The sequence below is a fragment of the Nonomuraea phyllanthi genome (genome assembly GCF_006334985.2).
Classification (GTDB): Bacteria; Actinomycetota; Actinomycetes; order Streptosporangiales; family Streptosporangiaceae; genus Nonomuraea; species Nonomuraea phyllanthi.
In genome coordinates this window covers 115,343-171,223 of sequence record NZ_VDLX02000011.1, presented here as the reverse complement: position 1 = coordinate 171,223, position 55,881 = coordinate 115,343, and the positions used below count along the sequence as shown (strand labels likewise).

58 protein-coding genes and 2 pseudogenes (1 of these 60 running past the window's edge) are annotated in these 55,881 nt (G+C 70.3%); 25 read left to right on the top strand and 35 right to left on the bottom strand.

Annotated features, from left to right (window positions below; translation table 11 throughout):
- A protein-coding gene (locus FH608_RS28360) for a helix-turn-helix domain-containing protein (RefSeq protein ID WP_226899986.1) crosses the window boundary here: on the bottom strand, window positions 1-169 show its beginning. Its footprint begins 617 nt before the window's first position; only the first 169 of its 786 coding nucleotides appear in the window; it begins with the start codon at window positions 167-169; its stop codon lies off the left edge, out of view.
- A gap of 86 nt (window positions 170-255) precedes the next feature.
- On the opposite strand from FH608_RS28360, the gene FH608_RS28355 reads away from it, so the two are divergent.
- Window positions 256-1,113: an NAD(P)H-binding protein gene (locus tag FH608_RS28355; protein ID WP_139633664.1), complete on the top strand. Its 858-nt coding sequence runs from the start codon at window positions 256-258 to the stop codon at window positions 1,111-1,113.
- 132 nt (window positions 1,114-1,245) lie between these two features.
- Here FH608_RS28355 and FH608_RS28350 read toward each other — a convergent pair whose 3' ends face one another.
- The gene (locus tag FH608_RS28350; RefSeq protein WP_139633663.1) at window positions 1,246-2,151 is read right to left on the bottom strand and encodes a helix-turn-helix transcriptional regulator; all 906 of its coding nucleotides are present in this window, start codon (window positions 2,149-2,151) and stop codon (window positions 1,246-1,248) included.
- Between the two features lie 100 nt (window positions 2,152-2,251).
- On the opposite strand from FH608_RS28350, the gene FH608_RS28345 reads away from it, so the two are divergent.
- From FH608_RS28345 to FH608_RS28330, 4 genes are all read left to right on the top strand, one after another.
- Entirely contained in the window at window positions 2,252-3,235 is a 984-nt protein-coding gene (locus FH608_RS28345) for an MFS transporter (protein WP_226899985.1), read from the top strand.
- Window positions 3,236-3,478: 243 nt separating this feature from the next.
- Window positions 3,479-4,501, top strand: coding sequence for a zinc-dependent alcohol dehydrogenase family protein (locus FH608_RS28340; protein ID WP_139633661.1), 1,023 nt, complete (start codon window positions 3,479-3,481; stop codon window positions 4,499-4,501).
- Window positions 4,502-4,547: 46 nt separating this feature from the next.
- Entirely contained in the window at window positions 4,548-4,949 is a 402-nt protein-coding gene (locus FH608_RS28335; RefSeq protein WP_139633660.1) for a (R)-mandelonitrile lyase, read from the top strand.
- A 26-nt stretch (window positions 4,950-4,975) separates the two neighbouring features.
- On the top strand, window positions 4,976-5,287 hold the full coding sequence (locus FH608_RS28330; RefSeq protein ID WP_139633659.1) for an aldo/keto reductase: 312 nt from the start codon (window positions 4,976-4,978) through the stop codon (window positions 5,285-5,287).
- Here the strand turns inward: FH608_RS28330 and FH608_RS28325 are convergent.
- From FH608_RS28325 to FH608_RS28305, 5 genes are all read right to left on the bottom strand, one after another.
- Window positions 5,276-5,467: a hypothetical protein gene (locus tag FH608_RS28325; protein ID WP_193318665.1), complete on the bottom strand. Its 192-nt coding sequence runs from the start codon at window positions 5,465-5,467 to the stop codon at window positions 5,276-5,278. The genes FH608_RS28330 and FH608_RS28325 overlap by 12 nt on opposite strands.
- Window positions 5,468-5,551: 84 nt before the next feature.
- Complete coding sequence (locus tag FH608_RS28320) at window positions 5,552-6,007, bottom strand: hypothetical protein (RefSeq protein ID WP_139633658.1); 456 nt, start codon at window positions 6,005-6,007, stop codon at window positions 5,552-5,554.
- Window positions 6,004-6,321, bottom strand: a complete 318-nt coding sequence (locus FH608_RS28315; protein ID WP_139633657.1) for a hypothetical protein — start codon at window positions 6,319-6,321, stop codon at window positions 6,004-6,006. The genes FH608_RS28320 and FH608_RS28315 overlap by 4 nt, the downstream gene beginning before the upstream one ends.
- Window positions 6,318-8,870, bottom strand: a complete 2,553-nt coding sequence (locus tag FH608_RS28310; protein WP_139633656.1) for a CHAT domain-containing tetratricopeptide repeat protein — start codon at window positions 8,868-8,870, stop codon at window positions 6,318-6,320. Before FH608_RS28310 ends, FH608_RS28315 begins: the two co-directional genes overlap by 4 nt.
- On the bottom strand, window positions 8,867-10,546 hold the full coding sequence (locus FH608_RS28305) for a hypothetical protein (RefSeq protein ID WP_139633655.1): 1,680 nt from the start codon (window positions 10,544-10,546) through the stop codon (window positions 8,867-8,869). Before FH608_RS28305 ends, FH608_RS28310 begins: the two co-directional genes overlap by 4 nt.
- A 351-nt stretch (window positions 10,547-10,897) precedes the next feature.
- On the opposite strand from FH608_RS28305, the gene FH608_RS28300 reads away from it, so the two are divergent.
- Together FH608_RS28300 and FH608_RS28295 are read left to right on the top strand one after the other, a co-directional pair.
- Window positions 10,898-11,524 carry a ClpP family protease gene (locus tag FH608_RS28300; RefSeq protein ID WP_139633654.1) on the top strand — a complete coding sequence of 209 codons (627 nt, stop codon included), beginning with the start codon at window positions 10,898-10,900 and terminating at the stop codon, window positions 11,522-11,524.
- Window positions 11,521-12,111: a ClpP family protease gene (locus tag FH608_RS28295; RefSeq protein ID WP_139633653.1), complete on the top strand. Its 591-nt coding sequence runs from the start codon at window positions 11,521-11,523 to the stop codon at window positions 12,109-12,111. The genes FH608_RS28300 and FH608_RS28295 overlap by 4 nt, the downstream gene beginning before the upstream one ends.
- A gap of 25 nt (window positions 12,112-12,136) precedes the next feature.
- On the opposite strand, the gene FH608_RS28290 is transcribed toward FH608_RS28295, so the two are convergent.
- Both FH608_RS28290 and FH608_RS28285 read right to left on the bottom strand, forming a co-directional pair.
- The gene (locus FH608_RS28290) at window positions 12,137-12,511 is read right to left on the bottom strand and encodes a helix-turn-helix domain-containing protein (protein ID WP_139633652.1); all 375 of its coding nucleotides are present in this window, start codon (window positions 12,509-12,511) and stop codon (window positions 12,137-12,139) included.
- A 727-nt stretch (window positions 12,512-13,238) separates the two neighbouring features.
- Entirely contained in the window at window positions 13,239-13,676 is a 438-nt protein-coding gene (locus FH608_RS28285; protein ID WP_139633651.1) for a hypothetical protein, read from the bottom strand.
- Between FH608_RS28285 and FH608_RS28280 the strand changes: the two genes are divergently transcribed.
- Window positions 13,651-14,130 carry a transposase gene (locus FH608_RS28280; protein WP_139633650.1) on the top strand — a complete coding sequence of 160 codons (480 nt, stop codon included), beginning with the start codon at window positions 13,651-13,653 and terminating at the stop codon, window positions 14,128-14,130. The genes FH608_RS28285 and FH608_RS28280 overlap by 26 nt on opposite strands.
- A gap of 462 nt (window positions 14,131-14,592) precedes the next feature.
- Here FH608_RS28280 and FH608_RS28275 read toward each other — a convergent pair whose 3' ends face one another.
- The 4 genes from FH608_RS28275 to FH608_RS28260 form a co-directional block, all read right to left on the bottom strand.
- Entirely contained in the window at window positions 14,593-16,890 is a 2,298-nt protein-coding gene (locus FH608_RS28275; RefSeq protein ID WP_139633649.1) for an ABC transporter permease, read from the bottom strand.
- Window positions 16,883-17,560: an ABC transporter ATP-binding protein gene (locus FH608_RS28270; protein WP_226899984.1), complete on the bottom strand. Its 678-nt coding sequence runs from the start codon at window positions 17,558-17,560 to the stop codon at window positions 16,883-16,885. The genes FH608_RS28275 and FH608_RS28270 overlap by 8 nt, the downstream gene beginning before the upstream one ends.
- Before the next feature lie 117 nt (window positions 17,561-17,677).
- On the bottom strand, window positions 17,678-18,253 hold the full coding sequence (locus FH608_RS28265) for a TetR/AcrR family transcriptional regulator (RefSeq protein WP_193318664.1): 576 nt from the start codon (window positions 18,251-18,253) through the stop codon (window positions 17,678-17,680).
- Window positions 18,254-18,300: 47 nt separating this feature from the next.
- Entirely contained in the window at window positions 18,301-18,531 is a 231-nt protein-coding gene (locus FH608_RS28260; protein WP_139633646.1) for a hypothetical protein, read from the bottom strand.
- 608 nt (window positions 18,532-19,139) lie between these two features.
- On the opposite strand from FH608_RS28260, the gene FH608_RS28255 reads away from it, so the two are divergent.
- The 3 genes and pseudogenes from FH608_RS28255 to FH608_RS54740 form a co-directional block, all read left to right on the top strand.
- Window positions 19,140-19,412 (top strand): DUF7713 domain-containing protein, encoded by a 273-nt coding sequence (locus FH608_RS28255; protein ID WP_139633645.1) that lies wholly within the window; start codon window positions 19,140-19,142, stop codon window positions 19,410-19,412.
- A 196-nt stretch (window positions 19,413-19,608) separates the two neighbouring features.
- Window positions 19,609-20,544 (top strand): SEC-C metal-binding domain-containing protein, encoded by a 936-nt coding sequence (locus FH608_RS28250; RefSeq protein WP_139633644.1) that lies wholly within the window; start codon window positions 19,609-19,611, stop codon window positions 20,542-20,544.
- Window positions 20,545-20,838: 294 nt separating this feature from the next.
- Window positions 20,839-21,080: pseudogene (locus tag FH608_RS54740) on the top strand (IS1634 family transposase); the annotation flags it as partial.
- 24 nt (window positions 21,081-21,104) lie between these two features.
- Here FH608_RS54740 and FH608_RS51700 read toward each other — a convergent pair.
- Window positions 21,105-21,332 (bottom strand): hypothetical protein, encoded by a 228-nt coding sequence (locus FH608_RS51700; RefSeq protein WP_193318663.1) that lies wholly within the window; start codon window positions 21,330-21,332, stop codon window positions 21,105-21,107.
- Between the two features lie 295 nt (window positions 21,333-21,627).
- On the opposite strand from FH608_RS51700, the gene FH608_RS28235 reads away from it, so the two are divergent.
- The 3 genes from FH608_RS28235 (at window position 21,628) to FH608_RS28225 (ending at window position 24,517) form a co-directional block, all read left to right on the top strand.
- Window positions 21,628-21,984, top strand: a complete 357-nt coding sequence (locus FH608_RS28235; RefSeq protein ID WP_226899983.1) for a hypothetical protein — start codon at window positions 21,628-21,630, stop codon at window positions 21,982-21,984.
- A 251-nt stretch (window positions 21,985-22,235) separates the two neighbouring features.
- Window positions 22,236-22,649, top strand: coding sequence for a hypothetical protein (locus FH608_RS28230; protein WP_139633642.1), 414 nt, complete (start codon window positions 22,236-22,238; stop codon window positions 22,647-22,649).
- A gap of 779 nt (window positions 22,650-23,428) precedes the next feature.
- Entirely contained in the window at window positions 23,429-24,517 is a 1,089-nt protein-coding gene (locus FH608_RS28225) for a DUF6042 family protein (RefSeq protein ID WP_139633641.1), read from the top strand.
- A 1,407-nt stretch (window positions 24,518-25,924) separates the two neighbouring features.
- Here the strand turns inward: FH608_RS28225 and FH608_RS28220 are convergent.
- From FH608_RS28220 to FH608_RS28200, 5 genes are all read right to left on the bottom strand, one after another.
- Window positions 25,925-28,042: a PQQ-binding-like beta-propeller repeat protein gene (locus FH608_RS28220; protein WP_193318662.1), complete on the bottom strand. Its 2,118-nt coding sequence runs from the start codon at window positions 28,040-28,042 to the stop codon at window positions 25,925-25,927.
- Window positions 28,043-28,378: 336 nt separating this feature from the next.
- Entirely contained in the window at window positions 28,379-28,891 is a 513-nt protein-coding gene (locus tag FH608_RS28215) for a GNAT family N-acetyltransferase (RefSeq protein ID WP_139633639.1), read from the bottom strand.
- A gap of 12 nt (window positions 28,892-28,903) precedes the next feature.
- Window positions 28,904-29,359, bottom strand: a complete 456-nt coding sequence (locus FH608_RS28210; RefSeq protein ID WP_139633638.1) for a GNAT family N-acetyltransferase — start codon at window positions 29,357-29,359, stop codon at window positions 28,904-28,906.
- A gap of 13 nt (window positions 29,360-29,372) precedes the next feature.
- Window positions 29,373-30,902 carry an MFS transporter gene (locus FH608_RS28205; RefSeq protein ID WP_139633637.1) on the bottom strand — a complete coding sequence of 510 codons (1,530 nt, stop codon included), beginning with the start codon at window positions 30,900-30,902 and terminating at the stop codon, window positions 29,373-29,375.
- A gap of 135 nt (window positions 30,903-31,037) precedes the next feature.
- Window positions 31,038-33,809, bottom strand: coding sequence for an AAA family ATPase (locus FH608_RS28200; RefSeq protein ID WP_139633636.1), 2,772 nt, complete (start codon window positions 33,807-33,809; stop codon window positions 31,038-31,040).
- A 54-nt stretch (window positions 33,810-33,863) separates the two neighbouring features.
- On the opposite strand from FH608_RS28200, the gene FH608_RS51695 reads away from it, so the two are divergent.
- Window positions 33,864-34,427, top strand: coding sequence for an SDR family NAD(P)-dependent oxidoreductase (locus FH608_RS51695; RefSeq protein ID WP_193318660.1), 564 nt, complete (start codon window positions 33,864-33,866; stop codon window positions 34,425-34,427).
- Window positions 34,428-34,480: 53 nt separating this feature from the next.
- On the opposite strand, the gene FH608_RS28190 is transcribed toward FH608_RS51695, so the two are convergent.
- A complete protein-coding gene (locus FH608_RS28190) occupies window positions 34,481-34,999 on the bottom strand; it encodes a carboxymuconolactone decarboxylase family protein (protein ID WP_139633634.1) in 519 nt (172 codons plus the stop codon).
- Between the two features lie 89 nt (window positions 35,000-35,088).
- Complete coding sequence (locus FH608_RS28185; protein WP_139633633.1) at window positions 35,089-35,562, bottom strand: MarR family winged helix-turn-helix transcriptional regulator; 474 nt, start codon at window positions 35,560-35,562, stop codon at window positions 35,089-35,091.
- 99 nt (window positions 35,563-35,661) lie between these two features.
- Between FH608_RS28185 and FH608_RS28180 the strand changes: the two genes are divergently transcribed.
- On the top strand, window positions 35,662-36,384 hold the full coding sequence (locus tag FH608_RS28180) for an SDR family oxidoreductase (protein ID WP_139633632.1): 723 nt from the start codon (window positions 35,662-35,664) through the stop codon (window positions 36,382-36,384).
- A 25-nt stretch (window positions 36,385-36,409) separates the two neighbouring features.
- Window positions 36,410-37,336 carry an LLM class F420-dependent oxidoreductase gene (locus tag FH608_RS28175; RefSeq protein WP_139633631.1) on the top strand — a complete coding sequence of 309 codons (927 nt, stop codon included), beginning with the start codon at window positions 36,410-36,412 and terminating at the stop codon, window positions 37,334-37,336.
- Between the two features lie 314 nt (window positions 37,337-37,650).
- Here the strand turns inward: FH608_RS28175 and FH608_RS28165 are convergent, their stop codons facing one another.
- From FH608_RS28165 to FH608_RS28130, 7 genes are all read right to left on the bottom strand, one after another.
- The gene (locus tag FH608_RS28165; RefSeq protein ID WP_139633630.1) at window positions 37,651-38,271 is read right to left on the bottom strand and encodes a dihydrofolate reductase family protein; all 621 of its coding nucleotides are present in this window, start codon (window positions 38,269-38,271) and stop codon (window positions 37,651-37,653) included.
- Window positions 38,271-38,777: an SRPBCC family protein gene (locus tag FH608_RS28160; protein WP_139633629.1), complete on the bottom strand. Its 507-nt coding sequence runs from the start codon at window positions 38,775-38,777 to the stop codon at window positions 38,271-38,273. Before FH608_RS28160 ends, FH608_RS28165 begins: the two co-directional genes overlap by 1 nt.
- On the bottom strand, window positions 38,777-39,124 hold the full coding sequence (locus tag FH608_RS28155) for an ArsR/SmtB family transcription factor (RefSeq protein ID WP_139633628.1): 348 nt from the start codon (window positions 39,122-39,124) through the stop codon (window positions 38,777-38,779). The genes FH608_RS28160 and FH608_RS28155 overlap by 1 nt, the downstream gene beginning before the upstream one ends.
- 151 nt (window positions 39,125-39,275) lie before the next feature.
- Entirely contained in the window at window positions 39,276-39,623 is a 348-nt protein-coding gene (locus FH608_RS28150) for an SLC5/6 family protein (protein WP_139633627.1), read from the bottom strand.
- A gap of 465 nt (window positions 39,624-40,088) precedes the next feature.
- Window positions 40,089-40,436: a VOC family protein gene (locus tag FH608_RS28140; RefSeq protein WP_139633626.1), complete on the bottom strand. Its 348-nt coding sequence runs from the start codon at window positions 40,434-40,436 to the stop codon at window positions 40,089-40,091.
- 396 nt (window positions 40,437-40,832) lie between these two features.
- Entirely contained in the window at window positions 40,833-41,771 is a 939-nt protein-coding gene (locus tag FH608_RS28135; protein WP_193318659.1) for a DUF2207 domain-containing protein, read from the bottom strand.
- A 110-nt stretch (window positions 41,772-41,881) separates the two neighbouring features.
- A complete protein-coding gene (locus FH608_RS28130) occupies window positions 41,882-42,196 on the bottom strand; it encodes a hypothetical protein (protein WP_139633624.1) in 315 nt (104 codons plus the stop codon).
- Window positions 42,197-42,577: 381 nt separating this feature from the next.
- On the opposite strand from FH608_RS28130, the gene FH608_RS28125 reads away from it, so the two are divergent.
- From FH608_RS28125 to FH608_RS53005, 4 genes and pseudogenes are all read left to right on the top strand, one after another.
- Window positions 42,578-43,966 carry an alpha/beta hydrolase gene (locus FH608_RS28125; RefSeq protein WP_139633623.1) on the top strand — a complete coding sequence of 463 codons (1,389 nt, stop codon included), beginning with the start codon at window positions 42,578-42,580 and terminating at the stop codon, window positions 43,964-43,966.
- Window positions 43,967-43,976: 10 nt separating this feature from the next.
- Window positions 43,977-45,062 carry a sensor histidine kinase gene (locus FH608_RS28120; protein ID WP_139633622.1) on the top strand — a complete coding sequence of 362 codons (1,086 nt, stop codon included), beginning with the start codon at window positions 43,977-43,979 and terminating at the stop codon, window positions 45,060-45,062.
- Window positions 45,059-45,718, top strand: a complete 660-nt coding sequence (locus FH608_RS28115; RefSeq protein WP_139633621.1) for a response regulator — start codon at window positions 45,059-45,061, stop codon at window positions 45,716-45,718. The genes FH608_RS28120 and FH608_RS28115 overlap by 4 nt, the downstream gene beginning before the upstream one ends.
- Window positions 45,719-45,972: 254 nt before the next feature.
- A pseudogene (locus FH608_RS53005) lies at window positions 45,973-46,197 on the top strand (hypothetical protein); the annotation flags it as partial.
- A gap of 16 nt (window positions 46,198-46,213) precedes the next feature.
- Here the strand turns inward: FH608_RS53005 and FH608_RS28105 are convergent.
- The 3 genes from FH608_RS28105 to FH608_RS28095 form a co-directional block, all read right to left on the bottom strand.
- Window positions 46,214-46,738 carry a DUF3052 family protein gene (locus FH608_RS28105; RefSeq protein WP_226899982.1) on the bottom strand — a complete coding sequence of 175 codons (525 nt, stop codon included), beginning with the start codon at window positions 46,736-46,738 and terminating at the stop codon, window positions 46,214-46,216.
- The gene (locus tag FH608_RS28100; RefSeq protein WP_193318658.1) at window positions 46,731-47,525 is read right to left on the bottom strand and encodes a DUF2207 domain-containing protein; all 795 of its coding nucleotides are present in this window, start codon (window positions 47,523-47,525) and stop codon (window positions 46,731-46,733) included. Before FH608_RS28100 ends, FH608_RS28105 begins: the two co-directional genes overlap by 8 nt.
- 336 nt (window positions 47,526-47,861) lie before the next feature.
- A complete protein-coding gene (locus FH608_RS28095) occupies window positions 47,862-49,946 on the bottom strand; it encodes a heavy metal translocating P-type ATPase (protein WP_317135586.1) in 2,085 nt (694 codons plus the stop codon).
- Between the two features lie 66 nt (window positions 49,947-50,012).
- Between FH608_RS28095 and FH608_RS28090 the strand changes: the two genes are divergently transcribed.
- Complete coding sequence (locus FH608_RS28090; RefSeq protein ID WP_139633617.1) at window positions 50,013-50,366, top strand: ArsR/SmtB family transcription factor; 354 nt, start codon at window positions 50,013-50,015, stop codon at window positions 50,364-50,366.
- 232 nt (window positions 50,367-50,598) lie between these two features.
- Window positions 50,599-50,727 carry a hypothetical protein gene (locus tag FH608_RS53880; protein ID WP_264372923.1) on the top strand — a complete coding sequence of 43 codons (129 nt, stop codon included), beginning with the start codon at window positions 50,599-50,601 and terminating at the stop codon, window positions 50,725-50,727.
- Window positions 50,728-50,810: 83 nt separating this feature from the next.
- On the opposite strand, the gene FH608_RS28085 is transcribed toward FH608_RS53880, so the two are convergent.
- The 3 genes from FH608_RS28085 to FH608_RS28075 form a co-directional block, all read right to left on the bottom strand.
- A complete protein-coding gene (locus tag FH608_RS28085) occupies window positions 50,811-52,004 on the bottom strand; it encodes an MFS transporter (RefSeq protein ID WP_139633616.1) in 1,194 nt (397 codons plus the stop codon).
- A complete protein-coding gene (locus FH608_RS28080; RefSeq protein WP_139633859.1) occupies window positions 52,004-53,053 on the bottom strand; it encodes a PLP-dependent cysteine synthase family protein in 1,050 nt (349 codons plus the stop codon). Before FH608_RS28080 ends, FH608_RS28085 begins: the two co-directional genes overlap by 1 nt.
- 77 nt (window positions 53,054-53,130) lie before the next feature.
- On the bottom strand, window positions 53,131-53,508 hold the full coding sequence (locus FH608_RS28075; protein ID WP_139633615.1) for a hypothetical protein: 378 nt from the start codon (window positions 53,506-53,508) through the stop codon (window positions 53,131-53,133).
- A gap of 107 nt (window positions 53,509-53,615) precedes the next feature.
- Here FH608_RS28075 and FH608_RS53875 point away from each other — a divergent pair, with 107 nt between their 5' ends.
- Entirely contained in the window at window positions 53,616-53,744 is a 129-nt protein-coding gene (locus FH608_RS53875; protein WP_264372922.1) for a hypothetical protein, read from the top strand.
- Here FH608_RS53875 and FH608_RS28070 read toward each other — a convergent pair.
- Entirely contained in the window at window positions 53,735-54,235 is a 501-nt protein-coding gene (locus FH608_RS28070; RefSeq protein ID WP_264372921.1) for a TetR/AcrR family transcriptional regulator, read from the bottom strand. The two genes, FH608_RS53875 and FH608_RS28070, sit on opposite strands and share 10 nt — an antisense overlap.
- Before the next feature lie 169 nt (window positions 54,236-54,404).
- Here FH608_RS28070 and FH608_RS28065 point away from each other — a divergent pair, with 169 nt between their 5' ends.
- Window positions 54,405-55,052: a class I SAM-dependent methyltransferase gene (locus FH608_RS28065; RefSeq protein ID WP_139633613.1), complete on the top strand. Its 648-nt coding sequence runs from the start codon at window positions 54,405-54,407 to the stop codon at window positions 55,050-55,052.
- Window positions 55,053-55,881 lie beyond the last annotated feature (829 nt).

Here is a 55,881-nt window from a genome sequence, read left to right as displayed (position 1 = left end):
CGCCGTGCCCGGCGGAGGTCGTACGGAAGATCAGGGACGTGTCGGCGTCGGGGACGTGCACGAGCGGTTGCCGCTCCCCCGCCGCGGGATCGTCCGCTCTCAGCACGCTCACCGCCTTGACCAGCGGCCGCAGACCGGCCGGCACGGCCATCGGGACCTCGATGCTCACACACCACACGGTAGCCGGGCCGCCGGGTGCGCGAGCGTGCCGAAAGTTCCTATAAGGGCTGGTGGGCGGGGTGACAGGGTGGGCGCATGATTCTAGTTACAGGCGCCACGGGCACGGTCGGCGCTGAGGTGGTCCGGTTGCTGGCGCGCCGGGGTGAGCGTGTCCGGGCGATGACGCGCGAACCGTCGAAGGGCGCGGCGTTGCCGGGTGTGGACGTCGTACGGGGGGATTTCGACGATCCAGGGTCGTTGGCCGGGGCGGCACGCGGGGCCGATGCCCTGTTCCTGCTCAGTGCCCCTGGCCCCTGGGTCGCCCGGCACGACGAGGCGATGCTCACGGCGGCGCGGGCCGCGGGAGTGCGGAAGGTGGTGAAGGTCTCGGCCATCGGCACGGGACAGGACCGTGAGGGCGGCACGGTCGGGAACTGGCATCTGGCCGGAGAGCGGGCGCTGCGCTCGGGTGAGCTGGAATGGACGGTGTTGCGGCCGTCCAGCTTCGCCTCCAACACCCTGCGGTGGGGTCCCCGGATTCGGCAGGGGCAACCGGTGCCGAACACGACGGGCGACGGCAGGCAGGGGGTCATCGATCCGCGTGACGTGGCCGAGGTGGCGGTGACGGCGCTGACGTCCGGCCGGCACGCGCGGACCGTCCTCACGCTGACCGGGCCCGAACTGCTCAGCACCCCGGACATGGCCAAGGCGCTGGGTGAGACGCTCGGCCGGACCGTGGAGACCGTGGAGGTGCCGCTGGAGGTCTACCGCAAGCAGATGATCGCCGCCGGGGCCGATCCCGAGTTCGCCGACATCGCCGTCGACGGCTCGCGGACGGTGGCACAGGGCGGCAACGCCCGGCTCACCCGTGAGGTCGAGCAGGTGCTGGGGCGTGCCCCCCGTACGTTCGCCACCTGGGCGGCCGACCACCGGGCCGCCTTCGTCTCCGGCTGAAACCGCGCCTCCTGCCCGTGCTGGAGTGGGCGCCCATCGCCGGGCGCACGGGCCGCGCGAGATCGAGGGCGCGCCCATGACCAGGTCAGGGTCCCGTCCGCACGCACGCCGGCGACCGCCGAGCAGGCACTGTCAGCATGACGGGGTGTGACCGGTGGTCGCCGCCGGGTTGCCGGTGTCCGTCGGCTGCTCGGCGGCCAGGGAGGCCAGCAGGCGCAGGCGTTCGGCGGAGGGCGACCCGGGCTCGGCGGTGTAGATCATGAGGATCAGGCCGGGTTCGGCGGTGACGGCGAGTTCCTCGTAGGCGAGGACGAGTTCGCCCACCTCGGGGTGGATGAAGCGCTTCGTGCCTGTTCCGTGGGTGCGTACGTCATGCGCGGCCCAGAGCGTGCGGAACGTCTCGCTGCATGTCGAAAGCTCGCCGACGAGGTCCTGCAGGGCACGGTCGTGCGGGTCGCGGCCCGCTTCGGCGCGCATGATCGCGACGCACATCTCGGCGAACAGGTCCCAGTCGGGGTAGAAGTCGCGCGAGGCGGGGTCGAGGAATTGGAAGCGGGCCAGGTTGGGGGTGCGTCCGCCGCCGCCGATGACGGGCGAGTAGAAGCGGCGGCCGAGCGCGTTGGTGGCCAGCAGGTCCTGGCGGGGGTCGCGAACGAACGCGACGGCGTCGGTGATGGCGTCCAGGGCCCAGTGCAGGCTGGGGCGGGAGGCGTTCTGCCTGGTCGAGCGGCGGCGCGGGCGGCCCGAGGCGGGCACCCCGTCGGCGGCGCGTGCCAGGTCGAACAGGTGGGTGCGCTCGGTGTCGTCGAGCTGCAGCGCCCGGGCGATCGCGTCCAGGACGGATGCGGACGCGCCGGCGATCCGGCCGCGTTCGAGCTTGGCGTAGTACTCGACGCTCACCCCGGCGAGGATGGCGACCTCGGTACGCCGCAGGCCGGGCACCCGCCGGTTGGAGCCGCCGGGGATGCCGGCCTGCTCGGGCGTCACCTTGGCCCGGCGCGAGGTGAGGAACTCGCGCACTTCGCCGCGTTTATCCATAATCCCAGCGTAGATGTGGTGTGAAAGGTCCGGGGTGCCCTGTCAGTACACCTATCGACAAGGACTCCCCCTCTGCCTCAGGGCGGCTTTCACTGGTGTGGTGCTCGATCAATCCGTACCAGGGTCGCGGCTGCTGCCGACGCTGCTGCTCCTGCTGACCGTGTTCGGCCCCCTGTACGCCGGCGTGGCCGCCTACGTCGCGACCTCGCTGCTGTGCGCCCTCAGCCCGGGCATCGAGACGCTCGTGGCCGCCCGGCTGGTGCAAGGGCTGGCCGCCGTCATCGGACCGCTGCTGGGCGGGCAACTGGCCAGGGCCACCGACTGGCGGGGCCTGTTCGCGTTCCTCGCCGCGATCGACGCGGCCATCCTGGCCCTCATCGCCTTCGGCTACCGGGAGACGCTGCCGCCGCACCGCCGCACCACGGGCGGGTTCGCGCAGACCGGCCGCGACTTCCGCCGGCTGCTGTCGGACCGCGTGTTCGCCGGCGCCGTGCTGCTGCAGGGATTCGTCAACGCCGCCCTGTTCGCCTACCTGGCCGGAGCCACGTACGTCCTGCAGGGCAGCTACGGGCTGACTCCCCAGCAGTACGCGCTCGCCTTCGGGCTGAACTCGGCCGGATTCATGGTCTTCGGCTACCTGGCCGGACACGGCAGCGAGCGGTGGAGCGTGACGGGCACCCTTGCCGCGGGCCTGGCCATGTGCGCCCTAGGCGCGCTCGGGCTGCTGGCCGCCGCGCTGCTGGCCCTGCCGCCGGCCGTGGTGATCGTCTCGCTGCTGGTCATGGTCAGCGGCGTGGCCGCCACCACCCCGCCGGCCACGACACTGGCCCTGGCCGGCTACCCGCACATGGCGGGCACCGCGTCGTCGCTGCTCGGCATGGCCCGCTTCGCCTTCGGCGGCCTCGCCGCCCCGTTCGTCGGCCTGGCCGGAGCGGCCAGCATGCTGCCGCTCGGCATCGTGACCGTCGTCTCGGTCGCGCTCGCGGTGGCCGCCTGCGCCGTCCTGGCTCCTCGGCGCCGCGCGCGTACGGCGCGGGCGCACCCGCTCGACGCACCGGAGTTCGCCGGCGCGCCGACGCGGTGAGCGCGCTGCGACTCGCGCGGCTCCCGCCGAAATGCCGGGAAAGAGATCGTCTCGCCTGTTCAGGCCCCACCCACCAGGGGAAGGCCTCCTGTGGGTGAGGGAACGTGCGGGACGCTGCCGGCACCGGTTCCGCCGGGTCATCCGACCACCGGCCGGCGACACACCTTCCAAGGCGGGCTCGGACGCTCGACGGCGTCCGCTGATCCGCCCTCGTCACCTGACACCTTGAAGGAGACACCTGTCATGCGTGGAGTAGTTCTGCACGGCCCGGGCGACGTACGCGTCGAGGACCGCCCCGACCCGCGGATCGTCCAGCCCACCGACGCGATCATCCGCGTCACCGCGGCGTGCGTCTGCGGCTCCGACCTGTGGCCCTATCGCGGCGTGGAAAAGTCCGACGGGCCGGTGCCGATGGGACACGAGTACGTCGGCGTGGTCGAGCAGATCGGCGACCAGGTCGAAACGATCAAGGTCGGAGACTTCGTCGTCGGATCGTTCTTCGCCTCCGACAACGCCTGCGAGATCTGCCGGGCCGGCTACCAGTCCCGGTGCGTGCACGCCGAACTGATCGGCGCGATCGGCACCCAGGCCCAGCACGCCCGGATCCCGCTGGCCGACGGCACCCTGGTCGCCACCCCCGGCATGCCGGACGCCGACCTCGTCCCGAGCCTGCTGACCGCCTCCGACGTGCTGGGCACCGGCTGGTTCGGCGCGGTCGCGGCCGAGGCCGGCCCCGGCAAGACCGTCGCCGTCGTGGGCGACGGCGCGGTCGGGCTGCTCGCCGTCCTGGCCGCCAGGCAACTCGGCGCCGAACGCGTCGTCGTCTTCAGCCGCCACGCCGACCGGCAGAAGCTCGCCACCGAGTACGGCGCCACCGACATCCTCACCGAACGCGGCGACCAGGGCGTCGCCCGGCTCAAGGAGCTGACCGGCGGGCTGGGCGCGCACTCGGTCATCGAGGCCGTCGGCACCCAGGAGTCGATGATGCAGGCCATCCGCTCCACCCGGCCCGGCGGGCACGTCGGCTACGTCGGCGTCGCCCACGGCGTCGAACTGCCGGGCGAGGAGCTGTTCTTCTCCGGCGTGCACCTGCACGGCGGCCCGGCCCCGGTACGCCGCTTCCTGCCCCAGCTCATCGACCTGATCTGGCACCGCACGATCGACCCCGGCAAGGTCTTCGACCTCGAACTCCCGCTGGAAGGGGCAGCCGAGGGCTACCGGGCGATGGACGAACGCCGCGCCATCAAGACCCTGCTACGCCCCTGACCACGGGCGCATAGACCGCGACCATCGATCCCGTGAAGGAACGACCATGAAACTGCTGAACCAGCCACCGACCGCCAAAGGACCGGCCGAGTGGTTCACCGGAGACGTCTGGTTCGACGTCATCCACCGCGGCGAGGAACCGTCCCGTACCCGCGCGAACATGGTGAGGTTCGCGCCCGGCGCCCGTACCGCCTGGCACTCCCATGGCCTCGGCCAGGCGCTGCTCATCGTCGAAGGCGTCGCCCTGCTCCAGTCCCGGGGCGGCCTGCTGATCGAGGCCCGCCCGGGCGACGTCGTCTGGACCCCGCCGGGCGAGGAGCACTGGCACGGCGCCGCCCCTGGTCACTTCATGACCCACCTGGCCCTGTGGGAAGGTGACGACACCGTCTGGCGGGAGCACGTCACCGACGCCGACTACACCGCGACCCCGGCCACCACCCGTCGGTGACGGCCCGCTCCTGGGCAGGAATCGCCATGGACCACAAGCACCTCGGCCGCAGCGGCCTGCGGGGCAGCCGACGGTGCCTGGGCACGATGAACTTCGGCGACGCCACCGACGAACCCACCCCCTTCGCCATCATGGACGAGGCGCTGGAGGCGGCCATCAACTTCGTCGACACCGCCGACGTCCACGGCGGCCCGCAGTCGCCGGACATGGAGCAGGGCTACGGATTTCCCCTACCGTGGAGGCCCCGATCGGGTGACTCAGCCGGGCCAATTCACCTTGCATTCTCCGATGTCTCCATGTCGGGTTCTCCCTTGCCATCCGAATCATCAGTGCCTTGACCGGTCGGCGAAGGTGCACTTGCGCGCTACGAGGCGGCGATGCCGGCGCAGGACTGTCGCCGGATTGATCGGAAAAACCACCGCCCGCCGGCGGCGAAGACCCTGATTCTCGTGACGGAGCACCAGCAGCTCAACGTCCTTGGACAGATCAGCGCGGGCCAGCACCGTCACGAGCGCCATCTCCACCGAACCCCCCGCTCGAGAACCGGCAGGTCAGACACCGAGTCCAATGATTGAGTCCTCCAGGCAGGCCCGAGGCGGTCGTCACGAGCCGAACCACACCACGGCGGTCGCGGCGGTGAAGAGCAGGAGCCCGGCGCCGGCGGCGAGGATGGAGGTGCGCAGGTCACGGGCACCACGGCGGGCGGCAAGCCGGTCATTGAGTATGAGGTCCTCGGTGGTGAGGCGGCGGGGACGGGGCGGAAAACCGTTCGCGGCGCGGGTGCTGAGAAAGATGCCGACCGCGCCGGCCAGAATGGCGGCGAGCATGAGAATGCCGATGACGACCTGGGTTCCTGGCCGGTGGCCGGTGATCAGGGTGCGGCCCGACACCAGGGCGGCGGTCAGGATCACGGTGATGAAGCCGGCCAGGCCGGTACGCCACTGCTCGCCCTGCTTGCGAATGTGCTCCAGTTCGGTGCGTCTGAGTTCCTGCAGGCGCTCGGCTCGCCACCGGGTCAGCGGGGTGCCGACAGGACCGGGGCGGACCTTGACCGTCATTCGCCGTCCCACTCGACGATGAGCCGCCATGAGCGGCCGCAGCCCGTTCCGCCGGACGGCGTGTTCTCGTGCGGGAAGGCGCAGGCGCAGATCACCTCGATGTCGAGCTCTCCGCCCGGATTGACGGCGCGTACGAACTCCACGGGTTCGAGGTGGACAGTCACACCGTGGCAGGCGGGGCAGGACCCGGCGACCTCGATGTCCAGCGGCTTCACCTCATCGGGGTGCAGCATGACCTGGGCGGTGGCCGCGGCGAGCTCGTTGAGCCGGGCGGAGGTGGTCACTTCGTAGGTGAGCGGAAGGTGGTCGGTCATCGGCGCACTCCGAGTCCGTAGCAGGCGAACGCGCCCCATTCCCGGACATGCCGCCCTTCTGCCACGAAGGCGGCTTGGATACGGGCCAGTGCGGCGGCGGGGTCGCCAGCGTTGAGTGGGTCTTGCAGGTTGTCGTAGAACCCGATCATCAGCCGGGCGGCCGGCCGGTCCGGAATGGACCAGAGCGAAGAGATGACGGCGTGGGCGCCGGCGATCGTGAAGGCTCGGCAGAGCCCGAACACCCCTTCGGCGTCGCGGATCGCGCCGCTGCCGGAGTCGCATGCGGACAGCACGACCAGGCGGGTGCCGGTCAGGTTCAGGTGCGCGATCTCGGGAGTGGTGAGGATGCCGTGGTCGTCGGGGAGGTTGGCGCCGGCGAAGGCCAGCCCCGGTCCGGTGGCGCCGCCATGCCAGAACCCGTGCGTCGCGAGATGGAGGATCGCGGGTGGATCCGTGGTGTTCAAGGCGTGCTTGCGCGCGTCCGATCCGGTCACGACGGCCGTGCCGAGCCGGGCAGCGACCTTCTGCCCCTCCTCGGCGCTGCCCGGCAGTGGCCGGAAGGCCGGCGTCACGACCGATCGCCGTTGTCGCTGGTCATAGTCGCCGTAGTCGGGATCGGCGATCACCAGGGCGGAGCCGGCGGGCACCGATCGAGGGTCGAGCAGCAGGTCTCGTGCGCTGCCGAGGTGGGTGATGACGGTGTCGGCGACCATCGGCCGGCCCTGCGGCCCGATGAGACCCGCCAGCGGGATTCTGTGCAGGCTGCCGTCGGGCACGACGACCAACCGGGCACCGGGCGGCGGTCGCAACGGCTCTATGATCGCCTGGTACAGGCCGGCCGCGAGCGGCCGCCAGTCGGACTCCGCGGAGGGGGGCCGGACCCGGATTCCCCGGCCGGTGGCCGGGACGATCGCCTTGCGGTAGTCGTCGACCAGGCGATCGAAGTCCTTGGCGGGTCCGAGGTCGACGAAGCGCACCGACCCGGGCCGACCCGCGGGCAGCGAGAACGCGCCGTACCGCCTGGACGCCGGGCCGCGAGGGTCCTCACTGTAGGCGAAGCGTACGTACTGGAGCAGGATCGAGCCTGCCGGCAGGGCATCGGCGAGCCGCTCGACGGTCGCCGTGACGAGGTCGTGGTCGCGGCGCAACTCCGGGATCCGGCCGGCGAGGCGAGCCTGCAACCGGTCGCGTTCCTGCTCCCAGTCCCGCGTGGCCCGGAACGACCGCGGCGCGTTCCCGAACGCGAGGCCCGCCAAGGATTCGTCGATCTCCCGCAGCCGTTGGACGTCAGCGGCCAGATCCGGGTACTTACCGGAAAGGATCGCCTGGCGGCGCTGCACGATCGCATCCAGGGTGAGCCCGGAGCGCTGGGCCACCATCTGCAGGACGGCCGCCGGAGCCACGTCCGGGTCACGCACGAGCACGGAGAGCGCGAGATCACGCGCCCCGTACAGAGTCGAGACGAAGGCGAGGCGCTCCTCGTCCGATCGGGTCGCGAAGACCGGGCCGATCCGCCGGTTCTCGCCCTCGATCGCGGCGGACAGCAGCTCGAGCGCCTCCTCCGGCCGTCCCTTCATGACGTAGACCTCGGCCACGTCGATCATCGCGTCGACGGTCACCTGGTGGTGCTCGCCCAAGCTCTCCCGCGCGTCGGCCAGGACGGAGACCAGATCGGCCTCGGCGGAGCGGCGGCCGAGCAGGAAACCGGTGTAACCGTAGGAGAGCCGATCACTGAGGTGCCGTGCCTTGTCCGTGTGCTCGCCCAGGCGCTTGTGCATGGCCAGCACCTTGCGCAGATGACGACGGGCCCGGCGTGGGTGCCCGGCCGCCAGTTCGGCTCCTGCCAGGTGGCTGAGGCTCTCGGCGATGGCGAGGTCGTTCGGCGGCAGGTACCGCCGGCGCAGCTTGAGCGCTTTGCGTTGCAGCGCGATGCCTTCCGCGAGGTCGCCCTGGCGGACCCGGTAGGAGGCGCCCTGGCTGATGTTGGCGGCGTACAGCGTCATCGAGTCAGGCGAGGCGTCCTTGGACCTGGCCAGGATCATGTTCGCCTCATCGTTGGCCGCGGCGGCGCCGGCGTAGTCACCGATCGAGCTGAGGATCCGGGCGAGCAGGTGGCAACCCAGCGCGTAGCGCGTACCGCGGGCCTCACGGGTCTGCTCCAACGCTTGCAGGCAGTAGTCGTGGGCCACGTCGAAGTGTCCGGCCTTGTGGTGCGCGTCGGCAAGGGCCCGCAGGACGACCTCGGCCTGCGGGGACCGGTCGCCGAGAAGCTCGGTCATGCCCGCGTGCGCGGATTCGTAGAGTTCGATGGCGGCGCCGTAGTTGGCCATCGCCTTCTGCAGCGAGCCGAGAACGTGTTCCACGAACGGCTTCCACTCCGGATCGGTGCGCGTCAGGGCATAGGCGGCCTGCGCGCAGTCGAGCGCCTTGTCCAGCTCGCCGGCTCGACGGTGCCGCAGGGACTGCCGCACCAGTTTCGCCGGCTGCGAGTCATCAGAATCCGGCGCGTCCGCCGAGTTCAGCAGCCAGCCTTCCCAGTCGAGTGTCATAGTCCAGCGATCCTGCTCTTGGCGCTCAGCAGGTCGAAGAGGTCGAGCGCCAGTTGGGGGGTGATCCCTTCGCTCGTCAGGAACAGGTGTTTGTCCCGGAAGACCCGCCGCACACGGAGCGGAATCCGCAGCCAGTCGGGGCCGATGAACGGCCTCATGGCACGGGCCGCGACCCAGATCCGACGCCTGTCGGACCAGCGGACGCGCAGACCGGCGGAGACCTCCCGGTACTCCGCCACAGCGTCGGCGTCCCCGTCCAGGACGCTGGAGACCGTCAGCAGCACCAGAGCGTCACGGCGGTTGTAGACATCGAGGTCCGGCTGGGCGAGCACCTCCTCGACGATCGCGATCGCGCCGGCGTCATCCCCGTTGCCGAACCTGAACCGGGCCTCCAGCAACCTGCTCTCGTCCCGGAGGATCGTCAGGCCGGATCGGCCGTAGTGCTCGGTCTGTTCAGCCAGGACCCTCCCGACGGCCTCGAGGTTCCTCGACCGCATCGCCTCGGCAAGCGCCGGTTGAGTGGCGAACACGCGCAGCAGGGCCAGCAGACGGTCCATTTCGCGTCCCGACTCTCCGGCACATCGGTCGACCGCGGATACCGCCTGATCCACGAGCGTCGTCCACGTACCGAACGGGTCGCTCGCCCGGCTCAGCGCCGCCTGCGGCGAGAACTGCGCGATGTCCAGCAGCGCCTTCATGGTGGGCGCCTTGTTGTCCAGGCTCTGCCCGGCCTTGACGATGAGCATGGTCAGCAGTCCGGCATCGGGTGCGAGGCGGCGCCGGACGATCGCTCGCCTGGCCCACTCGTCGAACACCGACTCGGTGCCGTACTCCATCTGCACGAGGTCCTGGGTGACCAGCTGATGGAACGGCGCCGCACGCAGCCACCACATGGTCACGGCACCGACCGCGGCCCCCGCCGCGACGGTCGTCAGCAAGGCCGGTGTCGCGGGTGAATCGGGAAACCGCGCGGCGAGGAGGGCGGCGAACAACCCGCCCTGCCCCAGCACCTGCCGTACCCGCACACCACCCGGGATGACCCACGGGTACGCCGGATGCGGCGCGGGGAACGTCGCCATGGCGACGCCCACGAGAATCGGCATGGCCACGATCAGCACCCACATCGGCCGGAACTCGGCGAGCTCCGCAACCACGGCACCGCCTATCGGTGAGAAGACGAGGTAGGCCACGACCAGCCAGCGGGACCACTCCTGGCGGCGTATCTGGAGGCGCCAGGGCACCGGCACCGTCCCGGTCAGTCGGAACCACTGGGCCCAGGTCAGCACGCAGAGCAGTACGGCGGCCGAAGCCCAGCCCGACCACGACCAGATCGCCCACGCGACGGCGCCGCCCGCGGTGATCAGGAGCAGGATCGTCCACGGCGTCGGCCCGTCCCAGACATCCAGCAAATCGATCAGCTGCTTGGTCCGCCCTGACATCCCGATCGCCACCACCGAGACGACCAGCAACGGGACCACGAACCACAGCATGACCACCAGGTTCGGCAGCCAGATCAGGAACACCAGCAGCGAACCGATCCCCATGCCCACGGCCCGGTTGCAGCCGAGCAGCAGAGCCAGCGCCAGCAAGCCGGCGATCCGGTCGGTGCCGGTCGTGAGGCGTTCCAGTGGCTGCGCCACCGCCAGCGCCAGCGCGACGCCCACCGTCACACTCACCAGATAGGCGAGGCAACCACGCGCCTGCACCGTCTTCTGAGAGCGACGCGACAGGTTCGCCGTGACCCACCACGTATACCGGCGCAGAAGCACCTCGCCCACCAGAGCCACCGCTACGGCGGCGACCATTACCACGACGCTCCAGCGTCGGGGAACGGCGGTTGAGGCACGGCGGCTCCATCGCTCGCAGAGGGCTACCTCTTACATCGCGCCCGGGACCCCGCCTGTTTCGGGCCCGCGAGGTTGGGCCTCACCGCATGAGAACGCTTCGGCCCTGCACGCTGCTCAGAGCAGATCTGCCGCAGGCGGATCGTGTCGACGCCGCTCCGAATCGCCTCGCATGATGGACGCATGAGCAAAGAATCAGAACTTCCTCTGTTCAATGAGCGAATGAGACGCGAGCTCTACGAGCAGCGTGTTCTCGTTCTCGACGGCCCTCTGGACGACGACAACGGGACACTGCTGGCCACCCAACTGATGGCACTCGCCACCCAGGACGCGGCGACCGATATCGCATTGTGGATTCACTCCCCGGGCGGCTCGGTCCCCTCGATGCTGGCGATTCGCGACATCATCCGCCTCATTCCCTGCGACGTATCGACCCTCGTGCTGGGCATCGCTTACAGCGCCGGGCAATTCCTGCTGTCGTCGGGGGCCCGGGGCAAACGCCGCGCCCTGCCGCACGCACGCGTCCTGATGCACCAGGGCTCGGCCGGCATCGGTGGCACCGCGGTCGACATCGAACTGCAGGCCGGCGATCTGCGGCATACTCGCGACACGGTGCTCGGTCTTATCGCCGAGGACACCGGCCAGCCCGTCGAGCGCATATTCGAGGATTCTCTGCACGATCGTTGGTACACCGCGCAAGAGGCGCTCGACTACGGTTTCATCGATGCGATCGTGCAGACCTTCGACGAAGTCGCGCCTCACAATCGCCCGCGGCCCGGATTCGGCATCACCGAAGGAGTCGGCAAGTGAGCTCATATACGATACCGAACGTTATTGCGCAGAATCCTCGTGGCGAGCGGATCATGGATGTCTACTCGCATCTGCTCACCGAGCGAATCGTTTATCTGGGCACCGCGATCGATGCGGGCGTCGCCAACGCGCTCATCGCGCAGCTGATTTTTCTGGAGTCGGACAACCCCGATGCCGAAATACAGTTCTATATCAACTGCGAAGGCGGGGACCCGAGTGCGATGCTCGCGATTTATGACACCATGCGCCATATCCGCCCGCGGGTTTCGACAACCTGCGTCGGACAGGCCGTCGCGGTCGGTGCCGTCCTTCTCGCCGCGGGTGCCGAGGGAAAACGTGCCGCTCTCCCCCACGCACGCGTGATCCTGCACCAACCGGCCGCTCAGGGGCGCGGAGCGATCCCCGACCTCATCCTGCAGGCCGACGAGGTTGTACGAGTCCGGGCGGACATCGAGCGCATCCTGTCACGGCACACCGGCCAGACGATCGAGACCCTACGCGCCGACACCGATCACGATCGCGTGTTCACCGCGGCCGCGGCCTTGGAGTACGGGCTCCTCGACCAGATCATCGAGGAGCACTCATAGGCCCGAGAACAACCCCGGCAAGCCGCTACGCGGCCAGAGCGTACGCCGCCGAGCAGACAGCACCCCTCGACGCGCTGGGCTGAGCAGACCGCAAAGTCTCCGCGACAGCAAGAGTCAGGTCGACCAGGGTCACATCGAGCGCGCCGGCGACCGCGGCGATCATCTCACTCGACGGCTCTTTGACGCCTCGTTCCATCTCGGAGAGATATTGCGGCGAGACTCCGGCGCGACCCGCCGTCTCACTCAACTTCTCGCCCCGCTGTTGACGAAGGCCCCTCAGACACTCACCGAGCACCTCCCGCCACAGCGGCTCGCGAGCCGGAGAGGGCTTGAGGGCGGTCCGATCGATCGCTGGGCGTAGCGGCGAGACGGAAGCTGGCTGCGGGATCGAGGAGGCCATACTCCACACCTTAGGGAGACAGCGCGGTCGAGTTCCGCCGGCTTCGCGCAGAGCGGAACCAGTCCCTGCCTCCTCCGTTCGGCCTCAGGCGCACCTGCGCGCTCGCCCCGTGGTCACCCGCGGCGGCGAGCGCTCGGGTGACGTTGGTGGCCAGCCCCAGGAGCAGGGCGCGCACCATACTCGGCTCGCAGCATGATCAGGCGGGGTCGGGTCGCCGGCGATGTGGGCTTGGGGCGGCCGTCTGGGTGGTTCGCGGCGGTGAGGCCCGCTGTCCGGGCCTCGTCGCGATCCCGCCGTAGGGAACGCGCGGCATCACCATGTCGAGGTCCGGCAGGTCAGGCTCCCCGTCCCTCCCACTGCCGCCGACCAAGCCTGAGCTCGACTTGAACCCCCCGCCGGACGGGCCATGCTTGCGCATTAGTGCGTGCCGGGGAGCACCGGCCGCGCCAGCTATTTGACCCGGGCCGCCTCGGCCGCCTGAGCGCGGGCCGAGGAGTGCACGAAGATCCTTCGCAGCTCAGCACCGAGCCCTTCTTACGCGGCCCGGCCAGCGCCATGACATCGTCACGCACGTGCCGGACACCACGCCGCTCGACAGGCTTGCCCTCGTCCCGGGCGGCGACATGATCCACCCGGACAGCCGCAGACAGCTTCTGCCCGGCCAAGGTCTCCGCGTTGACGTAGTGCCTGGAGGCCGACGCGATGAAGGCCACCCCGCCCGCCGCGGTCATCGCGGGATCGCGCCAACGGAGCTGACCGCGATCCCGGCCTGGACGTGCTTCAGATCCGGCCGCCGGTCCTTGGGGTGACCGAACCGCGGCCGCGCGAAGCCGGGCTCGGCATCGTGGTAGTCGCCGTGCAGTGAGATCGAGGTCATGTCCCAGTGCAGGATGAGGCTGAGGCGGTCAAGGTGGTCGCTCGCGCACATCAGGCGATGATCTGGGAACGGATCCGGCACATGCTGCGGCTGAGCTCGGCGTTGCGGTACCACTTCCCCGCGGCCCTGGCCACTCACCAGCCGCTCGGCCTGACCAGCACGGCCGTACTCGACCTGCTGGCCAAGGCCCCACCCCCGCACGCCGCGGCACGGCTGAGCGTCAGCCAGATCACCGCGGCGCTCAGGGGCGGCGGTCGCGGTCCTGCGGACTCTGAACAGCGAGATCAAAGCGCTGGAAGGGCAGGCCGAGGCCCATTCTGGACGGCACCCGGGCGCTGAGATCCCGCTCAGCGGGCCCGGTATCGGCGTCATCCTCGGCGCCCGGGGCTCGCAGAGTTCGGCGACGCGCGGCCGCTACGCCATCGCCAGGGCCCGCAAGAACCACGCCGGGACCTCACCCATCACCCGGCGATCGGGCAAGTCCAAGACCGTGCACGCCCGGCCCGTCCACAACGACCGGCTCATCGACGCCCTGCGCATGCAGGCCAGCGCCGCCATCTTGCACGACCCGGCCGTCCGCGCCTCCTACGACCAGCTCAAAGCCCGTGACGTCAGCCACAACGCCGCCCTGCGCCAAGCCGGCAACCGCCTGGCCGGCATCCTGCACGGACGCCTCAAAACCCGCACCATCTACGACGGGGCAACCGCATGGTCAAACCGGCAAGACGACCTCGCGGCTTGACATTCCACGTCCAGGGATGTCTGACCCCGCGGGAGCGCGGGACGCCGCGGCCGATCGCCCAGGGACTGTCCAATCGCGAGATCGCCGCCGCACTGGTCGTGGACGAATCCGACGATCAGCAGCCACGTGAGGCCCATCCTGCGTAACCTGATCAAGCTTGGCCTCCGTGACCGCGTACAGGCGGTGATCTTCGCCCATGAAACCGAAATCAAGCGGCCGCGCTGACACCACGTAGGCACGGCGTGGATCGGCATCAACCAGACCGGCTCTTCCGCAGGACCACCGCCGCTCGCTCCACCGCGGAAGAGCGATCTCGCTACGGGAGGGTGGTCGTCATGTCACCGCCCATGGAGTTGCCGGATCAGCGCTCCGGCGTCGAGCAGGTGGGCTGCGACGGCGAGACCGCCGATCACGACGGCGACCACGAGCAGAACGAGCAGGGTCTTACGCATCGGCGTCTCCTTAGACGTAGGCCAGGGCTTGGCGGATGGTCAGCCGGGCGGCCCGGCGAGCGGGGGCGGTTCCGGCCAATGCGGATCCGGCGGCGGCGGCCAGCGCCCACAGGGCGAGAGCCAGGGGTGAGAAGGTGAGCGGCAGCGGGGTGCGGAAGGCCAGGTCTCCGAGCAGGCCACCGATGGCCCAGCTCAGCGGGAGGGCGAGCAGAGCTGCTGCCGGCCAGCTCAGCAGGCCGATGAAGACGGTCTCGCCGAGCACGACGCCAAGTACGGTTCGTGGGGTTGCGCCGATGGCCTGCATGACGGCGAATTCGCGGGTTCGCTCGACGACGCTGGTGCCGGTGGCGGCGGCCAGGCCGAGCACGCCGACGATCGCCATCAGCGCGGCGAGCGCGATCAGTGCGCCGATCAGGACGAAGATGTGGCCGTCAACGGCCTCGCGCAGCTCAGAGGTGGCCAGGGTGGCTGACTCGACGGGGACGTCGCGAAGCGCCCGCAACACGGCGGCGCTGTCGGTGGTAGCGATGCGGAGATCGCGGGGTGGGCCGACGCGTTGCTCGAAGGCCGTCCTGGTGACGTAGGCGGCGGCCTGGGAGCCGATCTCGCGTACGGTGCCGACGACACGCCAGGTGGTGGCTCGACCGTCGAGCCGGAGCGTGAGGGTGTCACCGGGTTTCGCGTCCGGGACCGGATTAGCGGCCATCGAGTTCAGCACGACCGCGTCGGTGTCGCCGGGACGCAGCCAGCGACCCGAGGTGACGGGGAGGTCGAGGAGTCTGGAGTCGTCCGGTACGCCGCGCAGGCTGAAGCTGCCGTGGCCGCCGTCGGGGTAGGTCGAGACCACGTCTCCTGCGCTGGTGGGGGCGTGGCCCCACGACTCCACCCGGGTGACGCCGGGAGTGGTGCGCAGGCGTTCGGCCAGGGCTGGGTCGGCGGCGGCGAGCCGTACCTCCATGTCGTAGTGGCGCGCGGCCATGCCGTCGTCCATCGTGCGTTGCCAGGCGGCGGCCATGTTCAGGCCGGACAGGAAGAGCGCGCCGCCCGCCGACAGCAGGCCGAGGGTGAGCACGAGCCGCGCCCTGCGGCGAAAGGCGTTGCGCAGGGCCATCGTCAAGGTGCGGCTGAGCCCGGTCAGCCGGGCCGAGATCGCCTCGGCGCGCACACCGTAGTCGCTGATCGCCTCGCGTACGGTGATGCGGGCGGCACGCCGGATCGGCACGGCCGCCACCAATAGCGGCACCAGCACGGCCGCCGCGAGCTGCGTGCCGTACACCCACGGCGGCACGGCCCGGCTGTGCAGGTCCAGGTTGAGCAGCTCGGCGATCACGTCCGCGTAGGCGCGGCCGGCCAGTGTGCCGAGTGGGAGTCCGAGAGCGGCGGCGCCCAGGCCGAGCAGCAGCACCTGGACGGCGTAGAGCGCGGAGATCTGTCCGGTGCGGGCCCCGATCGCTTTCATCACGCCGATCTGCCTGAATTGCTGCACCAGCATGCCGCCGATCACGGTGGCGACCAGGACCGCAGCCAGGACGAGCCCGAGCAGCGCGAAGATGAGCAGCATCAGCATGAGCGACTGCATCTGGGACTCGTGCGGGTGTCTGCCCGGCGGCGGCACCTGGATCTCGTGCACCTGGCGCCCCTGCGCGCGCAGCCAGATGGCCAGCTCCCGGCTGGTGTGTTCGATGCCCTCCCGGCTGGTGGCCTCGGTACGGATCTTCAGCTCGTCGAGCGGGACGGCGAGCGTCTGTGGAGTGATGTAGCCGTATCCGGCGCGCTCCTGCCATGCAGGCGCGAGTCCAGGGTCGTGCACGGTGCCGGAGACGGCGAGCGTACGGCTCTGGCCGCCGGGCAGGCGGACCTCGACGGGACCGGCGGGGACCATGTCCCTGGCCGAGCGCTCGATGAGCATCGTGCCGGCCGGGGGCGGCCAGGCGCCGGACTGCGGGGTGAATTTCGCGATGCGCATGCCGTCGAAGTCGGGCACGACGAAGAGGATCAGTGATCGCCACTCGTCGGCTCCGATTCGCATCCTGGCGGTCACTGTGGTCCTGACCTGCGCGTCGGCGATGCCGGGACGCCTGCGGACCTGCTCGGCCAGGGCGGCGTCCACCCGGTCCAGTTCCAGGGTGGCCGAAGCCGGGACGGTGCTGAGATAGTTGCCCGCGATCTCCCTGGAGGCGATCGTGCTCGCGCTGAGCACCGCGCCGATGCCGGTCACCCCGGCCGCGATGGCGACGATCATCGTAGCCGTACGGCCCCAGGCCAGCGCCAGGTCGCGGCGGATCTTGCGCCAGCGCGGCCTAGACATGCGCGCTCACCGCCCCGTCGGCCAGTTCCACGGTCGAGGTGATGTAGGGGGCCGCGTCGCTGCCATGCGTGACCATGACCACGGTGGTGCCGGCGGTGGCAATGGCCGCGAACAGCTTCAGCACGTCGACCGCGGTGTCCGAGTCCAGGTTGCCGGTAGGTTCGTCGGCCACGAGCAGCGGCGGGTCGTTGGCCAGCGCGCGCGCGATCGCGGCCCGTTGCTGCTGCCCGCCGGACAGAGCCGAGGGCAGCTTGTCGGCCTGCTCGGCGATGCCGACCCGTTCCAGCAGGGCCTGCGCCCTCGGGCGTCGCTCGGCACGCGGGAAGGTGTCGCAGAAGTCCATGGGCAGCATGATGTTCTCGGCGACGGTGAGCGTAGGAAGGAGCTGGAAGAACTGGAACACCACGCCGACGTTGCGCCCACGCCAGGCGGCCAGCGTCCGCTGGTCCAGCTCATGCACGGCGGCTCCGGCCACGTGCACCTCCCCACTGGTCGGCCGGTCGATCCCGGTGATCATGTTGATCAGGGTGGACTTGCCACTGCCGGACCGGCCCACCACGGCCAGGAACTCGCCGGGGCCGGTCTGCAGCGAAACAGCGCGCAGCGCGGTGAACGGGCCTTGCGGGGTGTCGTAGGTCTTGGTGACCTCGCGTACATCGATGATGGGCACACGGCCTCCCAGTCGAAACATCGAGTCAGATAGCGAACACCATGTTCGACATGAAGAAGCCGGGTCAATCAACAAACACGCAGTTCAGTGCCGTAGTGGACACTTCGGCGAAAATGTTCAGATTCCATAGGCCTCTCGAATGCCGGGCACGACGAGCCGCATGTACATCGAGGCCATCTGCTCGGCCGTGTAGCGCACGTCCTCCTCCAGCCACCACACCAGCAGGCCGAGCAACGAGGCCAGCAGGAACTCCATCGTCACGTCCACCGGCAGCGCGCCCTTGCCGACGGGCAGGAACCCGGGCATGCGCCTGGTCATCGCCTCCTCGATCCCGCGGCGAAGCCCGGCCCGCAACACCTCGGCGCCCCGCCTGCCGACCAAAGTCCGGTACAGGTCACGCTGTCGATCGGCGTGCTGGAACGCCGCCAGGACCGGGTTCGGCTCGGCACGGCTGGCGAAGTGGCGTTCCATGTGCTCCTCGAACGCAGCCGTCAACTCCTCCAGGCCGCTGACCAGCAAGTCGTCCTTGTCGGTGTAGTGGGCGTAGAAGGTCGAGCGGCCGACGTCGGCGCGGTCGATGATGTCCTGCACGGTGATCCGTTCGTAGCCCTTTTCGACGATCAGCTCGATCAGGGCGCGGCGCAGCAGTTCCCTGGTCCTTCGCACCCTGCGGTCCGTCACATTCTTCGACACCCGGCCTCCACGATTCCGGACCCTGCCTTCGGCACCATACGCCGCGATCAGGGTCCAGATGACAAGGCGGCCAACCGGTCGTCGACCGCGCCGAGTGCGACCAGGATCGCCAGCAGATGCCCGACGGGATGCCCGTCGACCAGTCCGAAGACGCGCCAGTCCCCATCACCACGCTGCCGCATCTCATGCTCCACCGCCTCGCGCAGCGCCCGGCCCAGAGGCGGTGCCTCCTCCGCCAACAGGTCCAGCGTGACCAGGCAGCAGATCCGCGGGTCCACCTCGCAGGGTCAAGGATCTGCGCTGCGATCACCTGCTCCAAGGCCGCATACCAGGCGTCGGCGTCAAGCGCCGGCGCGGGTTCGGCGCGTACGGCACGCGAGCCCTCGATCGTGACCAACCCTGCCGCCACCGCGGTCAGCCAGGCCCGCTGCACCTCCGGCACATCGCTGAGGCGTCGGACCTTGGCCGGACACGCCACCCTGAGCGCCAGTGCGGCGTCAGGCACCAGCGCCGGTTTGATCGCGATCGATGGCGTGACCGCCCGACCGGCCCCTGCCCAGGAGGCCGGGGCATGGGCGGCTGTGAACACCGACTCTCGGCGACGGAGGGCATGGCGGCGAGCGTGTCGCCTCGCCGATCTCAATATGCTCTGCGACGCCTGCTGGAACTCGTGGATGTGTGACCGTGCGGGGCGTGATCCGCTGCCATCGCCTCCATCGCCGGAGAGGTTCGTCGATCCTGACGGACGACCGCATGTCCTGGCCTACCGCCTCACTCACGGCGCCACCGGCATCAACGCCGAGCTCACGGAAGTCGGCGTCGAGGAAGGGTATGCCTTCCGGGCGCTCGCCGCCCCCACGCCGACCCGCAACGCGCCCTTGACCACGTGCGGGAGACCGCCCGCCGCGAGATCGGCACGCAATACCTGAAGCGCAGCCCCTTCACCGGCGAGATGGCTATCGCCGACCGCGAGGTACGCGGCAGGATCATCTGGCGCAGCCCGGACGAGATGGCCGTGGTCGTCGACGGCCGGCAGATGACCTGGGACGAACTCGGCCGGGCGATTCAGAATGAGGGCTGGAACTTCACGATCACTGTCGACGAGCCGATCGGCATGGTAGACGGCTACGACCCCGCGTTGGTGTTCGGGGGCGATTGAACGACGGCGGCGGCGGTTGCGTCCAGCCGTGCCGTACCCCGCAGGCCCAGACGGCGAGCCCTTGCGCCTTCTCGTGTTCTTCCACAGCGGTCAGCCCCGAACAGTGACCACCCGTGTCTCCTCCGACGCCCACCAAGACAGTGCCCATCGTGGAGTCGGGGCAGATGACCTCGGCGGTGGGTCTACGCTCGTACGGGTGACGAGCGACAACCTGGTGACCCGGGTCGACATCGACAGTCTGGGCATGGGCCGCTTCTCCGGGACCGAGCGGGATGCGGCGGTGGCCCGAGTGCTGGCAGCCGTTGACGATCCCGCTCTCCGCGGCGGGGACTTCGACCGGCCGTACGCGCTGATGGTTGCCTGCGACTTCCTGGAGATGGACGGCAAGGTCGACCGGGCGGTAGAGCTTCTTCGCCGAGCAGATACCGAAAATATCCGGCGCCGGAACATGGAGCCGTTGACCAGGCTGGCCGCGCTCCTGCACAAGCAGGGCCAGACCAAGGAAGCCTCCGCGATCTTCCGCCGCGTGGTCAAGGAGGGGCTGGCGGACTGGACCGACTATGACCTTTACGCCGACGCGCTTGACGAAAGCGGCGATCAGGCTGGCGCCTTGCAGATCCTGGTCGGCGGCCAGGAGCGGCTGACCAGGCAAGGCAATGCTCTGTTCGCTGCTCAGCTGCAACGGTCGATCGATCGGCTCCGGCGCGAGATGGGCTTCCCCGACGCCCCCGCCGCGCCGCACCCGGACCCCGGCCGGCACGACAAGGAGGGCGACCCGCGCACGCTGTTCTGGCCCCACGAGGACTTCGAACGCCTCTCCCAGCGGTGGCCGCAGATCGCCGAAAAGTACGGGACCGACTGGGACAACCACCGCTCCCGCGTCGAACTGGCCGGTCTCCAGCTCGCCGGAGAGGGCTCCAAGTTGCATCTCCTGTATGCCGACTTCACTGCATTCGCCCGGCTCGTGATCCAGCGTCCAGACCTTGCCGACCCGATCGACGAGTACTTCGAGGACCCGGCATTGGATGCCACAGACTCGCCATGGCGGACAGAGCGGAACGCCCCATGCTGGTGCCGCTCGGGACGGAAGTACAAGCAGTGCTGCCGACGATTCGGCATGGGAAGCCAATAAGTAAGGATCTTGGCCACTTCGCCGGCGCTCTGTGCATCGCTCGACGTGCTGACCTCTATGCCTGCTCGTGGGTATCTCCACGATTATGGTCCCGTCACTACGAGGATGGCCTCGGTCCTGTAGGAGACACACGTCGGCTACGGACCGACCAGGAGCAGCGCAACAAGCACCCCCGCGAGCAGGAACGGCCCGTAGGGGAAGGGGGAACAGGCAGCGCGTCCGCCAGGGTGGTTACGCCGACCCCGAGGAAGCACAAGCGGCAGGCTCCGGCGCCGACAACCTGGCCTCTTCGCGCGGTTCATCATCTGCCACAATCCCGATCAAGAACAGCGCGAGCGGCAGCACCGCGAGCAGGCGATCGCGCTGATCGAGACAGAGCTGGAGCGGACGGACGGCTGGCGATCGACCGGGCCAAGATCAAGGCCGAAGAACGACTGGACGGCAAGTACCTGCTGGCCACCAGCGATCCCGACATCAGCACCGAAGACGCCGCACTCGGCTACGAAACCCTCCTCGAAGCCGAGCGGGGCTTCCGGGCAGCCCAGATCCATTGAGCGCTTTTATGCCTTCGCCGGCGCTTCTCTCACCTTGTCGGCTGTCCTGATCGCGGGGCCGTGGATCCCGTTCTCGTCCTGCTCAGTCGTATCGTCGGTGTACACCGCGTAGGCGAGGTGGCCGACCTCGAAGCGCCATCCCTCCGCGAGGGGCCGGGCATCGATAACGCTGTGGCCGATGCTGTCAATGAACTCGGCTGCCGCTGTCTTGACCTCCGTGTCGTTCCCCCGCAATCGTGAGGTGGGTGCGGTAACTCGGGGGCCACGCCGTCCCGCTCGGGAAAGTAGTTGCTCGTGTCGATGACCACCTTGCCCGCCAGTTCTACGGCCGGGACATCGCGCAGGGCATACAGGGGAACGCTCACCACAACCAGGTCACCGCGAGTGCGGGCGCCGCCCCGGCCGGCATGACAGTCGCCGTGGGAACCGCCGGTGTCGTCGGCATGGCCGGGCTCTCACTCGGCGGGGGCTACGGCCCGCTGCTCGGCACGGCCGGGCCGGCCACCGATACCTGCTCGAGGCAGAGGCCGTGCTCGCCGACGGGCGGCTCGTCTCGACCGAGGACGACCCTGAACTGCTGTGGGCGCTGCGCGGCGGCGGCAACTTCGGGCTGGTCACCTCCAAACGCGTCCGTCTCCTCCCCGACCACGGACTGTCCGGCGGCATGGTGCTGTTCCCGTTCTCGGCCGGCCGCGACCCCGGCGAAGGCCCCACCGTCTACCGGAACCGGGCCGATGATGTCAGCACCGCCCTCGCACCCCTTGCCCTGCCCGGCGGCTACTCCAACTTCCTCGCCCCGGACCAGGACGAACAGATAGCGCACGCCTACGGAACCCATGCGGACCGTCTGATCAATATGTCCCAGATCATCATCCTTCAGCGCTGATCAGTGGATGGCGACATCTGCAGGCTGAGACGGGCCGGGCAACGTGACCGCGCCTTGGCCGTGAGAAGCCGTGTACCGGTGATCGCCGTAGACCGCCGGACAAACGCGAGAGGCCGATGTCCATCGTCGACGTATCCAGAGGACGTGGCGTGACGAAAGCAGTTGGCAGGTGGACGTGTGAGGCAGGGCGCGCCGATGGTGGCCAGCGCGGGGTAGTTCGGCAGGCGGGCTTCGTGGTAGGGATGGCGAGCATGAGCGAAGCGCCCATCCCATATGCCGGCGATTACGGCGGCCCCATGCGGATCTTGCAGCTCCACACGCGCCGCGGGGTAGTGGCCAAGGCCGGCGTCACCGTCGGTATCGACGGCGCCCACTACCACCAGGGCTGGGGCAGGGCGGCCTTCGAGATCCCGGCGGACAGGCCAGTGCACGTTGTCGTGTCACAGGGAGCCGGCCAGATTGGCGTCGCCGCCACGGAACTCACCCCCGAGCAGCCATCCGCACTGGAATACCGCGGTCCTGCGGCCCTGTACCTCGCGGGCACCATCGGAGCTCCCGGCACTGTGAAGCAGCGGGGCTGCCTGGTACAACTCGCGATCTTCGCTCTTTTTCCCCTCATGGCGCTGGCGCTCGTGATCGTGATCGTGATTCTTCTGTCCCGGTGACCGTCGACCGGCGTTCTGGGTGGCTTGCGGGATGGAGAACAACTCGCTCTGCCAGGAGTCGACGGTCTCGCAGTTGGGCGGATCAGCGCTCTTACGGCGGCATGGGCGGCGGTGTCGCGGCCGACGGCTTCCACGGAGGGCAGGACACGCACCACTTCAGCGAGGTCCCAGCGCTGTGGCGCGAGCGGTGGCCGGCACCTCGGGAGCGGCCTTGCGCGCGTAGGCGAAGCGCGTCCGGGTGAACAAGGTTTCCTGTTCGGTTGGGATGGGCGGTGCTTCGGGCAGGCTGACAGCCACGTGTGATCTCCAAGCAGGTGGTTCCGATGGGGGGTCTGTGGGGGTGGTCGCGGTCAGTCGCGGGGTTGCTCGTCGGCGGCGGGAGTGGCGCGCCCGCGGACAGCTGCCCATAAGTGCCTGGGCTGGGGCCGAGTGCTTCTCATCGGCAACGGAGGTGGCGGCGCTGCGGACGCTGCGGCCTGGATCAGCCATTCCTCGGCGCCCGGGCCGAAAGCCAGGAAGCGCTCCTCGGTTTCGTTGCGGACGTGGCCTGGGCTGGCGAGGCTCCTTTCCGCCAGGATGATCGGGGTGGTGCGCCTCGACGATGCGTGGTCGGCCGGATGGTGGACAGCTGGTGACGCCATAACGCGGCCGGCCCGGGGCTGCCGGTCTGCTGCTCGCCCGGTCCGCCGTGGATCTCAGGAGGATCACCACGGTCCTGGTGGAGTGCCAAGCTCGTGCACGCTCCGCGAGAACTGCCCGCTCACGGTTACGGTCAAGAGATGCAGATCATCGCCGTTGAGGATCACTGGCCGGAGTACGGGACGATCGTCGTCCGGGACACCTGGGACGAGGAACCGGTGGCGGAAACGGATCTGCCCCTGCTCGGGGAGTACGACCTGGACGCGCAGCCCTCCGGAACGATCGCCAAGGCCGGTGACGGCTGGTTACAGACGTCGTCCCGGGACGGGCGTCACCGCGTGCGGCTGGAGGCCCATCACGCTCCCCCGCCCCTCGACGACAGGTGGGACGACGTGGTGGAGACGCCGTACCACGCCGGCACCGGCGCCGTCGTACTGACTTCCGTCATGAGCAGCGATCTGTACACCGACACCCCGCTCGAACTCGGTGCACCGGGTCTGTACCGGGTTCGCGTCTCCTGCCGCCGCACACCGCCGGAGCTTCCCGGTTTCGAGGCGTCGGAGGGTGACCTGTGGCGCATGCAGTTCTGGCCGGCCACCCTTGAGCCGCCCCGTTGGCTGGCCCGCAGCCGGCCCGCCGTGCGGCCGGCGAGCACCGGCTGGCGCAGGTGCCTCGGGCTGCCGGGCCAGGAGGTGCTGTACGCCGTCCAGCTCGCGTCGGCCACCGGCGAAGCCACCGAGGACCGGGTCGCCGCCGCCTACCAGCCGTGGTCCAGCGGTTCGGGCGGCTGGGGCTCCCCCTTGTCCGAGGACCTGTCGGACTTCGCGGCCCAGCTCGGCGTGCCCGCGCCGACCACCCGCCTTGACCTGCTGCCGCTCCTGGTGGCCGCGGGCCTGCTCATCGCCGAGACCGCGGGGGGCCTGACCCGCTTCCGCCTGGCCCCGGAGCCGCCGCGTGCCGAGGAGGTGCTGGACCTGCCCGCCGATCAGGCCGCCATGATCCGGCGTCAGGACGACCACAAGCGCCACACCTGTTTCGCCGCTGATCTCGCCGCCCTGGCGGTGTGGAGCCCGGGCGGCGTCGTCACCGCGACGCCGGAGGAGCTCGCCGGCCGGTTTCTGGCCACGGCTGAGGAGATCCGTGAGACCATCCGGTACGGCGTGGAGCGCGGTCTGCTCAGTGTCCCCGCGGACGCCACCTTCACCGCCGAGCCGCGCCCACCACTGTAACCCGAGGTCGGCCGCCTCGCCAGACCGCAGAAGCGTATGGATGCGAGGAGCGGCCGCCGAGAACACGGCTACTGAGAACCTCCTGCTGATTCACCGCCTTGCTGCATCAGACGCCCAGAACCGCAGATGCCGATTGGATCTTCCGGCACGTCGTGTGGTCGTGAGCCGCCGACCACTGACGCCGATACGTTTCGCCTTCCAGCGCCCTGTTCGCTCCGCCTGCCGGCGCTTCGTCGCATGCGGTGCACGTCGACGTGACCACTGCCATCGCCACGGCCACCAGGTTCTACGGGCCACATGGGCGGCTTCCCATGTGCCTGTTCCGGACCGATGCACGGCCGGCACCGCCGCACTTTCCTGATCCCCCGGCGGCGGCCGGCCCAGCCCCATAGAGGCCGGTCCAGCGGCCAGAGCCGCGCCCGCCACCGGACGCGCCTCGCCGCCCACCGTGTCCCCACTGGACATGAACCGGCTATTTCTCGTCGCGGGCAGAGCCGTTCGCAAGTCGTCGGCTGCTTTTCCGCCTCGGCAACGGAATCGACCACCGCCATCCCCTCGGTGGCCTACGCCGTCATCACAGGCTCGGGTTCAGCCCGCGCACGGACCTGGCGCAGCAGCAGTCCGCTGAGCAGCATCACGGCAAGAGCGAAGCCGACACCCCCTTCGGGGACATGCCAGGTGCCGCGGGAGACGAGCTTCGGCTGAGGTCCCGCAGGCGAGGCGACGCCAGGTGCCAGCTCCACGCGAGACATCACAGGGGACGGCGCAGTGCTGCTCGAGGCAGGGGCGCTATGGTGTGCCGTTCCTGACGCCGATGGCCCTTCTTCTTCCGTTCGGGCGGTCTCTTACGCGTTCCTCCTTGATTGATCGGCTGTGGCCGCTGGACCCGCTCCTCATGTGGACGCCTCGACTACGTCCGAGCCGGAATGTGAGAGGCCAACCTTCGCCTTACCACTGGGGCCCGCGTTTCGCTGGTCGAGGGTTGTCTGCCAGCGGCCCTCCGCCAGAGGAGGCGGAGGGGATCGTCCTCACGCTCGGCCGATCCGCTCGGCTTTGTGGGGGCGCCGTGGTGGCAGGATGCTTCCGTGCTTCCCTCGATTCGCCGGGCGACGATGACCGGTTCGTACCCGTACGCACGGCACCAGACCTTGTGGCCCTCGTGCCCGGGTGGCACGGAGTAGCGGACGTCGCCCCAGCGGACTGGAGACGAGAATTCCGGAACGCATCCGATCCCGCGTCGCCTCAGGTCAGACCACGATCAAAGCGCGCCCTGCAGGATTCCGACCTGCGGCCGTCGGATGAGAAGCGAGACCATCTCGGCGAGCAGGGCGAACGGGATGAAGGCGGCGTCACGACTCACACACCCGCGTAAGCCGTGAACGCCATGCCTTCAGTGGATCATCCGTGTCAGGGCTTGGCCGCGGCGCTGACGATGCGGCCGGCTTCCTCCTCGGTGATGAGGCGGGCGGCCACCAGTTCGGCGGACTTCTTGGCGACGTGGGCGATGAGCCGGGGCCCGGTGTACTTCTCGTCCTCGATGAGGTCCTCGATCGTGCAGCCGTCGGGGCGGTAGCGGTTGGCCACCCCGGTGTCACGACCCTTGATGGTGACCATCGGGGTCAGGTCGGAGCCCTTGCAGGCGTCCTCCGGAGGGGTGTAGCGGAGCAGATGGGCGCCGCCCTGAACGGAGCCGAGGGCGTCCTTGGTGCCGCTGCGGAACCAGATGTTGCCCGAGCCGTCCTGCGCGCCCCGGTAGAGGCCGGACTCGACGGCGGTCGTGAACGTCTTCGACAGCGGGTCGATGCGGAACACCTTCCCGTCGAGGGAGGCGTAGACGTGCTCGTCGGGGTTGACGTGCAGTTCGTCCGAGACGCCGGTGTATCCGGCGGGGAGCTTGATCCGCTTGACCACGCGGGCCGTGGCCGGGTCCATGATGAACACCGTGCCGTCGGCGAGCCCCCAGAGCAGCCCGTCGGGGCCCTTGACCAGCGCGGTGATCGACTTCGCGCCGGGCACCGGTGTGTGCTCCGCTCGCTTCTCGCCCGAGGCCAGGTCGTAGGTGAACACCTTGGCCTCCGTCGCCTTGGGCGTGGTGCCGCCGCCGCCATGGATCGACGTGCCGCCCCACAGGGTGTTCCCGAGTACGGCCAGCGAGGTGACGCCCTGGTCGGCGACGGGGGCGCGCCGTACCGTGTGATCGCCTGAAGCCTCGTCGTAGACGGTGAGCGCGCCGCCCCAGAGGCCGTAGTCGGGGGTGCTGCCGATGTAGACCTTGCTCCCGGCGGCGGCGAACGCCACGGGCCGGTTCTGGCCGTCGCCGTTGAGGCGGAACAGCTCACGCGGGTTCGTGCCCGTGACGAACGGCTTGGCCGGGTCGTAGTGCATGATCGCGCCGTTGGGATAGGTGCCCAGGTAGAGTTTGCCGTCCTTCCAGAACCACCCGTCGGTCTGCGCGGCCCGGCCGAGCTGGGTCACCTTGCCGGTGGCCGGGTCGAGGACGGCGACGTTGCCGTTGATGTAGAGGTTCGTGTAGATCCGGCCGTCCGGCCCGGCAGTGACATTGTTGATGTCGATGGGCTGGTACGGGAACGGCAGCTTGAAGCGCTGGGACGCGCCGGTGCGCGGGTCGTAGGAGAACGCGTCGCCGTTGTAGTTGCCGATCGCCGCATAAAGCGTGCCGTCGACGAAGCCCCAGCCCACCCCGGCACCGCCCGAGGTCACCCCCGGCACCGCTTCCGGCCGGTCGGCGGCCAGGTCGTAGCGCCACAGCTGGGTGCCCGAGGTGAAGTAGACGTAGCCGCCCTCGGCGACCTTGGTCGTGCCGCGTGAGCTCATCGCGAACCCGTCGGCCAGCACCGCCCCCGTGTCGGGATCGAGCACGAGCGCCTGGCCCTTGCTTCGCTTGACGAACAGCTTGCCCGCGACCAGGTTCAGGTCGTACGGATAGCTCGGATCGCCGCGCAGCGCCTCGGGCCAGATGTCCCGCTTCTCCCCGGTGGCCAGGTCCAGCCGGATCAGATGCCCCGCCGAGCCGACCGCCGCCCACAGCAGTTGCCGGTCGGTGTCGACCGCGACGTCCGGCGTGTACTGCTGGCCCTCGACCATCACTCCGAGGTCGCGGAACCCTTCACCCGGGGTGTACGAGAACGCCTTGGCCCCCGGATACGTCCCCCCGTAGACCTTGCCGTCCTCGCCGACCTGCAGCCCGTAGGCGTACAACTCCCCCGGCACGACCTGTCCCAGGTCGGTGGCCTGCTCCTGGCCCGGCTTGAAGGAGTACAGGTGGCCGTTGGGGTAGGTCCCGGCATAGACGGTCCCGTCGGCGGCCTGGGTGATGCCCCACCCGCCGGACGAGCCGGGCAACTCCACGGTGTCCCTCAGTTCGCGGGTCACCGGATCGACTTCGGCGACGACCCCTGGCGTACCCATCTGAACGCTGAAAACGGCCGGCCGCCCGTCCTGGCCGGTGCCGAAGTGCCCCTCGAAGACGGTGAGCGCGGTCGACTGGACGCCGAAGTCGGTCACGGTTCCTTGGGCTGGGGAGGCGGCTAAGAGAGTGGACAGCAGGGCGGACAGCACACGCATGGGTTGCACTCCAAGGAAATTACGGTCATGAGCGGAACTGCTCCCTCTCGGCCAGTATCGGCCTACATTGACATAACGGGCTAGACCGTAAAAAGTCAACAACACGGAGACGAAGGTCGTGCGGGAGACGCTGGGCCACACCTCCAGCGCCTTCACCGCTGACGCCCATGCCTCCGTCCACCGCAGGTGGCCACGGCCGCAGCCGAGAACACCGCCGCCCTGCTCCGGTGAGGCGGGGCCGCCGCTCTTGTACCGAGCGGGAGGATGACGAATGGATCATGATTGGTGCGCGTTGGGTGACGGTTCGTGCAACCTCAGCGTGTTCGGTTTCACGTAGCGGTGGGCCGGGACGACGATGGGTCCGGTCTCGCTCGGTGCAAGGTGGTCGAACAGCCCCTCGTCCACCCAGCCGTTCCGCTCGTAGAACCGGCGGGCGCGGGCGTTACCCGCGACGACCGCAAGCCAGGCCCGCTCGTGACCGTTCGCCGCGACGAGGCGTTCAGCCTCGGCGAGCAGGGCGGTCGCCACGTATGTCCCGCGGTGCTCCCTGGCCACGTAGACCTGCTCCACCTCGTCCTCGACCACCATGACGAACCCGGCCACGGCGTCCTCAACGGTGGCGACGACCGTATCGGCGATCCGCTGCCGCGCACGTACGCCGAACGACTCCGGGGTCCGGGCGACCACGAGGGCGTCGGGGACGTTGCCCCGGTGCCCGTCGCCCCAGCCTTCGTGCCAGATCCTGGCGATCTCCTGCGCGTCTTCATGCCTCGCGAGACGCAGCTTCACGCTCTGGCTCCTTCACGACTCCGCGGCGGCGCCGGGCTCCACCTGCCACCGGCAGATTATCTTGGAGAGCAGGCCGGCCCCGATGCGCCGGTAGAAGCGCTGGGCCGCCACGTTGGCCGCGGCGACCTCCCAGCGGATCACCCTGCCGTCCGCGACCTCGGCAGCCGCGCGCATCAGCCGCTCCCCCACCCCGTGGCCGCGTTCCCCGTCGGATACGAAGAGGTCGTCGAGCGCGAGATAGTCGCTGCCCGACCACAGGCTGACCCGCACGAGCCAGGACACGTAGCCGATCGGTCGCCCCTCCCGTTCCGCGATCAGATAGGTGATCTCGGGGCGTGCGAGCAGCTCTCGCATGCGGTCGACGCTCACGCTGACCGCGGACCGCTGGCCCTGATGCCCGGCCAGCTCGCGCATCAACGCATGAACGGTCGCCGCGTCGGACGCCATCGCACGACGGATCGACACCATGATGGTCTGCCTTTCAGCCGGTGGGCGGGATGTGACGGAGCTGGAGGAGCGCCAGGATGGCGGCGCCGGCGGCGATGACCGCAGCGACGACGGCCGCCACGTTGAGCCCGCCGGCGAAGGCCTCGCGAGCGGGGGCGAGCACCGCCGCGGCGAGGTCGGCCGGGAGCCCGTGGGCCGCCGTAACCGCTCCGTCGAGGCTGTCGCGGGCGGCCGTGGCTGCCTCGGGCGGCAGGCCGGCGGGCAGAGCGTCGCCGGCCTCGGCCCGGTAGACGAGGGCGCCGATGCTGCCGATGACGGCGATGCCGAGTGAGATGCCCAGGTCGCTGCAGGTGGTGGCCAGCCCGGACGCCGCCCCCGCCTTCTGCGGCGGCACCGAGCCGACGACCAGGTTGGTGGTCAGCGCCATGGACGGAGCCACCGCGGGATAGAGCACCATAAAACCCACGACCAGCAGCGGCAGCCCGCCCGCGACGTTGACCTGGGTGAGCAGCAGGTAGCCGATCACCTGTACGGCCAGCCCGGCCGCGATCAGTTTCCCGGGTCGGATCCGCCGTACCAGGACGGGCGAGAGCGTGGAGACCACCACCAGCAGGGCCGCTCCCGGCAACACCCACAGCCCCGCCCTCAGCGGTGAGAGCCCCTCGACGAGCTGCAGGTACTGCGTGAACAGCAGGTAGACGCCGCCGAGGGCGGTCGCGGCGAGCAGGAAGACGCCCAGCGCGCCGCTGACCGCGCGGTTGGCGAACAGCCGCACGTCGAGCAGCGGCTCTGGCAGGCGCAGCTGGCGTACGAGGAACCAGGCGCCGAACGCCAGCCCGAGCACGATGCCGGCCGACGCGGGCAGCAGCGAGTCCGGCCTGGCCAGCTCCTTGACGCCGTAGACGATCGGCAGCAGGGTCGCCAGCGACAGCAGCACGCTGAACAGGTCGAGCCGGCCGGCGACCGGGTTGCGGGGGTTGGGCAGCAGCAGCGGGGCGCCGATCGCGACGATTGCCATGACAGGTACCGCGACCAGGAAGGCCGCGCGCCAGGAGAACGCCTCCAGCAGCGCTCCGCCGATCACCGGGCCGAGGCCGGTGCCGACGGAGATGCCGCCCGACCAGATGCCGACCGCGATGCCGCGCTGCCGGGGGTCGGCGAACGTGCTGAAGATCAGGCCGAGGGTGGCGGGCATCTGGGTGGCGGCGGCTACGCCCAGCAGCGCTCGCCAGACGATCATCAGGGCGGGGTCGGAGGTATTGGCGGCGATCACGGACACGACGGCGAAGACGGCGGCGCCGGAACTCAACAGCCGGCGGTGCCCGATGCGGTCCCCCAAGGTGCCCATGGTGACCAGGAGCCCGGCCATCAGGAAGCCGTAGATGTCGATGATCCACAACGTTTGGGTGCTGCTCGGCTTCAGGTCCGCGGCCAGCTGAGGGATGGCCAGGAACAGGATGGTGAGCATCATGAACAGCAACATGGCGGGCAGGACCAGCACTGCCAGCCCCGCCCACTGTCTGAAGCCGGCGCGCCGGCCGTCGCCGATGTCCACGGATGACATGAGCGTGTTCCTTCGGTCGGGAGTGATCCGGCGGGCGTGTCGGACCGCCGGACGTGACGGCGCCAACGTTAGGAAGGCCCGGCGGCCGCCGAATCAGCGAAGTCGCCGGTCTCAGCGGATCCAGGCAGGTTCGTGTCAGTTCGGACGCTGGGCGAGGACCAACCGTATGAGCTCGGCGCGTGAGGTGATGGCGGTCTTCTGGAAGACCTTGCGCAGGTGGTAGTCCACGGTCCGTGGGCTGAGGAAGAACTGGGCGGCGATCTCCCGGTTCGTCAGCCCTTCGCCGACGGCCAGGGCGATGCGCAGTTCCTGCGGGGTGAGCGTGCTCAATGCACCCGTGTCACGGGGCCGCGCGGACTCCCCTGCGGCGCGCAGCTCGCCCAGCACGCGTTCCTCCCAGGCGAGCGAGCCAAGGCGGCGGAACGTCTCGGCCGCGCCGCGCAGGTGTTCCTGGGCCTGCGAACGCCGCCGGCCCCTGCGCAGGTGCTCGCCGAGCAGCAACTGTGTCCTGGCGTGCTCCAGCGCGGAGTCGGACCGGGCGTGCAGGCGCAGGCTCTCCTCGAAGTGCCCGTCGGCGGCGGCGCCGGTGGACAGCAGCGCCCGACAGCGAGCCGCGAGGGCGGCCGGCTCGGACGAAGACGTGGACCGGCTCCACCGCTCGTAGCGGGCCGCGGCAGCGCCGGCCCGGTCGTGCTCACCGGCGCGGACCAGGGCCTCGACGAGATCGGGGACGGTTCCCATGACGAGGTCGGCGGGCGCGCCGGCGTCCCGGTCGCCGACCGCCTCGAAGTGCCTCACGGCTTCGTGATACCTGCCGGTGGCCAGCTCGACGAGGCCGAGTGCCCGCCTGGCGTAGATCATCGCATCGGGCAGCCGGCGCTCGCTCGCCTCGGCCAGCACGCCCGTGGCCAGCTCTGCGGCGTCCGTGCGGCCCCTGATGGCCGCGCACAGGGCGAGCAGCCCGCGGTTGCGGCAGGCCGTGCTCGGCTGGCCGACCTCCGCGGCGAACTGGTACCCCTCCTCTGCTTGGGCTTCGGCGATCCCGAGCCTTCCACGCGCGAGCTCGTCGGCGGCCTGGTATTCGAGGTTCCACGCCAGCACGCCGAGCGATCCGCCGGCGCGGGCCAGTCGCCCGGCGTTGCGATACAGGCGCCTGGCCAGCTCGTGGTCGCCGAGCCCGCGGATCACGGCACCGGCCATGGTCATCAGGATCGGGTCGGTGAGCGACTCCAGCGCGGCCCCGTCCCATCGCTCGGCCGGCGCGGTCCGCCCGGTACGAACCTGGCCGGCCTGGCGCAACAGCAGGAGCACCGCGTCCCCGGGGTCGTCCGGCGCCAGCTGGAGCCCGTCGAGCCGGTCGGCGAGGTCGGACCAGACCTCGGGCCGCTGGGTACGGGTGCCGAGGTCGCCGTACATCGCGACGGTGGGGGCGAAGCGGCGCCGGTCGAGGCACAGCGCGCGCGGGATCCACGGCCGGACGAGGCTCAGGGCGTCCTCGGGGGAGCCGGCGAACTCGGCCACGATGGCCCGCATCACGGCGAGTGGGATCCGGTCGGCCTCGTCCAGGCGGGGCTCGCGCTCGGCCCTGTCGAGCAGTTCGGTGGCCTTCGCGGTGAACCCGCCGTGCAGGGCGGCGTGCGCGGCGCTCCACAGCCGCCGTCCCCTGCGCCGGTCGTCCGCGGTCAGCTCGGCCGCTCTCGACAGCGCGGCCATGGCGGCGGCCGGGCCGCCGCGCGAGGCGGCCTGCTCGGCGGAGCGCTCGAGCTGCTCGGCGACCCGCTCGTCGGGGCCGACCGCGGCCTGCCCGAGGTGCCAGGCGCGGCGATGCTGGTCGGCCGGGCCGTCGAAGGCGGCGGCGAGGGCGCGGTGGATCGCGGCCCGCCGATCGGCGGCGGCGCTGTGGTAGATCGCGGATCGGATCAGCGGGTGCCGGAACACCAGCCGCGTCCCGTCGTAGGACAGCAGCTCGTCGAGCTCGGCCCGGTGCAGCGGGCCGGTGTCGACGCGCAGCGACGCGGCGGCCCGCTCGAACCCGTCGAGGCCGCCCGAGCCGCCGGCCGCGATCAGCTGGAGCAGCGGCAGGGACCCGGCGTGCCGTGCCCGCACCTTGGCCAGGAACGAGCGCCGCAGCTCATCGGTCAAGGCCGGCGGCTCGGGCGTGCCCTCCGGGGGGATCGGCTGTCCGGCGAGCTCGATGAGGGCCAGCGGGTTCCCGCCGGTGACCGCCAGCAGGCGGCGCTGCTCGCCGTCGGTCAGCCGCCGCCCGGCGAGCAGCGCCCGGGCGGATTCCTGGTCGAGGCCCATGAGCGGCACGCGGCGCAGGTCGGGCAGGTCGGCGCCGTGCCCCTCGTCGGCCCGCGCGGCGAACATGAGCGCGACGGGCTCGTCGCGCAGGCGGCGGGCGACGAACGCGAGGGTCTTCAGCGTCGGCTGGTCCGCCCAGTGCGCGTCGTCGACGACGCACAGCACCGGCTGGTCGCCCGCCAGCAGGGACAGCACGGACAGGGTCGCCAGCGCGACGAGGAACGGATCGGGTGGCGCTCCGTGGGCACGCCCGAACAGCACGTCCAGGGCCTGCGCCTGCGGGCCGGGCAGCCCGTCCACCAGGTCCAGCACGGGGAACAGGAGCTGGTGCAGCGTCGCGTAGGCGAGATCGCGCTCCGGTTCGGCGCCGGCGGCGCGCAGCTCCCGGAAGCCGGCGGCCCGTTCCTCGGCGTAGGACAGCAGCGTGGTCTTGCCGATGCCGGGCTCGCCCTGGAGGATCATCCCGCCGCCGCGGCTGTCCGCAGCATTCCTGAGCAGCTCGTCAAGCATTCCGGTCTCGTCGTCCCTGCCCAGGACCCGCCGGGCACGGTGAGCACTGGAAGGCACCGGAACCGGCGACTTCACCGATGCGGTGACAACCATGGCTCTCCTACCGTCAGGCACCGGACAACCGCGCACACAAGGGACGGAACCATCGTGACGCGAGGAGCTTGGCGGGGGCGCACCGCCATCGTCGTCGGGGCCGCGATCGGGGTCGGCGCCGCCGTGGCGGACGCGCTGAGCCAGGCCGGCGCGGGCGTGGTCCTGGCCGCCCGCCCGGGTCCCGCCCTGACGGCGCTGGCCGCAGGCATCGTCTCGGCGGGCGGCCAGGCTGTCGCCGCCCCCGTGGACGTCACCGATCCGGCCTCGGTGCGACGGCTCGTCGAGCAGACGCTCGGCGCGTTCGGCCGGCTCGACCTCGCCGTCAACCAGGTCCGGCCGCATGAGCTGTCGGCGGCGATGCGGTACCAGGTGCCCGCGATGCGGCGCGCGGGAGGCGGCCAGATCGTCAACCTGGCACCGGACGCCGGCCTGCAGTCCGCCGTGTCGGAGCTGACCCGCGCGGCAGCGCTGGAGCACGCCGGATCCGGCGTCCGGATCGACTTCGTGGCTGCGGCGTCGTACGACAGCGCGGAACGGCTCGCCGAGGCCGTCATGTGGTTGTGCTCGGGTGGCAGCCCTCTCCCCCCAGGTGGGACGGGGCACTTGCCACACGGTTGACGGCCGCGTCCGGAGACGGCCAGGAGGGTGAGCGTGGGCATCGTGACGCCGCCTCAGCTCGACGGCTGCAGGCCGGCCAGGAGGTTGAAAGCGCCGGTCAGGTGGTTGAGCGCGACCACGCCGACGATCTCTGCGATGATCCGGCCGCTCCAGCCGTGTGCCCGGAGCTCGGCGACATCGGCCTCGGTGAGGGAGGACGGCTCGGCCAGCACGCGGACGGCCACGGCGATCAGGGCCGCCTCCCTGGCATCCGTGGACGTGCCCTGCCGCGCCAGTGCGATGTCCGCCTCGCTGAGCCCGGCGGCGCGCCCCGCCTCGGTGTGCGCCTGCAGGCAGGTGCCGCATCCGATCCATTCCTGAACGGCGAGCGAGACCTTCTCGCTGAGGGCCCGCGGCAGCTTGACCCGTTTCATTGCGCGGGACAGGTTCAGGTAGCCCTCCAGCAGTGCCGGGGAGTGCGCCATGGTGGCGACCATCTCTCCCACGCTGCCTCTCCTGTCCAGGATGTCCTGCAGCAGTTCCTTCGACTTGCCGGGCGCGGTCTCGGGCTCAAGCGGGGCGAGACGTCTCATGTGTCCTCCTCAATGCCGGTCCGCGTACCATACCCCCCTACCGTACAAGAAGGAACGGCCACTCCTCCCACAGGAGCGGAGGCGCGGATTCATTCGGTCGTCAGACCGACACGGGTGCGCAGCCGGTGGAAGATCTCGTCGAGCTGCGCCACCTCCTCCGCGGTGAGCACGTCGAAGACCAGGCGCCGGACAGCACGCACATGACCGGGCGCGGCCTGCTCGATGGCCGCCCGCCCCGTCTCGGTGATGCGGATGAAGGCGCCGCGGCCGTCTTCCGGACACCCCCGCCGGGACACCAGGTCCCGTTTCTCCATCCGCGCGGCGTGGTGGGAGACCCGGCTGCGTTCCCACTGCAACGACGCCGCCAGCTCGGACACCCGCATGTGCCCCTCGGTGGATTCGCTGAGGACGGCCAGCACCTGATAGTCGGGGTTGGACAGCCCGGTGTCGCTCTGCATCTCGCGGTTGAGCGTCGCCAGCAGCTCCGCGTTGAGACCCAGCCACCGCCGCCACATGCGCTGCTCGTCGTCGGTCAGCCACGGGATGTCGTTCGTCACAGCCACGGGAGCAGTCTAGCAGCATAGGTGATAAGTCATATATGGTTCATGTCACGTAGATGATGCATCACCTACTTGCCCGCCTGTCGAAAGGGTTGAAAGCACATGTCGAAAGTGGCACTCATCACCGGGGCGAGCAGCGGGATCGGGCACGCCACCGCGCTACGACTGGCCCGTGACGGGCACCATGTCGTCCTGGGCGCCCGCCGTACGGATCGCCTCGCCGCGCTGGCCGGGATGGTCAGGGACGCGGGCGGCACCGCCGACACGCACCACCTCGACGTCACCGACGCCAAGAACGTCGCCGACTTCGTCGACACCGCCGTGGACCGTCACGGCCGGATCGACGTGCTCGTCAACAACGCCGGGATCGGCCCCCTGTCCCGGCTGGACTCGTTACTCACCGGCGAGTGGAACCAGATGATCGACGTCAACATCCGCGGCCTGCTGAACGGCATCGCCGCCGCCCTGCCCCACTTCCAGCGACTCGGTTCCGGCCACTTCGTCACCGTCGCCTCCGTGGGAGCCCACGAGGTGATGCCCACGAGCGCCGTCTACTCCGGCACGAAGTACGCCGCCTGGGCCATCACCGAGGGCCTGCGCGTCGAGCTCGACCCGAGCATCCGGGTCACCACGATCTCCCCCGGCATCGTCGAGTCCGAGATCGCCGGCTCGATCACCGATCCGGACACCAAGGAGCTCATCCGCTCCTTCCGGGAGAAACTCATCCCCGCCGACGCGATCGCGGCCGCCATCTCCTACGCCATCGGGCAGCCATCCGATGTGGACGTCAACGAGATCGTCATCCGCCCGGCCACTCAGCGATAGTCAACCTTTGAGGAGCTCACCCATCATGACAACCCCACTGGGGCTCGGCCTGCCGCAGACCCGCCAGTACTCCGTCGGGGAGGTGCCCGGCGTGGCACGCGCCGCCGAGCGGATCGGATACCAGAGCCTGTGGTCCTACGAACGCGCCCTCTTCCCCGAGCCCGCCACCCAGGGCATGTTCGGCGTTCCCGGCCTGCCCTGGCACGACTTCTATCGTTCCGTGGCCGAGCCGCTGGTCACGCTGTCCCTGGCGGCGGCGGTCACCGAACGGGTCAGGCTGGGCACGTCCGTGCTGGTGGCGCCCCTGCACGTGCCGTTCCAGCTCGCCAAGTCCCTCGCCACGCTGGACGCGGCGAGCGGCGGCCGGGTGGTCGCGGGCTTCGGCTCGGGCTGGTCGCTCGACGAGTACGCGGCGGCGGGCGTGCGGCCCTTCGAGGAACGCGGCAGGACACTGGACGAGGTGATCGAGGTCTGCCGGGCGGTGTGGGGGCCCGACCCGGTGACCTACGACGGCGAGATCACCCGGATCGCGCCGGCCGTGGTGGGCCCCAAGCCCGTCCGGCCGATTCCGATCCTGCTGGCCGCGAGCACCAAGCAGGCCCAGCGCCGTCTTGTCGACCACGCCGACGGCTGGCTGCCCCTGGCCATGGGCGCCGAGACGACCGCCGCCCAGTGGCGCGAGCTGCGGGACCTGGCGGCCGAACGCGGGCGCACCAGGCCGATCCAGACGGTGCTGCGGGCGAACGCCGTCTACACCCCCAAGCCGTACGAGGGCCAGGACCGTGCCCCCTTCCAGGGCGACGCCGATCAGATCGTCGAAGACCTCGCCGCACACGCCGGGATCGGCTTCGAGGAGATCCTCATCGACCTCCAGGTGGGCCCGCGCGACGCCCGGGAGTTCACGGACGTCGCCGCCGAGGTGTATGAGAAGGCGCGGGCGGCCGGCCTCTGAGGCAGGGCTTCTTCGGCTGAAAAAATACCTGTCTGCGCAGACATATTGCCCTCGGGCGCCCCGTTCGGCCCAGGTACGCCGCGCGCACCCGCGGGTCGGCGAGCAGTTCCCCGCCGGACCAGGACAACGCGGTGCGGCCGAGGTCGAGGACATAGCCGTGGTCGGCCAGGGTGGCCGTTGTAGCGCGCAAGCGGACCTTCACCTACAGGCGACGCCCTGGACGGCCCGGCACCCGCCGGCATGTCAAGGCACTGATCGTGCGGATGGCGCGGGAGAACCCGGCCTCGGCGGGAGGAGCGCTGAGATCGAGACAGTTACCGCTCCCGGACTGCGTAGGTCAGGTGGGTCGCCCGCCGTGTCGGCTCCGCGCGGACCGGCTCCAGGGCCACGCGGCCCGCGTCCACGCCCTCGAACAGGCGGACCCCGGAGCCGAACAGCACGGGCGAGAGCGCGATCGAGAATTCGTCGATCAGGCCGGCGTTCACGTACTCCAGGATCGTCGCGCCGCCGCCCGCGATGCGGACGTCTCGGTCGCCGGCGACCTCGCGGGCCTGGTCGAGCGCGGTCTCGATACCGTCGTTCACGAAGTGGAACGTGGTCCCGCCCGGCCGCTCCCAGGGGTCACGCTTCTCGTGCGTCACGACGAAGACCGGCGTGTGGAACGGCGCCTCCTCCGGCCACATCTGCTCGCCGGCGTCGAACATGCGCCTGCCCATCACGCTCGCGCCGGTGCGCTCGAACGTCTCCCGGACGATGTCGTTGTCGCGCCCTTCCTCGCCGCCCCCGCCGAGCTTCAGGTTCTCCCGGAAGAACCGCTGCGGGAATATCCACTGCTGCAGCTCCATCCACTGCCGCCCCATCAGATCCCCGGCGGACTCGGGTGCGATGAAACCGTCCAGCGACATCGACACGCTGAAGAACACCTTCCCGGCCATCAGCCCTCAGCTCCCTTCCGAACGATCTCGGTGACGTAGGCGGCCAGGTTGCTCAGGGTCTGCCGGCCGCCCTCGACCGCGTGGTATTTCTCGACCGCTTCGTCGCGCAGTTCCTTGGTGGGGAACACCGTGCGCATCTCGATCCGGGTCGCCGCCCCGTCGGGCGCGAACGTGAGGACCGACTCGAAGGAGTTCGGGTCGCCGCGGTGTTCGCCGTGCAGCAGCGCGATCCGCTCCGGCGGGGCGATCTCGGTCCAGGTGATCCACTCCTGGTAGTCCGTCCTGTCCGGCCCGTGCATCACGAAGTCCCACTCCCCGCCGACGTGGAACTCGAAGGACCGCGTGGTGGTGGTGAACCCCTCCGGTCCCCACCATCGCGACAGGTGCCGGACTTCGGTGAACGCCTCGAACACCAGCTCCCGTGGGGCGTCGATGACCCGGGAGATCACAATCTCGCGGTCGGCCGTCGCGGACTGCGCTGGCGCCCCTCGTCCCGTCTCGCTCATCAGTTACCGCCTTCCTGCCTTGCCTGCTTGAGGTCCTGCACGTACGCGTCCAGCCGGTCGAAGCTCTCGTTCCAGAACCGCTCGAACCCGCCGGTCCACTCGTGGATGGGTCGCAGCCCGCGGGCGTCAAGGCCGTACAGGCGCTGCTTGCCTGCCTTGCGGTCCCGCACCAGCCCGACCTCCCGGAGCACCCGCAGGTGTTTGGACGCCCGCGGCTGGGTCATCCCCAGCTCCTGGGCCAACTCGGTCACCGGCCGCTCACCCGCCCGCAGCAGCACCAGGATCTCCCGGCGCTGCGGCTCGGCGATCGCGTTGAAGACGTCCGACGTCGTCGCTGCTCGTGCCATGGGCAGCCATCATATGCCGATATAGGCATGCGTCAAGCCGGAGGAATCAGGCGGGTGAGCCGCGGGACCGTCCCGCACGACGTGACGTACCGATGCCCCCGGCGACGCCGTGACGGGCGGAACCGGCCTTGGGCACGGGGACAGGGACGCGCTAGGCGGTGCGTTCACGGCGGGCGGTTGTCGCCAGAGCGGTGATGAGGGCGTGGAGGAGGCCGCCGCACAAAAGGGAGTCGATCGACGGGATGTGGGTGAGGGAGAACGTGCCGTACGCGGTGAGGTAGCCGACCACGGACCCGCCCGCCCACGCCACGAAGGTGGGCAGCCTGACCGCGACACCGTACGACAGGGCGCCGGTGTCGTAGCCGTTACGCCGGTAGAGGACGAAGCCGGCGATGACGATGCCTGCCACCGGCGGCGCCGCGATCCCGAAGGCGAGCACGCCGCCGGTCAGTGCCTGCCCGCGGCCCCTGGCGAAGCTGCCGAAGTCGGCGGAGGTCACGGCGAGCACCGTACCGGTGCCGACCACCGACGAGACGGCGACGCCCCAGTGCGGGCGACACTGCGGGACAGGATGCTTGACGCTTCACAGACCCCGACACCTCGGAGTCTCCACGTCCTGTGACCGCCCGTCCGGCGGCAGTGGTGTACCGGTGGAGCTGGTTTCTGGCGGCGTTGGTGTCGGCGTTGCCGATCCATCCGCACGCCGGGTTCCTGCACACGAACCGGGCCTGTGTCTCGCGCGAGCCCGGCACGGTGATGTGGCAGGCACTGCCGGGCCGTGTGGTGGGACCGTGGCCACCAGAGCGCCCCGGCCGGTGGCCTTGTAGGTCAGGAGATCCACCGTGCGGCCCCACGCCTCCCCCGCGATGGCCCGGTTCAGGCTCCGCTTCTGGGCGACGCGCCGGCCGGGGTGGCGGCCGGTGCAGTCACGGCCGGACCGAGTCGTCTCCTGCCCAGCGGCCGCTCAGGACACGGGCGCGATCTCGCCGCCGATGCCCGTCTCGTTGCCGTCAGCATCGTGAAAGACCCACTTGCACACGTTCCCGTGCTCCTCCATGTCCACCGGACGCAGCCCGCGCTCCCCGATCCGCTCCACCTCCGCCGCGGGGTCGTCCACCCAGATCATGCCCACCCCGCCGCCGGCACGAGCGGCATCCTCGATGACATAGACGTACCGGTCCTCGGCCAGCTGCCACACCGCTTCGATGTCGTTGGGGTAAAACGCCGGCTCCTTGCCGAGCAGTTTGGTGTACCACTCCACGGCGCTCTTGCAGTCGCGGACAGGAATGCCCGCGAATATCCCGACTGCCATAACCGGCTTCCTCTCTCTCCGGGACTGCGGAAGGTCCCGCTTCCCGGAAGACAGACTTGGCGCGTCCGCAAAAGTCATCGCGGATCGCGCCGAGCGCACAACTTTCCTACGCCGCCGAGCCGGCCGCCGCCTGCCACGGCGAAGAGACCGGTGCGGACGGCCGGCCCGGCGAACGAACGACGATTGCACGGTATCTCCGACGGTTCAGCCCATCACCGCCGACCTTTCGTTCTGCGGAGACCTTGTCAGAGCCTGCTGACGAAGGCTTCAGAGGGTACCTTCGATCCGCGAGATCGTGATGTGGCCGGGCTACGGTCGGTTGATCACGACCGATCTGTTCGGAACCGCTACCGTCCCCGCCCTCGATCTTGAATCGGCGATGCCGTCCCCACCGCCTCACCAGGCACCGCCACCGCCTCCTCCCGTGCTGCTCCCGCCGCCACCGTAGTATCCGCTGGAGGAGCCGCTGCCCGAGTAGCCGCCGTACGAATGCGCCCCGCGACCCGGAGAGCGGGCGGCACGACGGCGGCTCAGCAGATGGGAGATGAGCCCGCACACGATCAAGAGCAGCATGCTCCCTGCTATCACGCCGATCGTCGCCAGGACCACGGGGTCGTCGTAGCTGGTGCGCATCCGGTCCAGGCGCGCGCTGCCGCTGCCGCCGGCCACATCGGCCCCGGCGGGATCCGCGTCGATCAGGCCGCGAGGGAAGGCCAGTTCGACGGTGCGGGCCTGACCAGGCGCGATGCGGCGTTCGGTCAGGGTGGCCGTGCGGGTTGCCGCGTTCACGGTGAGCGCGGGGTCTTCGGCGCTTTCCAGCACGCCCGCGCCGGGGTCGCGGTCGCGCGGCAACCGGATCTCGACCCGGAGCAGGTCAAGCTGCTCCGGCCAGTTCTCGCCCCAGACCGGCAGGCTGAGGAACGCCTGGTCGTCGTGGGCGGTGACGGCTCCACGCAGGGTGTAGCGGATGGTGAAGGTGTTCGTGGAGCCGGGAGCGGCGGAGAAGTACCAGGCCACGCGCTGCCGATCGTCGTCGCAGCAGGCGGTGCCGTACGTGCCGGCCGGACGGTTCACGCCTACGGCGGCGTCGGGACCGAGCCGGTAGGCGGTGTCCCCCTCGCTGACCGAGACGTTCTCGACGTGCACCCGCGAGTCAAGAGGGATGTCGAGATAGGCGCCGTGCGCCGGCCCATGCCAGGCGAAGGTGTGTTTCTCGGTGACCGCGACCCGGCCGTCCGTCGCGACCTCCGCCAGAACCGCGGTCTCGGTGAGGCTGTACAGCGGATCGCCGGCGGCCGGCATCCGCTCGGGCGTGGTGCCGGCAAAGGGCAGCACGCTGAGTACGGAAATGAGCGCGATTAATTTCCCCATCGTCCGCCCTCGGCGGTCAGGTGCGTCAGTGGTGCCTTTTCGAGCGTACGCGACACGTCCGGGATGCGGCGATGTCATTTGCCCGGGTCGGTTGGTCGGCGCCATGGCCCGATCAGGTCGTCGAAGGTGATGCGGGCGGCGGCCGGGAACAGCAGCCGTCCGAGGGCGCGGTCGCGGGCGGGCCGGCGCATCTCCACGGCGCGCAGGAAGCGTTTCTGCCGCCGGGCGTCCAGCGCCTGGGGGGCGAGCTTGGGCGGGGTGTCGCGGCGGACCTGGACCGGGTCCGGGCCGCGATGGGTGAAGAAGTGGTCGAGGGCGGCCAGGTGCGCATGGACGGCGTTGGCCTTCCGCTTGGCGACCGTCTTCAGGTGCGTCTTGTAGTCGCGCACGGCGAGGTCGCGGCCGTACGGGTCACTCAGCGGGTCGGCACTGTCCAGCTCCGCGGTGTCCAGCCAGGCCAGAAGGGCGCGGACCCGGGAGGCGTAGGCGGGACGGGTGTCGTCAACAGTGGCGCCGCACGGGCCGAGAAGCCGGGCAGGTTGAAGCGTGCCTTGACGATCTCGCTCAGGAACAGCACCTGGATATCGGTCCCCGTCGCAAGCACCGCATGGCCATCAAGCACAACCCGGACTTCGAAGCCGCCCTGGCTGCCTACCGCAGCGAGGCGCCCACGTGATTTCGGCGCACCACGGTGTGATCGATGAGACGGGACGCAAAGATATGCAGAAAGGCAGACGCGTGGACGGGGCGGCCACGGCGATCCTTCCGGCATGAACATCGTTGCCTCACTCGTCATCGGCGCGGTCACCGCCGTTGCCCCGGCCACGACGACCACGCCGCTGTCATGGCAGGATTGCGGAGACGGTCTGCAGTGCGCACAGATCAAGGTGCCGGCCGACTGGGCCCGCCGATCAGGGCAGAAGGTGACGATCGGTCTCGCGAAGCTGCCCGCCCAGGACCAGGCCGCCAAGAAGGGCGTGCTGCTGGTCAACACCGGCGGGCCTGGCGAGCAGATCGCGCTTCTCCGTCAGGCGAAGGAGTCCTTCGCAGATCTGACCAAATGGTTCGACGTGATGATTTTCGACCCGCGGGGGTTCGGCAAGTCCAGCGTGATCAACTGCCCTGTCCCCGCACCGTTCGCCACTGAGTGGGTATTTCCGAACAAAGACGCATACGACGCGTACGCTGCGAAGAACCGTGCGTTTGGGGAAGCATGCGCCAAAGAGGCCGGACCGCTGTCGGGAAGCCTCAACTCCTGGCAGATCGCGCACGACATGGAGGCGATCAGAAAGGCCCTGGGACAGGCAAAACTGACCTATCTCGGCAACTCCCACGGCACCGTGCTCGCGCAGGCCTACGCCGAGCTGTTCCCGCGCAAGGTCGGCCGGATGTACCTCGACAGCGTCTTCGACCACACCACCCCCGACCTGCGCACGTGGCTCCAGCCACGGGCCAGGGCTCTGGAGGCCAGCTTCAAGCGCTTCGCCGCCTGGTGCCGGAGCACCGCCACCTGCGCGCTGCACGACCAGGATCCGGTGGCCGTCTGGGACGAGGTGATGGCCAAGGCCCGCCGCGAGCCCATCCCCGCCCCCGATGCCGGCCCGGACGTACGCATCAGCGACACCCAGATCGCCTCCCGCGCCGGCTTCACCTACGAGGCCACCTGGGAGCGCCTGGCCGCCGGGCTCGCGCGGGCACGGGCCGGCGACGCCTCGTTCTTCGCCGACGTTCAAGGGGCTCCGGACCCCGACCTGTCACGCGTCATCCTCTGCGCGGATCTGCCCTACCCCGGCTACGCGAAGGTCAAGCAGCTGGAGGGCGTCCTGCGTCGCGATACGCCCCACATCGGGTGGCGGGCCGTGTGGCCGATGGCCAACCACTGCGCCGGCCTCCCCGCAACCAGGACGTACGCGCCTCACCCCATCAAGGCGCCGGGCCTGCCGCCCGTGCTCATCGCGGGCGGCGAGTACGACGACAACACCCCGACCGCGGACGGCCGCCGGCTGGCCGCCCAGCTTCCCGGGGCCCGATTCCTACCGGCCATCGGCGGGCATGCGCTGTACCTCTCCGGCCACCCGTGCGTCCGCGAGCACGTGCACCGCTACCTGACCACGGGCCGGATGCCACCGCGCGGCGCCTCCTGCGGACCGGCGAAGTAGCGTTGCCGCTGTGTACGCCAGAGAGGGACTCTTCGTGCTCGCGGCCACGGCCGCGCTCACCGCATTCGCCATCATCGACGGCGAGCCGACGGGGCCTGGGCTGCCCCTCCTGGCTGGTGCCAGCCTCGCCGCAGCCCTGCCCCTGACGCTGCGTGCCCGGTTCCCGCTGACAGGAGCGCTGCTGTCAGCGCCGATGGCCCTGCTCGGGCTGGCGGTCCCAGGCTGGCAGGGCCGGTTGGTGACCATGGTCATGTTCGGCGCGGCGGCCTTCCGCCTGCCGCGCCGTGCCTGGCTGGTGCTGAGCCTGTCCATCGTCTGGACCACCGGTTACGGCCTGCTCATCCCGCGCTCCCAGGCAGGGCTCTCCGTGGTCACCGACCTGGTCATCATGGGTGTCGCTCCGGTCGCGATCGGTCTCGCCCTGCACCTGTACGGCGAGCGGGCCGCGCAGGCGGCACGCCTCGACCACGCCGAGGCCGGCCGCGCGATGGCCGAGGAACGTGCCGCGCTCGCCCGCGACGTCCACGACAGCGTCGGCCACCACCTCACCGCCATCCGCATGCAGGCCACCGCCACCCGCCGAGCGCTGCGTGGCGAGGTGCTGACCGCCGACAAGGCGCTGGGCACCATCGCCGAGCTGTCCGCAACCGCGTTGAACGAGGTGCGCGCCCTTCTCGACTCCCTTCGCGAGGCACCCATCGAGCCGGACGTGGAAGAGATCGAGAACCTGGCCGAGCGGCTCTCCACCCCACGGATGCCGATCTCGGTCCACCGCGCCGGCCCCGGCACCACGCTGCCGCCCGCTGTCGGCCATACGGTCTACCGCGTCGTACAAGAAGCGCTCACCAACGCCGCCCGCCATTCCGGAGCCGGCCGCGTGGATGTGTACGTCCTGTACGACCCGGCCGCTGTGACGGTCTCGATCACCGACGATGGCCACGGCCGTGCCGGAGCGGAGGGCCGGGGCATCAGAGGCATGCGCGAACGCGTGGACCAACAGGGCGGCACGTTCGTGGCAGGGCCGGGGCAGGATCACGGCTGGCGGGTGGAGGCCGTCGTGCCGATCAGGCCAGCCGGTTCAAGGAGGGCGGCGTGACGATTCGCGTGGTCATCGCCGACGATCAGCCGGCCGTACGTGACGCATTGCGTGTGACACTGGACGGCGAACCCGACATCGAGGTGGTCGGTGAGGCGGCCGACGGAGCCGAGGCCGTACACCAGGCGCTGTGGCGGCGCCCCGACGTGGTGGTGCTGGACCTGCGCATGCCATACGTCGACGGCATCTCCGCGATCCGGCAACTGGCCGGCATGGACGCTCCGCCCGGGATGCTGGCGCTGACGACGTTCGACACCGATGAGTACCTCTTCGGGGCACTCCAGTCGGGGGCTTCGGGGTTCCTGCTCAAGGACAGCGACCCTGAACTGCTCCTGGAGGCGGTGCGAGCGCTGCACCGCGGGCATGGGCTGGTGGACCCCCAGGTCACCACCCGGTTGATCCACCGCTTCGCGAGCCTGTCGCCCGCGTCCCCCGCCGAGGCGCAACAGCGGCTCACCGCTCGTGAGCTCGAGGTGCTCCGGCACCTGGCTCACGGGCTGAGTAACGCACAGATGGCCCGAGCCCTGACCATCGAGGAAGGCACGGTCAAGAACCACGTCGCGAGTCTCCTGCGCAAGCTCGGGCTGCCCACGCGGGTGCGCGCCGTCATCTATGCCTACGAGCACGGCCTGGCCCCGCGCCGCTCAGACACCTGACCTTCCAGGACCCTCACATGCCCTTGATCCCTCGGGGGCAAGCCGCCGCCGGCAAGGCCGGCGGATCGCGGGGACGGTCGCCGCGGTTACCGCTACCGCAGGATCGACGGCGGCCGAGAACGCGGCATCGCGGTGCTCAACCGGTCGGTGATGCTGCCCCCGCGCGGCGTCGATCCCGTGATCGCCTCGCACGGACTCATCGCACAGTTCTTGACGGCACCCCATGACGGTCCGCTGGGCCCGAGCGCGCCTTCTGCCTGTCCTGGGCGGCGGGCGTGTTCCGGCCGGACACCTCCGGCGTCGCCGACATCACCCAGATCAACACCCACGTCTGCCGGTCGTGGTCGCAGGACGTTCTTGCCATCGGCGCCCTCGACGCCGACGTCACCAGCGTCGAGGCCGCGCGTCCCCGTCTGGGGCCGCTTTCGCACGCTCCAGTCGATCGGCAAGAACGCCCGCGAAAATCCCGACTGCCATGACCGGTCGTACCACCTCTCACGGGCTTCGGGAGCCACCGCTCTCCGAAGGACCGACTCCGCGCCGGCGCAACTCATCGCGGATCGCTGAAACTCTCAGCGGCCTGGTCTGCCGCCAGGGCGGAAACATCAGCTTGATCGCCTGCCGGCCGTCGCCGAGGCTGACGTCGAGGATGCTGACGAGTCCCGCGGTCGGCACGGATTCGGCCAGCTCATCGGGGTCGATCTGCCCGTCATGGCCGGTGTCGGGAGTGATGAGCCAGATCCTGCCGAAGTCGGCGAGGTTGCCCATCGCGTCCATGAGAGCGTCGACCAGGTCGTCGGCGTCGCCGTCCTCCGCGCGCCAGCACAACAACACGACGTCGACGATCTCGTCAGCGCTCTCGTCCAGCAACTCCCCGCCGCATCGTCGTTCGAGCGCGGCCCGGACGCCGCCGAGGAAGTCGGCGTCACCCGGACGGCTCCAGTTCCTCGTCTGGACGACCATCCAGGGCTCGACGCCGAGCACGTCGGCGATGCCGTCCTCCACTGCCTCATCAGACACCGCCACCAACCCCTCCCGTGCCGCTCCCGCCTCTGCCGTAGTACCCGCTGTCTGAGTAGCCGCCGTACGAGTAGGCTCCGCGGCCCTGGGAGCGGGTGGCGCGACGGCGGTCGAGCAGTTGGCTGACCAGCATGATCAGGAAGCCGCCGCCGGACGCCAGGTCGGCCCCGGCGCGGTCCGCATCGGGCAGGCCGCGCTGAAAGGCCACTGCGGCGGTGCGGGCCTGGCCGAGGGCGATACGGCGTCCGGTCAGGGTGGCCGCGTCCACGGTGAGCGCGGGGCCATCGGCACTCTCCAGGTCACCCGCGCCGGGGCCGCGGTCGCGCGGCAGCCGGATCTCGACCCGGAGCAGGTCGAACCGCTGCGGCCAGTTCCCGCCCCAGACCGCCAGGCTGAGGAACGCCTGGCCATCGTAGACGGTGACGGCTCCGCGCAGGGTGTAGTGGATGGTGCGGGTGGAACCGGGTGCGGCCGAGAAGTCCCAGGCCGCGCGCTGCTGACCGTTTTCACAGCAGGCGCTGCTGCAGGCGAGCCGGTTCACCCCTATGACGGTGTCAGGACCGCGTCGGTAGGCGGTGTCGCCCTCGCTGACCGAGACGTCCTCGACGCGTGTCTCCGGGCCTGCGGGGATTTCGAGGTAGGCGCCGTGGCCCGGCCCCTGCCAGGTGAAGGTGTGCTTCTCTGTGACCGTGACCCGGCCGTCCGCCGCGACCTCCGCCGGCACGGTCGTCTCGGGCAGGGTGTGAAGCGAATCACCGATCGCCGGGGTGACGGCGGAAGGCGGCATGCAGGGTACGGAAATGTGCGCGAATAACTTCCCCATCATCCCCCTCCACGGTCAGGCGCGTTGTTTCGAGCGTACGTCACATGTCCGCGTCCGACCCCGGACACGAACCGGTAGCCCAGCTCAACTGCCTTGATCGGATCGGCCCGGTACGATCGGCGGATGATCCGCCCAGCCTGACCTTGACAGGCTCCCGGCCATGAACGCGAATTCTCCGGGGCGGTGGACCGGCAGCGGGCCCGAGTACGAGGTTCAGGCCCAGCGACCTTCCTGACGCGAAGATCGTGCCGATCGGTCCTCAGGCCCCGTAGCCGCCCATGACCGGGCACAAGGCGGTCGTCAAGGCTTGGCTGCGGCGGCAGCGGAGGAGGTGGCGGCACGGCGCCAGGCGGTCTGGCGTAGCAGGCGCAGGCCGTTGAGGCCGACGATGACGGTGGAACCCTCGTGTCCGGCCACGCCGAGCGGCAGCGGGAGGTCGCCGAGCAGGTCCCATGCCACCAGGACGGCGATGAACGTGGCGGCGATGACGAGGTTGGCCATCACCAGGCGGCGGGCACGCCGGGCCAGCGCGATCACGGCGGGCACGGCGGCCAGCTCGTCCCGGGTGATGACCGCGTCGGCGGTGTCCAGGGCAAGATCGGATCCGGCGCGGCCCATCGCGATGCCGACATGAGATGCGGCCAGGGCGGGGGCGTCGTTGACGCCGTCACCCACCAGCGCCACCCGCGCACCGTGCTCCTGCAGCTCGCACACCGCCGTCACCTTCTGCTCGGGCAGCAAGCCGGCCCGCACGTCGTCGGCACGCAGGCCGACCGCGGCGGCCACCCGGCCGGCGGCCCTCGCGTTGTCGCCGGACAGCAACACCGGTGGGGTCTCGGTGACCGCACCGGCGTGTGCGACAGCCGCGACCGCACCGGGGCGCACGCGGTCGGCCAGGCCGAGCACCGCGACGGGAACGCCGTCCAACCGCATGACCACCGCGCTGTGTCCCGCCTCTTCCAGCTCGGCCACCGCGGCCCCGTACCCCCCATCACCCGCCGCCATGGCGGCCTTCGCACTCCCATGACGATGCGCATCGTCGTCGTCCTGCCGGCGCCGTTCGCGCCCGCCGTCGACCTGTGGCGGAGATGTGGCGGGACGGCCGACCTCGATCAGCCGTCCACCGACGCGGGCGCGCACGCCGGAGCCGGGTACGGCCTCGAACGTCTCCGCACCACTCCAGGTCAGCCCTTTGTCCCGGGCCGCCCGGACGACGGCGCGTCCGAGCGGGTGCTCGGAGCCTTCCTCGGCCGCGGCCACCAGCGCGAGCAGCGCGTCGGCGTCCTGGCCGGCGGCGGGCAGGGGGCGCAGCTCGGCAAGGTACGGTCGTCCTTCGGTGAGGGTGCCGGTCTTGTCGAAGGCGACCTGGGTGGCGGTGGCCAGGTGCTCCATCACCACGGCGGACTTGACCAGCACGCCGTTGCGGCCGGCGGTGGCGATGGCGGCCAGCAGCGGCGGCATGGTGGCCAGCACCACGGCGCACGGCGAGGCCACGATCATGAACGTCATCGCCCGCAGCAGGGCCTCTTGCAGGGGCACACCCCAGGCCAGTGGCACCGCGAAGATGGCCAGGGTCGCCACGACCATGGCGACGGAGTAGCGCTGCTCGACCTTCTCGATGAACAGCTGGGTACGCGCCTTGGTGGCACCGGCCTGCTCGACCATGGCCACGATCCGGGCGATCACGGTGTCGGCGGCGGGCCGGGTCACGCGGACGCGGAGCGCCCCGACACCGTTGAGGGTGCCGGCGAACACTTCGTCCCCCGGCCGTTTGTCCACGGGCAGGCTCTCGCCCGTGATGGTGGCCTGGTCGACATCACTGGCACCGGCCACGATCTGGCCGTCGGCGCCGATGCGTTCCGCGGGCCGGACCAGGATGACGTCGCCCACCTCCAGGGCGGCGGTGTCGACGTTCTCCTCCTCACCTGTCTCGCTGAGCCGGGTGGCCTGCTCCGGGGCCAGGTCGAGCAGGTCACGGACGGAGTCCTCGGTGCGTTTGGTGGCCACGGCCTCCAGCGCGCCGGAGGTGGCGAAGATGATGATGAGCAACGCGCCGTCGAAGACCTGGCCGATCGCGGCGGCGCCGATGGCCGCGACCACCATGAGCAGATCGACGTCCAGTGTCCGCTCACGCAGCGCCCGCAATCCGGCCAGCCCGGGTTCCCAGCCGCCGGCGGCGTAACAGGCCAAATACAGGGTCCACCACAGCCATGGCGGAGCCCCTGCCAGCTGGGCGATGCCGCCGACGGCGAACAGCGCGGTGGCCGCCACCGCCCAGCGGACCTCGAGGAGGGATCCGGCTCCGTTCTGCCACCAGAGCGCGATCTTCGACGGCGGGGCGGCCGTGGTCTCGACGCGAGGCGAGGGCCTCAGTTCGGTTGTCACCGTGTCAGCGTATATGCGTATCCATGCAGATATGCAATCAGTTGAGTCTGGAGGTAGGCTGGCGGCATGCACACCTCGCTGCCCGACTTCGACATGCCCAACGAGGAGCAGGTGCACCTGGCGGCCGAGTCGTTCCGGCTGCTGTCCGACCCCACCCGCATCAAGATCCTCTGGGCGCTGCTGCAGGGCGAGTCGTCGGTGGCCTGCCTGGCCGAGCTGGCTGACGCCGCTCCCGCCGCCGTCAGCCAGCACCTGGCCAAGCTCCGTCTGGCCGGCCTGGTCAAAGGCCGCCGCGAAGGCACCTTCGTCTACTACAGCGCGGCCGACGAGCACGTACGCCGCCTGCTCGTCGAGGGCCTGTTCCACGCCGACCACGTCGACCGCGGCGAGGACGCGAACCCCGCACGCGCCGTCTCCTGAGTCAGGCACGCCATCCCCGGCTTGCCCTCTTGGCAGTCCGATCACGTGCTGCCCCGCCCGGTGCGCTGGTCCATCGGATGACCCTGCCCGCCGCACCGCCTGGCGGCAACCGCTGCGTGCCGGCCACGGTGAGCGCGGCCGACGGCAGGAGGGCACGCAGCAGGAACGGGGTCGTGACGGGCGCGGTGAGCCGGTCGAGGCGGGCGTCGATGTCCCCCTGGTCCCGCCCAGCGTGCCCAGCGGCGCGGTCAGGCCGGTCAGCGCGACCGCCTGCCAGATCGGCACGGCGGTACGGGGCGCCCGCACGACCCAGCGCGACCGGGCCATCACCACCGCCGCGACCCACGCCAGGAGCAGTTAGAAGGTCCGCTCACTCATGACCGAGGCCCTCTTCCACGCCGACCACGAGGTGTCGGGCATCCCCCGGCACGACTGAGCGAGCCGTCAAGGGCCGGCCTGAGCCGGCACGGCCTCGGCCGCCAGCACTCCCGCGCGATTGAGCATGCTGACGGCCAGGGCGCAGAGCGAGCCGACGACGGTCAGCACGATCCACACCCGGCTACCGCCAAGCATGGCACCGACCAGCAGGTTTCCGGCAGTGATGCCGATCCCTGCCACGGTGTTGTACAGGCCGTAGTGGGTGGCGACCAGCCGCTCTTTCGACAGCGTCACGACGGTGTCCATCTCGAACGGGTACGTCAGCGCGCCGCCCACGGCGAGCAGCACGGTGCAGGCCATCACCTCGGCCGTACGCAGCCCGTCCGGGGCCGGCGCCATCAGGGGCACGAAGGCGATCGCCATGAGCGTGAGCCCGCGCACCACGGCCTGCGGTCCGCTCCAGCGGCCGCGCGCCCACTCGGTGATCCGCAACTGCCCGGCGATGGCCACGAGCGCGGACACCACGAACAGCAGACTGACCGCCCCCGTGTCGCCGAGCTCCAGCGGCAGGGCCAGGTACAGCTGGAACGACAGTACGTACGAGCCGGCCATGGCCAGCGAGAACAGCAGGAACGGCCGGTTGCCGGCGACCGTGCGCCAGTCGGCCAGCACGCCGGCGCGCGCCTCGCCTCGGGTCCCGCGCGGCGGCAGGGCAAGCAGTTGGAGCACGGTGAGCACGGCGAAGACGGCGGACGCGGCGGCGCACACGAGCTGGAAGTTCACCGTCATCAGCGCCAGCCCCAGCAGCGGCCCGATCAGGATGCCCGCCTGGTAGAAGACGTTGAACAGGGCGAACGCCTCCACCCGGCGCTGTCCGGAGTCGTGGGCGAGGTAGGCGCGTACCGCCGGGTTGAACAGCGCGCCCGCGAACCCGGTCATCGCGGAGGCGGCCACCAGCGCGGGCACCGCGTCCACGAACCCGAGCAGCGCGAATCCCGCCGTCCGCAGCAGGCAGCCCGCGATGATGACGGGCCGGTAGCCGAGCCGGTCGGCCAGCGTGCCGCCGAGGAGGAACAGCCCCTGCTGGCTCAGGTTGCGTACCCCGAGCACGAGCCCGACCGTCCAGCCCGCCAGATGCAGCCCGCCGGACAGATGGCCTGCCAGGTACGGCATGAGCATGTAGAAGCCGATGTTGATGGCGAACTGGTTGACCATCAGCAGCCGGACGCTGCGCTCGAAGGAGCCGAATCGCCGCCACATCAGCGCATCTCCATCCGGGTCCAGCCGGTGGCCTCGGCCTCGGTGGGATATTTGATCTCGTCCGGGTCCTCGGCCGGGGGGCGGCCGAGGAGGTCGTGCCGGGTGCAGTAGGTGTCGTCGTAGACGGTGGTGTAGTAGCGGGCGGGGCCGTCGGGGAAGACGGCGGCGATGCGGGTGCCCGGCGGATGGGTCCTGGCCAGCCATGAGGCGACCACGGTGACCGCGCCGACGCTCCAGCCGCCGGTGGTGTAGTGGGTGGCCGCGAGCGTGCGGCAGGCCCATACGGCTTCGTGCGGCGCGACCCAGTGCACCTCGTCGAAGGCGCCGTGGGCGACGTTGCGCGGGTGGATGCTGCTGCCCAGTCCGCGCATCAGCCGCGGCCTGGCGGGCTGGCCGAAGATGGCCGAGCCGGTGGCGTCCACCCCGACCAGGCGCAGCCGCGCGTTGTGCTGACGCAGCGCCGCGGCCACTCCGGCCGAGTGGCCGCCGGTGCCGACGCTGCACACCAGCACGTCGATCCGGCCCAGCTGGTGTTCGAGTTCGCGCGCCAGGCCGGCGTAGGCAGCGACGTTGTCGGGGTTGTCGTACTGCTGCGGGCAGTAGGAGCCCGCATGCAGGTCGAGCAGCTGGGCCACCCGGTCGAGGCGGGCCCGTTGCCAGCCGCCCTCGGGATGTGGTTGCTCGACGATGTCGATGCGGGCGCCGTAGGAGGCCAGCAGGCGGTGCACCATCGCCTCCATGCCCGGATCCGTGACGACGGTGACCGGGTGGCCGTAGACGGTGCCGGCCAGCGCCAGGCCCAGCCCGAAGGTGCCGGAGGTGGACTCGACGAGCATCGCGCCGGGGGCCAGCTCTCCCCTGTCACGGGCGCGTTCGACGATGTGCAGAGCCGCCCGGTCCTTCAGCCCGCCGGGATTGACGCCTTCGAGTTTGGCCCAGAAACCCTGCCAGGGCGGGGCGAACGGTTCCCCGATCCAGGTCACGGGGGTATCGCCGACCAGCCGGGCCAGCGCGGACATGGGTGAGCAGAGGGACGGGATCGATGACATGGCGAACACACGCTTTCTCCCGCGCGCGTGCGCGGGACGTTATCGGCTTGAGGACAGACCTGAGCGCAGGCAGGTCCTCAGGGCCGATAGATTTCGAGCGTGTGATGGTGAACGGCTCGCTCGCGGTGACCGCATTCCGGGACGTGGTCGGGCGGTCTTGGCTGAGGTTGCGTCACGGGTTCGGGGGGCGCGGGCGGCAGGGGTGCGAGCAGCGGCATCGCCTTGACAGCGGCGGCCTTGCCGGCAGGCAGCAGGAAGGTGCCCCCGTGGACGTGGTCGGCTTGGTGGTCGTGGTCGTCTCCGTGCTGGCAGATGACGGACGCCCCGGGCGCGAAGGGCTCGTCCTCCGGGGCCCTGGCGTGCGCCCACAGATGAGCGATGACCAGCAGCCCGAGCAGCACGGAGAACCACGCCAGCCAGCGTGGCCGATCCGTCGATACTCCCCGTACGTACATAACTGATTACGCATCGTAACAACATGAAAAGGGGAGCCGCATCTCGGGGCATGCCCAGAGCCCCGGGGATATGAGCGTTGGTTCGCCTTCCAAGGATCGTCCTGGGGGTGGCCCAGCCCGTGGTCCCCGGCCTGGCGGGCGTCTTCGGCTCGATCGCGGGCGGCCCGGGTGCGGGCGCGTGCTGGACAGCGGCTCTCGCCTTCCTGGCGGTACCTCTCGTGCTCAGCTACTCCTGACTCAGCACGGCCCGCACGCCGGGCTCGACGGCCGCGCGGAAAGCAGCGTCCAGTTCGGCCGGCGAGGCGGTGGTCTGGCCGTCCACCCACGCCCGCAGCAACGCCATGAACGCGCCGACCACGCACACCACCAGCAGGTCGAGCGCCGCCGACGCCCGTGCGCCGGCGGCAAGAAGCTCCTCTCTGACGAGACCGGCGAGCAGTTGCTCCCCACGGGCGTGCACCGGCCCGCCGCCGCGCCGCCCCAGCAGCGCCCGCACCAGCCGCTCCTGCTCACGCACGTGTTCGAACATCGGCAGGCTGAACGCGAACAGCCGCCCCGATGCACCGGCCGGCACGCGATGCAGGAAGGCGAGCTCGTCCACATTGCTGAGCAGCACCTCCTGCTTGCTGGAGAAGTGCGCGTAGAACGTGGAGCGGCCCACATCCGCGCGGTCGATGATGTCGGTGACGCTCACCGCGTCATAACCCTTCTCCAGGATCAGCGCCACGAGCGCCTCCTGGATCATGCGCCGTGTACGCCGCACCCTCCGATCTCCGGACACTTTCCCGCCCCTTGTTCCGTACGGCACACCACGGCCGATCTGCTCGTTGACCCACCACCAGTATGAACGCATCATTCATAACCGAACAGATTGTTCCGATTCTGGGAGGACCACGATGGGGTTGGGAAAGCTGCTCCACCGCCACGAGGAACACGCCGACGCCGGCGGCACCATCGACCGCCCGCGAACATATGAGGCTCTTGGTTCGATCGCCTTCCTCGGCGGCCGCCGCGCCGCCTTCACCCGCGTGGCCGCCGCGGCCCGGCCACGAGCCGGCGACCGCGTCCTGGACGTCGGCTGCGGCACCGGCTACCTCAGCCGGATCCTGTCCCCGGTGGTCACGCCCAGCGGCCATGTCACCGGCCTCGACCCGTCCCCCGCCATGGTCGAGTACGCCACCCGGCACGCCCCGGCCAACTGCACCTACGTCGTCGGCGAAGGCCAGCGCCTGCCCTTCCCCGACGCCTCCTTCGACCTGGTCGTCTCCAGCCTGGCCGTGCACCACATGCCCGCCGGCGCCCGGCCCGAGGCGCTGCGGCAGATGTGCCGCGTGCTGCGGCCGGGCGGGCGGCTGCTCATCGCCGAGTTCCGCCCGCCGGCCAACCCCCTGGCCCGGCACCTCGTCGGCGCGCTGTCCGGCCCCGCCATGCGGCACGACCCCCGCGACCTGCTCGGCACCCTGATCCCGGACGCCGGATTCCAGGTGGAGTCCGAAGGCGACCTGCCGTACCTGCTGTACTACGTCCGTGCCACCCGGCCCTAGAACGGCGGCAACCTCCTGTGCCGGGCGACAGCGCCGGCTCGTGCGCGTTCGTGGTGGCGTCATTCCGGCTGACCGGCGGCCTCCAGCTCCGGGTGGCGGGTCATGTCGAGCTCGAAGCGCCCGTACATGCGTCTGTACGGTCACCGGCGATGCCGTTGATGTAGGGATCCGGTCCTGTCGGTGTGGCGGGCAAGCTTTCACAGCGGCTGAAGGGTGCTTGGTCGATGGGAGGGGACGAGGCCGTTCGGGGTCCCAGCCGACGTAGCGGACGAGTTTGCGCTTGATCCGGCGGATGACGCTCCGAGGTCGGCGAGGTGGATTGAGCTCGTACAGGACCTCGTCGGCGGAGTCGGCCAGCGGATCGTGGGTGGGCGATCCGGCCTGGCCGGAGGCTGGACGGCGGATGCCGCGGGGTACTGCGCCAGGTTCTGTCGTCAAATGAGCAGAGCCGGCGCAGGAGAGATGCGATGGTGACCACGGCGGTGTAGGAGCACGCACCGGCGCCCCCTTCTCGAGCGCCGGCCGCGTGCTGGCGCGCCCGCACGATGGTGGAATCCGCCGCCGCCAGCCACTCGATGGCCCAGCGCGCATCGGCCTGAGCCTGTACCGCCTGCAACATCCGGCGAGCGTGCCGTCCAGGGAACAGCACCTCGTACTAAACCTTTGCTCCCGGCATCAGGGAAGCGGGCGAAGTCCGGGGGATCTCTGTGGCGAGGCCCCTTGGACTGGGAGCGGCTCGCCGTCCTTGTCCTTTCGCCCAACCGCGAGGCCTCTGTACGTGATGCCGTGGCTGACCAAAGGTGCCGTCTGATGACCCATGAAACCGTTT

What these genes read in the sequence shown, in the direction of transcription:
- FH608_RS28200 (WP_139633636.1), bottom strand. Translation starts at nt 33,809, where the DNA reads ATGGTTGTCACCGCATCGGTGAAGTCGCCGGTTCCGGTGCCTTCCAGT.
- FH608_RS28090 (WP_139633617.1), top strand. Translation starts at nt 50,013, where the DNA reads ATGCACACCTCGCTGCCCGACTTCGACATGCCCAACGAGGAGCAGGTG.
- FH608_RS28190 (WP_139633634.1), bottom strand. Translation starts at nt 34,999, where the DNA reads ATGAGACGTCTCGCCCCGCTTGAGCCCGAGACCGCGCCCGGCAAGTCG.
- FH608_RS28175 (WP_139633631.1), top strand. Translation starts at nt 36,410, where the DNA reads ATGACAACCCCACTGGGGCTCGGCCTGCCGCAGACCCGCCAGTACTCC.
- FH608_RS28300 (WP_139633654.1), top strand. Translation starts at nt 10,898, where the DNA reads ATGAGCAAAGAATCAGAACTTCCTCTGTTCAATGAGCGAATGAGACGC.
- FH608_RS28340 (WP_139633661.1), top strand. Translation starts at nt 3,479, where the DNA reads ATGCGTGGAGTAGTTCTGCACGGCCCGGGCGACGTACGCGTCGAGGAC.
- FH608_RS28180 (WP_139633632.1), top strand. Translation starts at nt 35,662, where the DNA reads ATGTCGAAAGTGGCACTCATCACCGGGGCGAGCAGCGGGATCGGGCAC.
- FH608_RS28140 (WP_139633626.1), bottom strand. Translation starts at nt 40,436, where the DNA reads ATGGCAGTCGGGATATTCGCGGGCATTCCTGTCCGCGACTGCAAGAGC.
- FH608_RS28165 (WP_139633630.1), bottom strand. Translation starts at nt 38,271, where the DNA reads ATGGCCGGGAAGGTGTTCTTCAGCGTGTCGATGTCGCTGGACGGTTTC.
- FH608_RS28205 (WP_139633637.1), bottom strand. Translation starts at nt 30,902, where the DNA reads ATGTCATCCGTGGACATCGGCGACGGCCGGCGCGCCGGCTTCAGACAG.
- FH608_RS28160 (WP_139633629.1), bottom strand. Translation starts at nt 38,777, where the DNA reads ATGAGCGAGACGGGACGAGGGGCGCCAGCGCAGTCCGCGACGGCCGAC.
- FH608_RS28065 (WP_139633613.1), top strand. Translation starts at nt 54,405, where the DNA reads ATGGGGTTGGGAAAGCTGCTCCACCGCCACGAGGAACACGCCGACGCC.
- FH608_RS28290 (WP_139633652.1), bottom strand. Translation starts at nt 12,511, where the DNA reads ATGGCCTCCTCGATCCCGCAGCCAGCTTCCGTCTCGCCGCTACGCCCA.
- FH608_RS28310 (WP_139633656.1), bottom strand. Translation starts at nt 8,870, where the DNA reads ATGACACTCGACTGGGAAGGCTGGCTGCTGAACTCGGCGGACGCGCCG.
- FH608_RS28355 (WP_139633664.1), top strand. Translation starts at nt 256, where the DNA reads ATGATTCTAGTTACAGGCGCCACGGGCACGGTCGGCGCTGAGGTGGTC.
- FH608_RS28155 (WP_139633628.1), bottom strand. Translation starts at nt 39,124, where the DNA reads ATGGCACGAGCAGCGACGACGTCGGACGTCTTCAACGCGATCGCCGAG.
- FH608_RS28225 (WP_139633641.1), top strand. Translation starts at nt 23,429, where the DNA reads ATGCAGATCATCGCCGTTGAGGATCACTGGCCGGAGTACGGGACGATC.
- FH608_RS28230 (WP_139633642.1), top strand. Translation starts at nt 22,236, where the DNA reads ATGAGCGAAGCGCCCATCCCATATGCCGGCGATTACGGCGGCCCCATG.
- FH608_RS28325 (WP_193318665.1), bottom strand. Translation starts at nt 5,467, where the DNA reads ATGGCGCTCGTGACGGTGCTGGCCCGCGCTGATCTGTCCAAGGACGTT.
- FH608_RS28315 (WP_139633657.1), bottom strand. Translation starts at nt 6,321, where the DNA reads ATGACCGACCACCTTCCGCTCACCTACGAAGTGACCACCTCCGCCCGG.
- FH608_RS28320 (WP_139633658.1), bottom strand. Translation starts at nt 6,007, where the DNA reads ATGACGGTCAAGGTCCGCCCCGGTCCTGTCGGCACCCCGCTGACCCGG.
- FH608_RS28210 (WP_139633638.1), bottom strand. Translation starts at nt 29,359, where the DNA reads ATGGTGTCGATCCGTCGTGCGATGGCGTCCGACGCGGCGACCGTTCAT.
- FH608_RS28275 (WP_139633649.1), bottom strand. Translation starts at nt 16,890, where the DNA reads ATGTCTAGGCCGCGCTGGCGCAAGATCCGCCGCGACCTGGCGCTGGCC.
- FH608_RS28075 (WP_139633615.1), bottom strand. Translation starts at nt 53,508, where the DNA reads ATGTACGTACGGGGAGTATCGACGGATCGGCCACGCTGGCTGGCGTGG.
- FH608_RS28330 (WP_139633659.1), top strand. Translation starts at nt 4,976, where the DNA reads ATGGACCACAAGCACCTCGGCCGCAGCGGCCTGCGGGGCAGCCGACGG.
- FH608_RS28085 (WP_139633616.1), bottom strand. Translation starts at nt 52,004, where the DNA reads ATGTGGCGGCGATTCGGCTCCTTCGAGCGCAGCGTCCGGCTGCTGATG.
- FH608_RS28125 (WP_139633623.1), top strand. Translation starts at nt 42,578, where the DNA reads ATGAACATCGTTGCCTCACTCGTCATCGGCGCGGTCACCGCCGTTGCC.
- FH608_RS28100 (WP_193318658.1), bottom strand. Translation starts at nt 47,525, where the DNA reads ATGCCGCCTTCCGCCGTCACCCCGGCGATCGGTGATTCGCTTCACACC.
- FH608_RS28350 (WP_139633663.1), bottom strand. Translation starts at nt 2,151, where the DNA reads ATGGATAAACGCGGCGAAGTGCGCGAGTTCCTCACCTCGCGCCGGGCC.
- FH608_RS28080 (WP_139633859.1), bottom strand. Translation starts at nt 53,053, where the DNA reads ATGTCATCGATCCCGTCCCTCTGCTCACCCATGTCCGCGCTGGCCCGG.
- FH608_RS28335 (WP_139633660.1), top strand. Translation starts at nt 4,548, where the DNA reads ATGAAACTGCTGAACCAGCCACCGACCGCCAAAGGACCGGCCGAGTGG.